This is a genomic window from Pseudomonas persica, assembly GCF_900291015.1.
Taxonomy (GTDB): domain Bacteria; phylum Pseudomonadota; class Gammaproteobacteria; order Pseudomonadales; family Pseudomonadaceae; genus Aquipseudomonas.
Genome location: NZ_OLKL01000041.1, coordinates 1 through 57,671, shown reverse-complemented (window position 1 = coordinate 57,671; position 57,671 = coordinate 1). Strand labels below are relative to the sequence as shown.

At 62.7% G+C, this 57,671-nt stretch carries 45 protein-coding genes, 1 other RNA gene and 1 pseudogene (1 of these 47 running past the window's edge); 21 read left to right on the top strand and 26 right to left on the bottom strand.

Annotation, left to right across the window (positions count from 1 at the left end):
- A protein-coding gene (xdhA, locus tag FQ664_RS19910; RefSeq protein WP_144174325.1) for a xanthine dehydrogenase small subunit crosses the window boundary here: on the bottom strand, positions 1–473 show its 5' portion. It extends 982 nt beyond the left edge of the window; only the first 473 of its 1,455 coding nucleotides appear in the window; its start codon is at positions 471–473; its stop codon lies beyond the left edge, outside the window.
- 268 nt (positions 474–741) lie between these two features.
- On the opposite strand from xdhA, the gene FQ664_RS19905 reads away from it, so the two are divergent.
- From FQ664_RS19905 to FQ664_RS19855, 11 genes are all read left to right on the top strand, one after another.
- The gene (locus FQ664_RS19905; RefSeq protein WP_144174323.1) at positions 742–1,401 is read left to right on the top strand and encodes a GntR family transcriptional regulator; all 660 of its coding nucleotides are present in this window, start codon (positions 742–744) and stop codon (positions 1,399–1,401) included.
- Positions 1,402–1,404: 3 nt separating this feature from the next.
- Positions 1,405–4,893, top strand: coding sequence for a chromosome segregation protein SMC (gene smc, locus FQ664_RS19900; protein ID WP_144174321.1), 3,489 nt, complete (start codon positions 1,405–1,407; stop codon positions 4,891–4,893).
- Between the two features lie 205 nt (positions 4,894–5,098).
- Positions 5,099–5,986, top strand: coding sequence for a cell division protein ZipA (gene zipA / locus FQ664_RS19895; protein WP_144174319.1), 888 nt, complete (start codon positions 5,099–5,101; stop codon positions 5,984–5,986).
- Between the two features lie 236 nt (positions 5,987–6,222).
- Entirely contained in the window at positions 6,223–8,553 is a 2,331-nt protein-coding gene (gene ligA / locus FQ664_RS19890) for an NAD-dependent DNA ligase LigA (protein ID WP_144174317.1), read from the top strand.
- 233 nt (positions 8,554–8,786) lie between these two features.
- Positions 8,787–8,883: signal recognition particle sRNA small type (gene ffs / locus FQ664_RS19885), an RNA gene on the top strand.
- A gap of 365 nt (positions 8,884–9,248) precedes the next feature.
- Complete coding sequence (locus FQ664_RS19880; protein WP_144174316.1) at positions 9,249–9,617, top strand: helix-turn-helix domain-containing protein; 369 nt, start codon at positions 9,249–9,251, stop codon at positions 9,615–9,617.
- Between the two features lie 138 nt (positions 9,618–9,755).
- Positions 9,756–10,211, top strand: a complete 456-nt coding sequence (locus FQ664_RS19875) for an ImmA/IrrE family metallo-endopeptidase (protein ID WP_144174315.1) — start codon at positions 9,756–9,758, stop codon at positions 10,209–10,211.
- 497 nt (positions 10,212–10,708) lie between these two features.
- Positions 10,709–10,966 carry a hypothetical protein gene (locus FQ664_RS19870; protein WP_144174354.1) on the top strand — a complete coding sequence of 86 codons (258 nt, stop codon included), beginning with the start codon at positions 10,709–10,711 and terminating at the stop codon, positions 10,964–10,966.
- Positions 10,966–11,283, top strand: coding sequence for a hypothetical protein (locus FQ664_RS19865; protein WP_144174314.1), 318 nt, complete (start codon positions 10,966–10,968; stop codon positions 11,281–11,283). Before FQ664_RS19870 ends, FQ664_RS19865 begins: the two co-directional genes overlap by 1 nt.
- A 173-nt stretch (positions 11,284–11,456) precedes the next feature.
- Positions 11,457–12,752, top strand: a complete 1,296-nt coding sequence (locus tag FQ664_RS27320) for a HEPN domain-containing protein (protein WP_256676026.1) — start codon at positions 11,457–11,459, stop codon at positions 12,750–12,752.
- Between the two features lie 118 nt (positions 12,753–12,870).
- Positions 12,871–14,010 carry an HNH endonuclease gene (locus FQ664_RS19855; RefSeq protein ID WP_144174313.1) on the top strand — a complete coding sequence of 380 codons (1,140 nt, stop codon included), beginning with the start codon at positions 12,871–12,873 and terminating at the stop codon, positions 14,008–14,010.
- 173 nt (positions 14,011–14,183) lie between these two features.
- Here FQ664_RS19855 and FQ664_RS19850 read toward each other — a convergent pair whose 3' ends face one another.
- Together FQ664_RS19850 and FQ664_RS19845 are read right to left on the bottom strand one after the other, a co-directional pair.
- The gene (locus FQ664_RS19850) at positions 14,184–14,387 is read right to left on the bottom strand and encodes a hypothetical protein (protein ID WP_144174312.1); all 204 of its coding nucleotides are present in this window, start codon (positions 14,385–14,387) and stop codon (positions 14,184–14,186) included.
- Positions 14,388–14,429: 42 nt separating this feature from the next.
- A pseudogene (locus tag FQ664_RS19845) lies at positions 14,430–14,986 on the bottom strand (recombinase family protein).
- 615 nt (positions 14,987–15,601) lie between these two features.
- Between FQ664_RS19845 and FQ664_RS19840 the strand changes: the two are divergent.
- A complete protein-coding gene (locus tag FQ664_RS19840; RefSeq protein ID WP_144174311.1) occupies positions 15,602–16,276 on the top strand; it encodes a hypothetical protein in 675 nt (224 codons plus the stop codon).
- Positions 16,277–16,478: 202 nt separating this feature from the next.
- Here the strand turns inward: FQ664_RS19840 and FQ664_RS19835 are convergent, their stop codons facing one another.
- The 3 genes from FQ664_RS19835 to FQ664_RS19825 all read right to left on the bottom strand — a co-directional run bounded on the left by FQ664_RS19835 (position 16,479) and on the right by FQ664_RS19825 (position 18,167).
- A complete protein-coding gene (locus FQ664_RS19835; RefSeq protein WP_256576217.1) occupies positions 16,479–17,036 on the bottom strand; it encodes a hypothetical protein in 558 nt (185 codons plus the stop codon).
- 144 nt (positions 17,037–17,180) lie between these two features.
- Positions 17,181–17,606, bottom strand: a complete 426-nt coding sequence (locus tag FQ664_RS19830) for a hypothetical protein (RefSeq protein WP_144174309.1) — start codon at positions 17,604–17,606, stop codon at positions 17,181–17,183.
- A 108-nt stretch (positions 17,607–17,714) separates the two neighbouring features.
- Positions 17,715–18,167, bottom strand: a complete 453-nt coding sequence (locus FQ664_RS19825; RefSeq protein ID WP_256676025.1) for a helix-turn-helix domain-containing protein — start codon at positions 18,165–18,167, stop codon at positions 17,715–17,717.
- An 83-nt stretch (positions 18,168–18,250) separates the two neighbouring features.
- On the opposite strand from FQ664_RS19825, the gene FQ664_RS19820 reads away from it, so the two are divergent.
- Together FQ664_RS19820 and FQ664_RS19815 are read left to right on the top strand one after the other, a co-directional pair.
- A complete protein-coding gene (locus tag FQ664_RS19820) occupies positions 18,251–18,739 on the top strand; it encodes a DUF2938 domain-containing protein (RefSeq protein ID WP_144174308.1) in 489 nt (162 codons plus the stop codon).
- Positions 18,740–19,135: 396 nt separating this feature from the next.
- Positions 19,136–19,411: a hypothetical protein gene (locus FQ664_RS19815; protein WP_144174307.1), complete on the top strand. Its 276-nt coding sequence runs from the start codon at positions 19,136–19,138 to the stop codon at positions 19,409–19,411.
- Positions 19,412–19,664: 253 nt separating this feature from the next.
- On the opposite strand, the gene FQ664_RS19805 is transcribed toward FQ664_RS19815, so the two are convergent.
- Positions 19,665–20,432 (bottom strand): substrate-binding periplasmic protein, encoded by a 768-nt coding sequence (locus tag FQ664_RS19805; protein WP_144174305.1) that lies wholly within the window; start codon positions 20,430–20,432, stop codon positions 19,665–19,667.
- A 123-nt stretch (positions 20,433–20,555) separates the two neighbouring features.
- Here FQ664_RS19805 and dnaX point away from each other — a divergent pair, with 123 nt between their 5' ends.
- The 3 genes from dnaX (at position 20,556) to recR (ending at position 23,852) form a co-directional block, all read left to right on the top strand.
- Complete coding sequence (gene dnaX / locus FQ664_RS19800) at positions 20,556–22,622, top strand: DNA polymerase III subunit gamma/tau (protein ID WP_144174304.1); 2,067 nt, start codon at positions 20,556–20,558, stop codon at positions 22,620–22,622.
- Positions 22,623–22,686: 64 nt separating this feature from the next.
- Positions 22,687–23,022 carry a YbaB/EbfC family nucleoid-associated protein gene (locus FQ664_RS19795; RefSeq protein WP_144174302.1) on the top strand — a complete coding sequence of 112 codons (336 nt, stop codon included), beginning with the start codon at positions 22,687–22,689 and terminating at the stop codon, positions 23,020–23,022.
- A gap of 227 nt (positions 23,023–23,249) precedes the next feature.
- The gene (gene recR / locus FQ664_RS19790; protein WP_144174300.1) at positions 23,250–23,852 is read left to right on the top strand and encodes a recombination mediator RecR; all 603 of its coding nucleotides are present in this window, start codon (positions 23,250–23,252) and stop codon (positions 23,850–23,852) included.
- 105 nt (positions 23,853–23,957) lie between these two features.
- Here recR and FQ664_RS19785 read toward each other — a convergent pair whose 3' ends face one another.
- From FQ664_RS19785 to ccoN (FQ664_RS19705), 16 genes are all read right to left on the bottom strand, one after another.
- Complete coding sequence (locus tag FQ664_RS19785) at positions 23,958–24,506, bottom strand: adenine phosphoribosyltransferase (RefSeq protein WP_144174298.1); 549 nt, start codon at positions 24,504–24,506, stop codon at positions 23,958–23,960.
- A gap of 55 nt (positions 24,507–24,561) precedes the next feature.
- On the bottom strand, positions 24,562–25,296 hold the full coding sequence (fnrA, locus tag FQ664_RS19780; RefSeq protein ID WP_016711709.1) for a Crp/Fnr family transcriptional regulator FnrA: 735 nt from the start codon (positions 25,294–25,296) through the stop codon (positions 24,562–24,564).
- 185 nt (positions 25,297–25,481) lie between these two features.
- Positions 25,482–26,864, bottom strand: a complete 1,383-nt coding sequence (gene hemN, locus FQ664_RS19775; RefSeq protein WP_144174296.1) for an oxygen-independent coproporphyrinogen III oxidase — start codon at positions 26,862–26,864, stop codon at positions 25,482–25,484.
- 201 nt (positions 26,865–27,065) lie between these two features.
- Entirely contained in the window at positions 27,066–27,749 is a 684-nt protein-coding gene (locus FQ664_RS19770; protein WP_144174295.1) for a sulfite exporter TauE/SafE family protein, read from the bottom strand.
- Complete coding sequence (gene ccoS, locus FQ664_RS19765) at positions 27,742–27,957, bottom strand: cbb3-type cytochrome oxidase assembly protein CcoS (protein WP_087499884.1); 216 nt, start codon at positions 27,955–27,957, stop codon at positions 27,742–27,744. The genes FQ664_RS19770 and ccoS overlap by 8 nt, the downstream gene beginning before the upstream one ends.
- The gene (locus tag FQ664_RS19760; RefSeq protein WP_144174294.1) at positions 27,936–30,410 is read right to left on the bottom strand and encodes a heavy metal translocating P-type ATPase; all 2,475 of its coding nucleotides are present in this window, start codon (positions 30,408–30,410) and stop codon (positions 27,936–27,938) included. The genes ccoS and FQ664_RS19760 overlap by 22 nt, the downstream gene beginning before the upstream one ends.
- A gap of 149 nt (positions 30,411–30,559) precedes the next feature.
- A complete protein-coding gene (locus tag FQ664_RS19755; protein ID WP_144174293.1) occupies positions 30,560–31,084 on the bottom strand; it encodes a FixH family protein in 525 nt (174 codons plus the stop codon).
- Between the two features lie 15 nt (positions 31,085–31,099).
- On the bottom strand, positions 31,100–32,515 hold the full coding sequence (gene ccoG / locus FQ664_RS19750) for a cytochrome c oxidase accessory protein CcoG (RefSeq protein WP_144174291.1): 1,416 nt from the start codon (positions 32,513–32,515) through the stop codon (positions 31,100–31,102).
- Positions 32,516–32,834: 319 nt separating this feature from the next.
- Complete coding sequence (gene ccoP / locus FQ664_RS19745) at positions 32,835–33,812, bottom strand: cytochrome-c oxidase, cbb3-type subunit III (RefSeq protein ID WP_144174290.1); 978 nt, start codon at positions 33,810–33,812, stop codon at positions 32,835–32,837.
- Positions 33,809–34,006, bottom strand: coding sequence for a cbb3-type cytochrome oxidase subunit 3 (locus tag FQ664_RS19740; protein WP_144174350.1), 198 nt, complete (start codon positions 34,004–34,006; stop codon positions 33,809–33,811). The genes ccoP (FQ664_RS19745) and FQ664_RS19740 overlap by 4 nt, the downstream gene beginning before the upstream one ends.
- 5 nt (positions 34,007–34,011) lie before the next feature.
- The gene (gene ccoO / locus FQ664_RS19735; RefSeq protein WP_144174289.1) at positions 34,012–34,620 is read right to left on the bottom strand and encodes a cytochrome-c oxidase, cbb3-type subunit II; all 609 of its coding nucleotides are present in this window, start codon (positions 34,618–34,620) and stop codon (positions 34,012–34,014) included.
- Positions 34,620–36,062: a cytochrome-c oxidase, cbb3-type subunit I gene (gene ccoN / locus FQ664_RS19730; protein WP_144174288.1), complete on the bottom strand. Its 1,443-nt coding sequence runs from the start codon at positions 36,060–36,062 to the stop codon at positions 34,620–34,622. The genes ccoO (FQ664_RS19735) and ccoN (FQ664_RS19730) overlap by 1 nt, the downstream gene beginning before the upstream one ends.
- A 434-nt stretch (positions 36,063–36,496) precedes the next feature.
- A complete protein-coding gene (gene ccoP / locus FQ664_RS19720; protein ID WP_144174286.1) occupies positions 36,497–37,438 on the bottom strand; it encodes a cytochrome-c oxidase, cbb3-type subunit III in 942 nt (313 codons plus the stop codon).
- Entirely contained in the window at positions 37,435–37,629 is a 195-nt protein-coding gene (locus tag FQ664_RS19715; protein ID WP_063912756.1) for a cbb3-type cytochrome oxidase subunit 3, read from the bottom strand. The genes ccoP (FQ664_RS19720) and FQ664_RS19715 overlap by 4 nt, the downstream gene beginning before the upstream one ends.
- A gap of 5 nt (positions 37,630–37,634) precedes the next feature.
- Positions 37,635–38,243, bottom strand: coding sequence for a cytochrome-c oxidase, cbb3-type subunit II (gene ccoO / locus FQ664_RS19710; protein ID WP_144174284.1), 609 nt, complete (start codon positions 38,241–38,243; stop codon positions 37,635–37,637).
- A 13-nt stretch (positions 38,244–38,256) separates the two neighbouring features.
- A complete protein-coding gene (ccoN, locus tag FQ664_RS19705) occupies positions 38,257–39,681 on the bottom strand; it encodes a cytochrome-c oxidase, cbb3-type subunit I (RefSeq protein ID WP_144174282.1) in 1,425 nt (474 codons plus the stop codon).
- 50 nt (positions 39,682–39,731) lie between these two features.
- On the opposite strand from ccoN (FQ664_RS19705), the gene FQ664_RS19700 reads away from it, so the two are divergent.
- Positions 39,732–40,424, top strand: a complete 693-nt coding sequence (locus FQ664_RS19700) for an alpha/beta family hydrolase (protein ID WP_144174280.1) — start codon at positions 39,732–39,734, stop codon at positions 40,422–40,424.
- Positions 40,425–40,536: 112 nt separating this feature from the next.
- Here the strand turns inward: FQ664_RS19700 and ppnP are convergent, their stop codons facing one another.
- Together ppnP and FQ664_RS19690 are read right to left on the bottom strand one after the other, a co-directional pair.
- Entirely contained in the window at positions 40,537–40,821 is a 285-nt protein-coding gene (ppnP, locus tag FQ664_RS19695; RefSeq protein ID WP_060501200.1) for a pyrimidine/purine nucleoside phosphorylase, read from the bottom strand.
- A 74-nt stretch (positions 40,822–40,895) separates the two neighbouring features.
- Positions 40,896–41,447, bottom strand: a complete 552-nt coding sequence (locus FQ664_RS19690) for a 3'-5' exonuclease (RefSeq protein WP_144174278.1) — start codon at positions 41,445–41,447, stop codon at positions 40,896–40,898.
- Between the two features lie 173 nt (positions 41,448–41,620).
- Here FQ664_RS19690 and FQ664_RS19685 point away from each other — a divergent pair, with 173 nt between their 5' ends.
- Both FQ664_RS19685 and FQ664_RS19680 read left to right on the top strand, forming a co-directional pair.
- Positions 41,621–42,421: a substrate-binding periplasmic protein gene (locus FQ664_RS19685; RefSeq protein ID WP_144174348.1), complete on the top strand. Its 801-nt coding sequence runs from the start codon at positions 41,621–41,623 to the stop codon at positions 42,419–42,421.
- Between the two features lie 63 nt (positions 42,422–42,484).
- A complete protein-coding gene (locus tag FQ664_RS19680) occupies positions 42,485–43,510 on the top strand; it encodes a GNAT family N-acetyltransferase (RefSeq protein ID WP_144174277.1) in 1,026 nt (341 codons plus the stop codon).
- Positions 43,511–43,736: 226 nt separating this feature from the next.
- On the opposite strand, the gene FQ664_RS19675 is transcribed toward FQ664_RS19680, so the two are convergent.
- Entirely contained in the window at positions 43,737–44,267 is a 531-nt protein-coding gene (locus FQ664_RS19675; RefSeq protein ID WP_144174275.1) for an RNA polymerase factor sigma-70, read from the bottom strand.
- A gap of 305 nt (positions 44,268–44,572) precedes the next feature.
- On the opposite strand from FQ664_RS19675, the gene FQ664_RS19670 reads away from it, so the two are divergent.
- The gene (locus FQ664_RS19670; protein ID WP_144174274.1) at positions 44,573–57,526 is read left to right on the top strand and encodes a non-ribosomal peptide synthetase; all 12,954 of its coding nucleotides are present in this window, start codon (positions 44,573–44,575) and stop codon (positions 57,524–57,526) included.
- The last annotated feature ends 145 nt before the right edge of the window (positions 57,527–57,671 follow it).

The following is a 57,671-nucleotide window of genomic DNA, read 5'->3' as shown; positions in this document are numbered from 1 at the left end:
GCGGCGTCGAGGATCGGCCGGTAGCCGGTGCAGCGGCACAGGTTGCCAGCCAGGGCTTCCTGGGCCTGATGCAGGTCGGGGCCGCTGCTGTTTTTCTGCAGGGCGAACAGCGACATGACGAAGCCGGGGGTGCAGAAGCCGCACTGCGAGCCATGGCAATCGGCCATGGCCTGTTGCACGCTATGCAGCTGGCCCTGGTGCTTGAGGCCCTCGACGCTGATCAGCTGCTTGCCGTGCAGCGACGAAACGAAGGTCAGGCACGAGTTGAGGCTACGGTAGCGCAGGCTGTCGTTGCCCTGGTCGTCCTGGGTCAGTTCGCCGACCACCACGGTGCAGGCGCCGCAGTCACCACTGGCGCAGCCCTCCTTGGTGCCAGGTTTGCCCAGGTGCTCGCGCAGGTATTGCAGCACCGTCATGTTCGGGTCCAGGGCATGCTCACTACGCAACTCCTGGTTGACGAGAAACTGGATCACGGGGATGGCCTCGCAATGGTTTTATTGTTGTTGGGCGGACTCTAAGCAAGAGCTGTCCAGCTGGTCAATATTTTTCTGACTCAAAGGTCAAGAAATTGCGCATGTCCAAGTCCGGCCGCACACATTGCCCATATTCCAAGCATAGATCGCGCCGGGCGCCTGGTTGTCTTGCAGGTCAAATAAACCGCCAGGCCCCTCTGCGCGATTACCGGCCAAGTACGCTACAATCCGCCCCTTGTGCCCAGTTCAATGATTTTGAAGGAAAACCATGACGTTCAAGGCCCCGGACAGCCTCTCCGAGCAGATTGCCGATTACCTGGCCGAACGCATCATCCGTGGCGAGCTGGCGCCAGGCGAGCGTATTCAGGAGCAAAAGGTCACCCAGGCACTCAACGTCAGCCGCGGCTCGGTACGCGAAGCGCTGCTGATCCTTGAACGCCGCCATCTGGTGGCGATCTTGCCGCGCCGGGGTGCCCACGTGACCGAGCTCGACGAGCGCAGTGTGCGCAGCCTGTGCGCGCTGATGAGCGAGTTCTACATCCTGTTGGGTAACGCGGTTGCGCAAAAATGGCGCACCGATGCCGACCTGCGCCCGTTCCTGGCGATCCAGCAGCGCCTGCAGCGGGCCCATGACCAGCTGGACATAGAGGCCTTCGTCGCCGACAGCTTCGCGGTCATGCGGGCTGCCTATCCGTTCGCCGACAACCCGTTCCTGCAGGAAACCGTGGAAAACCTGCAGCCGGCCATGAGCCGTGCCTACTACCTGTCGCTGGACCAGCGCCAGGCCAACATGATCGATTACCTGGACCTGTTCGCCCGCCTGCTCGACGCAGTGGTCGCCCGTGACCTGCCGCGCATTCGCGAAGTGCTCACCGCCTACGGTCAGCGCAGCTGCGAACTGGTGCTGGCGGCGTTGGCCCGAGGCTGACCGATGCGCCTGAAGTGCATTCGCCTGGCCGGGTTCAAGTCGTTCGTCGACCCGACCACGGTCAACTTCCCCAGCAACATGGCGGCCGTCGTCGGCCCCAACGGCTGTGGCAAGTCCAACATCATCGATGCCGTGCGCTGGGTGATGGGCGAGAGTTCGGCGAAGAACCTGCGCGGCGAGTCGATGACCGATGTCATCTTCAACGGCTCCAGTGGCCGCAAGCCGGTCAGCCAGGCCAGCATCGAACTGGTGTTCGACAACAGCGAAACCACCCTGGTCGGCGAATATGCCGCCTATGCCGAGATCTCGATCCGCCGCAAGGTCACCCGCGACGGGCAGAACAGCTACTACCTCAACGGTACCAAGTGCCGCCGGCGTGATATCACCGACATCTTCCTCGGTACCGGCCTGGGGCCACGCAGCTACTCGATCATCGAGCAGGGCATGATCTCCAAGCTGATCGAGGCCAAGCCCGAGGAACTGCGCAACTTCATCGAGGAAGCCGCCGGCATCTCCAAGTACAAGGAGCGCCGCCGTGAAACCGAGAACCGCATCCGCCGCACCCAGGAAAACCTGGCGCGCCTGACCGACCTGCGCGAAGAGCTGGAGCGCCAGCTGGAGCGCCTGCACCGCCAGGCCCAGGCAGCCGAGAAGTACCGTGAATACAAGGCCCAGGAACGCCAGTTGAAAGCGCGCCTGTCGGCCTTGCGCTGGCGTGACCTGGACGAACGGGTGCGCCAGCGCGAGGCGGTAATCGGCGACCAGGACGTGTCCCATGAGGCGCTGGTGGCCGAGCAGCGCAATGCCGATGCCAGCATCGAACGCCTGCGCGATGGCCATCACGAATTGTCCGAACGCTTCAACCAGGTGCAGGGCCGCTTCTACTCGGTGGCCGGTGATATCGCCCGGGTCGAGCAGAGCATCCAGCACGGCCAGCAGCGCCTGCGCCAGTTGCAGGAGGACTTCAAGGAAGCCGAGCGCACGCGCCTGGAGACCGAATCGCACCTGGGCCACGACCGTACCCTGCTGGCTACCTTGGGTGAAGAGCTGGCCATGCTCGAACCCGAGCAGGAAATGACCCTGGCCGCTGCCGAAGAAGCCTCCGCCGCCCTTGAGGAGGCCGAACTGGGCATGCACGGCTGGCAGGAACAGTGGGACAGCTTCAACAGCCGTTCCGCCGAGCCACGTCGCCAGGCCGAAGTGCAGCAGGCGCGCCTGCTGCAGCTGGAAGCCAGCCTGGAACGCCAGGCCGAGCGCCAGCGTAAGCTGGGCGAAGAGCGTGAGCTGCTGGGCAGCGACCCGCAGGATGCGGCCATGCTGGAACTGGCCGAGCAGCTGGCCAGCAGCGAAATGTTGCTGGAAGAGTTGCAGGTGTCCGAAGAGCAGGTGGTCGAGCGCCTGGAAGGCGCGCGTGAGCAACTGCAGCAGGCCACCCAGGCCCAACAGCAGGCGCAGGGCGACCTGCAACGCCTGGGCGGGCGTCTTGCCTCGCTCGAAGCCTTGCAGCAGGCTGCCCTGGAGCCGGGGGCAGGTGCTGCGGACTGGCTGCAGGGCCAAGGCCTGGCGCAACTGCCGCGGCTGGCTGAAGGGTTGCGGGTAGAGCCGGGCTGGGAGCTTGCGGTAGAAACCGTGCTCGGCGCCGACCTGCAGGCGGTGCTGGTGGACGACTTCGATAACCTCGATTTTGCCGGCCTGGAGCAGGGCGACTTGCGCTTGCTGGTGGCGAGCGGTACCGGCTCGTCGCTGCCCGGCAGCCTGCTGGAAAAGGTCGAAGGCCGTGTCGACCTGGCGCCCTGGCTGGGCCAGGTCAAGCCCGTGGAAGGCCTTGCCCAGGCGCTGGCACAGCGCGCGTCGCTCGGCGAAGGCCAGAGCCTGGTCAGCCACGATGGCTACTGGGTTGGTCGGCACTTCCTGCGGGTGCGCCGTGGCGGCGAAGCCGAAGGCAGCGTGCTGGCGCGCGGCCAGGAGATCGAGCGCCTGGGCCAGGAGCAACTGGAGCAGGAAGCGGCGCTGGAGCAGTTGGAGCAGCACCTGCAGGCCCTGCGCGAGCAGCAGCTGGGCCTGGAAGAGCAGCGTGAACAGCTGCGCCGCCGCACTCAGGAAGAAAACCGCCTGCACGGCGAGCTGAAGGCCAGCCTGTCGGCCAGCCGTGCGCGCGCCGAGCAGGTCGAGTTGCGCCGTCGGCGCCTGCAGGAAGAACTGGCCGAACTGGAAGAGCAGCGTGCCCTGGAGCATGAGCAGCTGGGCGAAGCCCGCTTGCTGCTGCAGCAGGCCCTGGAACTGATGGCCCAGGACACCGAGCAGCGCGAGCAGTTGATGGCTCGCCGCGACACCCTGCGCGAAAGCCTCGATCGTGTGCGCCAGGAGGCCCGCCAGCACAAGGACCACGCCCACCAGCTGGCTGTGCGCCTGGGCTCGCTGCGTGCCCAGCACGACTCCACCCGGCAGGCCCTGGAGCGCCTGGAGCAGCAGGCTGCGCGCCTGACCGAGCGCCAGGAGCAACTGAGCCTGAACCTGGAAGAGGGCGAGGCCCCGCAGGAAGAACTGCGCCTGAAGCTGGAAGAGCTGCTGGAGCGGCGCATGAGTGTCGACGAGGAAATGCGCCAGGCCCGCCTGCGCATGGATGAAGCCGACCGCGAACTGCGTGATGCCGAGAAGCGCCGCACCCAGGCCGAGCAGCAGGCCCAGCTGCTGCGCGGCCAGCTGGAGCAGCTGCGCCTGGAGTGTCAGGGCCTGGATGTGCGGCGCAAGACCTTGCAGGAGCAGTTGCTGGCCGATGGCTACGATCTGCAAGGTGTGCTCGCCACCCTTGAGGCCGAGGCCAGCGAGCAAGGCACCGAACAGGAACTGGAGCAACTCGAGGCGCGTATCCAGCGCCTGGGCGCGATCAACCTGGCGGCCATCGAAGAGTACGAACAGCAGTCCGAGCGCAAGCGTTACCTGGACGCCCAGGACGCCGACCTGGTCGAAGCGCTGGAGACCCTGGAAAACGTCATTCGCAAGATCGACAAGGAAACCCGCAACCGCTTCAAGGATACCTTTGATCAGATAAATGCCGGATTACAGGCACTTTTCCCAAAAGTTTTCGGTGGTGGCAACGCTTATCTGGAACTGACGGGCGAAGATCTACTCGATACAGGGGTGACGATCATGGCGCGACCACCGGGCAAGAAGAACAGCACCATCCATCTGCTGTCCGGCGGCGAGAAGGCACTGACCGCATTGGCGCTGGTGTTTGCCATCTTCAAGTTGAACCCTGCACCGTTCTGCATGCTCGACGAGGTCGACGCGCCGCTGGACGATGCCAACGTCGGGCGTTACGCCCGTCTGGTCAAGGAAATGAGTGAAAGCGTGCAGTTCATCTACATCACCCATAACAAGATTGCCATGGAGATGGCGGATCAGTTGATGGGGGTGACCATGCATGAACCGGGTTGTTCACGGCTGGTTGCCGTCGATGTGGAGGAGGCCATGGCCATGGTCGACGCCTGATGATCGACGATAAGGGCACATTCCGTAGCGAAATGCCCCCGTCATGTGCGACAGACGGTGTAAAGTTGTCTTTGGTCGTGCTAGCTTAATGTCACTCGTTTTTTGCGTGGGTAAAACGCCTGTCAGAACATAGAGTTGGCGCCACGTGTTAAAGGGCTTTGAACCCTTTGTTTTCAAGCATATTTTTATAGAGGCACGGGATTACATGGAAATCGGTCTGCGCGAGTGGCTGATCGTCATCGGCATCATTGTCATTGCCGGGATTCTTTTCGACGGCTGGCGCCGCATGCGCGGCGGGAAAGGCAAGTTGAAATTCCGTCTGGATCGCAGTTATTCCAACCTGCCGGACGAAGAGGGCAATGCCGAAGTGCTTGGCCCGTCGCGAGTGCTGGATACCCACAAAGAGCCTGAGCTGGACGAAAGCGATCTGCCGTCGCTCAGCGCTTCTGGGCGTGATCGCGAGCGCGAGCCCAAGCCGGCCAAGGCCAGCAAGCGTGGCAAGCGCGCTGCTGCTGCAGATGCGCAGCAGGGCGACCTGAACCTGAGCGCCGAGCCGCGCGAGCCCGACCTGTTTGCCGACAGCGATGACGACTTCGCCGCGGAAAATACCCGCAGCAACGGTACTGCGCCTGCCAGCAGCAGCGTCAAGGAGCTGCCGCCGGCCGAGGAAGTGCTGGTGATCAGCGTGATCTCCCGCGACGAGGGCGGCTTCAAGGGCCCGGCGCTGCTGCAGAACATTCTGGAAAGCGGCCTGCGCTTCGGCGAAATGGACATCTTCCACCGTCACGAGAGCATGGCCGGTCACGGCGAAGTGCTGTTCTCCATGGCCAACGCCGTCAAGCCTGGCGTGTTCGACCTGGACGACATCGATCACTTCAGCACTCGCGCGGTGAGCTTCTTCCTCGGCCTGCCGGGCCCGCGTCATCCGAAGCAGGCCTTCGATGTGATGGTGGCTGCGGCGCGCAAGCTGGCCCATGAACTGAACGGTGAGCTCAAGGATGACCAGCGCAGCGTGCTGACCGCCCAGACCATCGAGCACTACCGCCAGCGCATCGTCGAGTTCGAGCGCCGTGCGCTGACCCAGAAGCGCTGACAGATCCAGACGAAAGAGCAGCCTGAGGGCGTGCTGGTCGGTTCGGGTGTTGTTATCGCCTGTGCCGGCCTCTTCGCGGGTAAACCCGCTCCCACAGGGACACCACAAGCCTCAAGGGCAGTGGAGTCCCTGTGGGAGCGGGTTTACCCGCGAAGAGGCCGCACAGGCAATAAGGACCTTGAACACCGGGCACCACCCCAGGCTGCTCTTTTGCTTTGCAAGAGAAGACTAATCCCATGACCGCCGAATCCCGCATCCACGAACTGCGTACCCAGCTCGACCAGCACAACTACCGCTACTACGTGCTCGACGAGCCCAGCGTGCCCGATGCCGAATACGACCGCCTGTTCAACGAGCTCAAGGCGCTGGAAGCCGAATACCCGCATCTGGTAACTCCCGACTCGCCCACCCAGCGCGTTGGTGGCGAAGCCCTGGCTGCGTTCAGCCAGGTGCGCCACGAAGTGCCCATGCTCAGTCTGGGCAACGCCTTCGAAGAAGCCGACTTGCGTGAGTTCGGCCGTCGCGTGGTAGACGGCCTCGACCAGCCCGGTGCGGTCGACTACAGCTGCGAGCCCAAGCTCGACGGCCTGGCCGTAAGCTTGCTGTACCGCGACGGCCAGCTGGTACAGGGCGCCACCCGTGGTGACGGCACTACCGGCGAAGACATCAGCGCCAACGTACGCACCGTACGCAACATCCCGCTCAAGCTGCAAGGCGAGGGGTGGCCGGCGGTGCTGGAGGTGCGCGGCGAGGTGTACATGAGCAAGGCCGGTTTCGACCGGCTCAACGCCGCCCAGGCTGAAGCCGGCGGCAAGACCTTCGCCAACCCGCGCAACGCCGCCGCCGGCAGCCTGCGTCAGCTGGATTCGAAAATTACCGCCAGCCGCCCGCTGGAGTTCTGCTGCTATGGCGTCGGCCAGGTGTCCGCGAGCATCGGCGACAGCCACATCGGCATCCTCGAGCAGCTCAAGGCCTGGGGCCTGCCGATCAGCCGCGAGCTAAAACATGCCGCCGGCATCGAAGAATGCCTGGCCTATTACCGCGACATCGGCGAGCGACGTAACAGCCTGCCCTACGAAATCGACGGCGTGGTGTTCAAGGTCAACAGCCTGGCTGCCCAGCGCGAACTGGGTTTCCGCGCCCGTGAGCCACGTTGGGCGATTGCCCACAAGTTCCCGGCCATGGAAGAGCTGACCGAGGTACTGGGCGTCGAGTTCCAGGTCGGCCGCACCGGCGCGGTAACGCCCGTGGCACGCCTGAAGCCGGTCAAGGTCGCCGGTGTGACCGTGTCCAACGCCACCCTGCACAACATGGACGAAATCGCCCGTCTGGGCCTGCGCATTGGCGATACGGTGATCATCCGCCGCGCCGGTGACGTGATCCCGCAGGTGATGCAGGTGGTGCTGGAGCGTCGTCCGGAAGATGCCCGCCCGGTGCAGGTGCCGAGCGAATGCCCGGTATGCGGATCGCAGGTCGAGCGTACCCAGCTGGTCAAGCGTAGCAAGGGCAAGGAAACCACCAGCGAGGGCGCGGTGTACCGCTGCGTCGGTCGCCTGGCCTGTGGCGCCCAGCTCAAGCAGGCGATCATCCACTACGTCTCGCGCCGCGCCATGGACATCGACGGCCTGGGCGAGAAGAGCGTCGAGCAGTTGGTGGACGAAGGCCTGATCGGCTCGCCGGCTGACCTGTACAAGCTGGAGTTCGACCAGATCGTTGGCCTGGAAGGCTTTGCCGAGGTATCCAGCAAGAAGCTGCTGGATGCCATCGAAGCCAGCAAGCGCCCGGGCCTGGCGCGCTTCATCTACGCCCTGGGCATCCCGGACGTAGGCGAGGAGACCGCCAAGGTGCTGGCTCGCTCGCTGGGCAGCCTGGCGCGCGTGCAGCAGGCGCTGCCCCAGGTGCTCACCTACCTGCCGGACATCGGCCTGGAGGTGGCCTACGAGATCCACAACTTCTTCGAGGACGAGCACAACCGCAAGGTCATCAAGCAGCTGCTGGACAGCGGCATGCAACTGCAGGACGAAGGCGAGCTGGCTGCCGAGTTCGCTGCCAGCACCACCTTGGCCGGGATGATCGCCAAGCTCGACATCGCCTCGGTTGGCCCTACCGGTGCCGAGAAGCTGGTGGCCAAGCTCGACAGCCTGGACAAGATCATCGCCGCCGACGGTATCGACCTGCGTCAGGCCCTGGCTGCCAAGCAGGCCGAAGCCGTGCGGGAGTTCTTCAAGGATGAAGCCAACCAGAAGCTGGCCCGGGACATCGAGGCGCAGTTACTGGCGTTCGGCATGCACTGGCGCAGCGAGAAGAAAGTGGCCGAAGGCTTGCCGCTGGCCGGTCAGACCTGGGTGCTGACCGGTACCCTGGAGCGCATGAGTCGCGATATTGCCAAGGAAAAACTGGAAAGTCTGGGGGCCAAGGTGGCGGGTTCGGTTTCTGGCAAGACCCACTGTGTGGTGGCGGGGCCGGGGGCGGGCTCCAAGCTGGCCAAGGCCAGTGAGTTGGGGGTGAAGGTGCTCGATGAAGATGCCTTTGTCACCTTCCTGGGTGAGCAGGGCATCGCTGTCTAGAAGGCCAATGGCAGATCTTGCTGCTTGCACGCTCCCACAGGTCCTGCGCTGGTCTTGCTGTCAGCGCTACCCCTGTAGGAGCGGGTTCACCCGCGAATTGGCAGCTCCAAGCCACCCCGACCGGGACAAGTCATTGAGAAATGATGACTTTTTCTCATCCAGAGGTTGTATCTGCCCCCAAGACCGGTACAATGGCGCCACTCGCTGCTCAGCGAGGCATGTAGTGGTGGCCCCATCGGTCCCCCCGCATTGATTACCCGTTAACCTGGTCAGGCCCGGAAGGGAGCAGCCATAGCGGGAACATCGAGTGCCGGGGTGTGGCTGGTGGGGCCGCCTCCATTACGCAAGTCCTTGAATTCTCAGGGATTTCTCTCTCAAAAATCTCGAAGTGTGACAGCGTTTAGGTACACCTAAGTGGTGCACCGTAAGCGGCATGTTAGCTCCTTCGAATTGACTGAGCCAGTTCCTTTCCTTGAAGCTGATCGAGCTGCAATAGCCTTCGATCCTCTCCACCTTGCCTTATTTCCTGCGCCGCCTCCCATTCCTAATTCCGTCATCTGGTTCACAGTTGCCTGTGCGTTTGTCCACTGGCCGCTTGACCGATCATTTATTCGTAGCTACGATCTTCTCTAAATAGAGAACATGATTGCCAGGAAGGTAATGCAGGTGCACGGGGAAGAGATGAAGGTGACCAGATGAGACTTACACCCTTTGGCGAAGCTGCCAGATTGCTTCGGATGAGGTTTGACGTGTCTCTAAAAGCAATGGCAGAAGCTATGGCTATCAGTTCAGCGCATCTCAGCGGTATAGAGTACGGCGAGAAGCGACTATCTGATAAGCACATTGAAGCTGCGCTAGCGTTCTTTGCTGAACATGCAGATACGGCACAGCTGCATCAGCTTAGGCTTGCTGCAGAACGATCTAAAGATGTTGTTAACACGGCTGAGTTGGACTCTGATGCCAGAGGTCTCGTTGCAGCGTTCGCCCGCAGGCTTCAAGAGGGTAGTGCTCCAACTGAGGAAATTCGTCAGTGGCTTCAGGCTCAGCCGAAGAAGGGGGATTAAGGATTGACGACGCTTTACTCGAACGGGGATGTGAGAACGCCGCAGGGGCTAAAGGTCAGACCTCAAAGTTATTCGTCACTTGAGGAGATCGCTGAGGGTATCCGAGCAGCGCTCCCTCTTCGGTCGGGTGAGCGATACATGTTGGACTGCACCAAAATCTTGGAGCATACCCTCCCGAACGCAGGGTTTAACTACAAGATTGTAGAGGTGGAACAGCTTGACGAATGTGCCGCCTTCACTATTCCTGAAAAGAGCTTGGTGGTGCTGAGAGAAGACATCTACGACATGCTCCATGCAGATAACGTCTTTGGACGCAGTACAGTTGTGCATGAGATGGGGCACATCGTATTGGAGCATGCAGTGACCCTTCATCGGGGAGCTGTCTTGGGACAGCACCGGTTCTATGAGGATTCAGAGTGGCAGGCGAAGGCTATCACTGCGGCAATCATGATGCCTGTTACAGCTTGTGCTGAGGCCGGTACCCCTGAGCGGTTGGCTGAAATGTGCGGTACTAGCATTACGAGTTCAAGGTTCCGATTGGACAACCTTAGGAAGCATGGGAAGTTGACAGGGCAGCGTAGCTTGTTCTGGTAGGTGTCGGTTTGAAGGCATAAAAAAGCCCAAGAGTGCTACCAACACTTCTGAGCTTCTGGTGAGGTGAACGAGGGTCTACCAAACCACCCGCAACCTGCAATATGTCTATGGGAAGACGTGGAGCAGTGTAGTCCTAGCGACTGTGTCGGGCAAGCCAAAACCCTTCCATCCGTCGCAGGAGGGCCACGTATGGCTCGTTCTAGCATCAAGGTTGTGTTTGTGCACCGTTACTCCCGGTTTCGGTTTGGCCGCTGGGAAAGCGTGTGCCAGCACTGGCGGTCTCATCCGGGTCAATTGACCCTGTTCTAAATCGGTTGTCGGCCCTTGTGGCTGCTCAAGTAGAGCGGGTGATTACGATGTAGTCTCTTTGAGAATAGGTCGTAATTACCCATTCAGCCTAGTCAGATGATCGTTGCCAGTGCCTGGGCTAAGGGATTGTCCCCTCGTACCCATAAGGTTCAGGCGTGTCAGCTCAACTACTTATTGAGATGAACATCATGAGCACAAACACAAAGAAGTCCTCCCCTAAAATCGCAAAGCTGGCCTCTGAGACGCTTCGTGATCCTGCTGCCTCCGCTATAGCTAAGAGTTTTGCTGCGTCTGCTTTGGCTCAGGCCAACACAGGTAAGCAAACGAGTGCTGAGATGGAAGCTAAAGCTGGCAAGGCTCTGCAAAGCAGCAAATTCAGCGCTGATACGAAGGCTCTCGCAGCTTCGGTAGTGTCTCAATCCAACAAGCAGCGAGGGAGCAAGTAATGACCATTCATGCAATTCTTACCGTTGACTTGAACGCCTCTGTATCCGCAGCTGCGCGGGCCAAGTTTTACGAGGTGCTGAAGAGCCATCACTACGTGAAACACAAGCTCACTACCCTCTGGACCGTGCAATTTACGGCCAGCACCACGCCAGCCAGCGCTGAGCGGATTGTGCGAGAGCGTGTAGCCCTCGCAGCTAGGACCGCTGGTATCACTGATTACGAAGCTCTGTTCATGCAAGGGACGCAGCCGGCTGCTGAGTGGAAAGGAACGCGCAGTTCGTCGACCCTCTTGACTGACGCGATGCGGCGCTATTAACAGGAGGTCAGGCCCCGCTACGGCGGGGCCTCTTAGTATCTGTTGGAGGTATAGGGGCGGTCCATCTATTAGCCCCTAAGCTATCGGATACTCGTCTGGGTGAATTCATGCGTACCCCATATCTCTGTAACTAATATAAAGCGACCGTCTTACTGCCGAGGCATTAGGTATCCATGGCACCGAAGCAATTACGACAAGCTCAGGCAGCCCTAAGTGTGTTGCTGAAAGCAGCGAATCTCATGACTGAGTATCAAGCATTTAAGGCTTTCGGCACCATGGAGAGTATCTATAGGCGAGTGAAGGCACCTAATGGCTCTATAGTTTGCTTTTCTAATAAGGCGTTGGAGAGTTTTGAGTGTTTGAGTGGGCTTGTATGGCAAATGCTGCCGGGCAGAGGGGTTGTCGAGTCGATTGATATTGATCTTGCATGTAGAGAAGTTCTCGGACGTTGGTACGAGGACGGTATCGCCAATACAGTAGAATGCTTTATTGGTGAAGTTGAAGAGGTAGCGGCTAACTTTGTGGGTGAGTATGACTTCTATTCAACTTTGAGTGGTATTAAATTTACAGATTTTGATAGTTTTAATATCGGTGGTGTGGTCATTAGCAAGCCTTGTCTCAGTGTGTTGAAGTCAAGTGTTGCTCAAGATGGAGTTATAGATTCCGCATGGAGGGAAACTAAACACGGCTTGTGGCTAAGTGCTCGGGTTAAAGGAAGCCCAAATAGCGCAGAGCGTCGGTTCTTCGAATTGGTAAAGGCAACCTGTGGCCTGCTTGCTCTCTCTTGTACTGTTTGCTTGGAACGCGGCGGAGCGGCAGTGCGCCTTGTGCCTGGGTTGGAAGGCCGTTTCAAACCGCGGGCGGTCACGTGGTTTTCCATAAATTCTAATTCTAATTTGCTCCATCTCAAAACTAGCTTCGATGGCATTCAATGTTTGGACTTCACTAGAGAACATGCGGACTCTCTTGTATCCTGCGAATGGTTCAAAGCAATTACTTGCATCATACAGGCTGATGCGAGAGGAGACGCGGAAAGTGCTCTATGTCGTGCTCTTTACTGGTTCTTTGATGCGCAGGCAGATACAAGTCTTGAAATGAAATTCGTTAAGTATTGGAGCTGTATTGAATGTATGTTTTCAATTAGTAAGTCTAAGGTTACTGAGCAGATTAGGAGAGGGCTGACGGCTTTACTTTGTTATGGTCGTCATCGTTATTCTAGTCCTGAAGCGTGGGAGCTCATAGACCGGCGAGTAGTCCAGCTCTACCAGCTTCGTAGTGACGCAGTTCACGATGCGAGGCATGATCACATCGTCTTACGAGATGTCGTGGATGTTAGTAAGTGGGCTGCTTTCATCCTGATCGAGATATCAATGATGATATCCCAGGGAATGGTCAGTCGCTCGCAGTTGAAGGCTGATGTAGAGTGTATTCATAAGTTTCACGGTTCAGCGGCGGTCAAAACGGTCTGATGATGCTTTGAATTTCGTGTTTGTTACTAAGATCTTCAGTTATGTTTGTCAGCATGGGATAGGCTGCTTAGTTGTGGTGTTGACGCCGGTGTCTCAGAATTATTCTTAAGGAGGGGAAGTGGGAGAGTGTGTGTTGTGTGGTATCTCGATTACGTCAGATAATGACTCCGAAGAGCACATCTTGATTAATGCTATTGGTGGGCGTTATAAAGTGTCCGGTGTGCTTTGTGTGAGGTGTAATAATGGTGCTGGACAAACTTGGGATAGCGCCTTAGCTAAGGATCTTCAGTCATTGGGACTGTTGATTGGAGTGGAAAGGGAGCGTGGAGTACTGCCCTCTCTCGCGATTGAGAGTCTCGATGGCGACCAGCTCTTGCTGCATGCGGATGGTAGCATGAGTCCGGCTAGAGCTAAGTTCACTGAGACTCCTGACGGCGCCGGAGCGGTGAAGATTGAAATTGTTGCTCGCACTCCTGAAGAGGCGCGCAAGATTCTTAAGGGGGTTAAAAAGAAGTATCCTCAATTTGATTTGGAATCGGCAATTGCACAGGCTGGTTTGCAATCTAGGTACTCTAAGAGTCCGCTGAACTTTTCAATGGGGTTTGGTGGTGCTCTCTCGGGGCGTTCGCTAGTCAAGTCCGTACTCTGCTTCGCCGTAGTCAATGGTGTTGCAGCTAAAGACTGTACCAATGCCAGGCAGTACTTGCTGGAGGACGCAGCAGAGGCATGCTTCGGGTACTGGTATGAGAGTGATTTAATTCTGCGTAGGCCGGAAGGGGTTCCGCTACACTGTGTAGCAGTGAGTAACCAGGGGACGGATGGTCAATTGCTTGGGTATATAGAATTCTTCGGCGTCAGGCGCATGGTTGTATGCTTAGCCGAAAGTTATTCGGGTGCGCCTGTGCACGCTAGCTACTGCATTGATCCAAGAAACTCCCAGAGAATAGTTGTAGAGTTTAACTTGGGTCTAAATAGGGCTGATATCCAGGCTTCATACAACTATGAGCGTATTCCGGAGGGCAGCATTGAGCGTGCGTTTGACTCTGTTCTACGTGAGGCGGTGAAGCGCTCAGCCATAAGAGCAAGAGATCAAGCTATTGATAGGGCAGTGCAACATGCATTCAGTAACCTTGATGTGGATGAGGGCGCCATTCTCACTGATCAGGACGTTGAAAAGCTTTCCGGCTTGCTCATGCATGAGCTGACGCCTTACCTTATGCATGTTCTTGGGAATAGGCGGCGACGGGATGAGCGCTAATCTTTTTTCAAGCGCTCTCTTGTGGGTTATTAGGCAGATTTGTGTCGGCGGCCATTTGAGTTCTACGATATGGTCGTTATGAGAGACCACGATCAATGTGGGTCAAGATTAAGCCCGTTAAACGCGCCATACTGGCATTAGATTTTTAAATATAGAAATATGGCCTTTTGCCATCACTGTCGTAGCCGCTCTATCACCGACGCAAGGGCTTCAGCATTGGTATCCAGCGCCTGGAGTACCACCATGGTATTCTCGTGTACGTTGATGCTTCCCCGCTGTCTTATCCAGGTACTGACTTCTTCAACTGACGCTCTGAGGGCGATCTGATGCAGCAATTCCAGGGTATCAGCTATGGCAGCGGCCTTTTCATTATCCATTAAAGACATCTCCTATTCATTGTAGCGACTTGGTAGGTGTGGTTAGGCCCTTGCCCTCATGGCACGCTGTACGGTGCTCAGACTTACGTGAAGCCTCTCCGCAGCCTGACGGAATGACAGTCCTTTAGTAGCCCCGTCACCAGCGATAGCAGCCCTTATGGCTGCATCATCTACGGTCTTTACGCGGCCCTTGTACGCGCCTCGTTCCTTGGTCTTTACGATCCCCTCTCGCTGCCGTTCTTTGATCATAGCTCGCTCAAACTGGGCTACGGCGCCCATCATCGACAGCATTAGGTGCTGCGTTGGGTTGTCCTCACCAGTGAATTCAAGCTGTTCCTTGTTGAAGCGGATGTGTACGCCTCGCTTGGTCAGATCTTCAACCAGCTTCAGCAGATCGGCTAGGGAGCGAGGCGGTCGATACTGTGAACAAGGATTACATCACCTTCCCGAACATAGTCCAGCATAGCTTGAAGCTGAGGTCGGTCAGTGTTAGCACCGCTAAGCTTCTCTGTGAAGACCTTGTCCAAGGCAACGCCGTCAAGCTGACGATCTAGATTCTGGTCTACCGAACTAACGCGAATGTACCCAACTCGTGCCATATCTCCGCCTCTGTATTCATTTGGTTCTAGATGTTGGCAGTGTGCCTGTATTCATTAACTAAAAAAAGTCTAATGAATACGGGTTCTGGCCGTTGGCTGTAGTCATGAACTTGTGGTCGCTCAGGTAGAGGCTACTGACTACAGGATCATGAAAAGGGGATAGCTAAACTTTGCTGGCTCGCAGCGATGGATCGTTGGTTGCCAACGAAGTAGGATCCGTAGTGACGGGATAGGCTTGCGCTGTCGAACAGAAAGGGACTAATGATGAGTGATTGGGAAGACCTTTGCGAAACGTTACAGATTGATCCTCAAGATCCTGATGGCCTGGAGGACCTGCTAGAACGTGAATCGAGAGAAGAGCGCATAAGGTCTTTAGGAGACGGATTACTCGGTCTGAGGGCTCTGCTGAAGGTTCACGCAGATCCATCTTGCTTGCGTTGTGGGGGGCGAAGGTTACCTCGGTAGATACAAGGACATTGAAAGGGGGCGGTGCTTCCTATGTCTTCCTGATTCGACTTGGGAAAGCGTTGTGCAGGGTGGCTGAGATGGATCTATCGTCGCTTGCGCTGTGATCCATGTAGAGTCGGCTGATTACTGCTATCAGGAACGTGCCTAATGCTCATTCATGCGTTCGACCCAACCGATTTCATGGTCTGCCATAACTTGGCAGTCCGGCCGCTGATAATGTCACCAAGCTGCATTGCATCAGTCGATCAGGGCGTACACGCGATGCATACGCGTGTCGAGGACCTGAGTCTTGATGCCGTTCGTGAAGGGCAGTTCCGCTCAGCACTCACTCCTCGCGCGCGTGTGTTCATGCTCGGCTTCATGCTCAGCAGGAGAATGACGATCACCGACGGATACGGCTCGCAACTGGGGTGGGGTGACGAAGACCGCTTCATTAGAATCTACGAAGTGGAGCTTCAGATGGAAGAAGTGCGGCGGCGAGTTGCTCCAACCGCTCCATCTAGGCTTGGCTGCATCTGGGTGGCTGAAGAGGGCGCTGCGTCCCGTGAAATGCTGGGAATGATGTTCGGAACGGCTCGACACATTGTCTCAGTGGGCATCGTTCACTCTATTAACTCACTGAGAGCTGATGCGAGCCTTTACGACCGATTCGCTGAAACAGGTGACCTAGGCGCTGCGGAACTTTATTGGCAAGGGCGCGAGCTTGATGGGTGCTGGGAAATTTTGTTGGACGGGGCTATCCATGTCACCCGAGATGATGAGCTTCAGGTGCTACTACAGGACTGCCGAGACGTAGGGCACTGCCTACCATCGCCTGCGTGAGGCATTCACCCGTCGACTGAGGGTGGAGCAGAACCATCATCTGAATCGCCCCTGGTTTCCCAGGCACTCTCCAAGCCCAGACAATATCGTTTCTCATACTCTACTGGCGACAGCTGCATAGCACTGCCGTGTCCGTCCCGATGCAGCGGAGTAGGCGCTGTCGTCCTACCCGCATCGAAAGCCCGGTATCAGCAGGTACTCATTACTTTAAAGAAACCTGTTTGGCCTCAAGCTTGAGTTCCTTGAGACGCTTCAGCAATGTGCTGATATTCGTGCGTGCCGAGCCTTCATTGGCCAGTCGCAGGCGCTTGATCGCGATAACGGAGTCGCCCACGCCAGCAGTAAAGGGCGTTCGAATGATCTCTCGAAAGATAACGGTGTTTGAAGCTGACTCGGTCAGGGTGTACTCGGCCTCGCAGGTGACTTCGAAATCCAGGCCGAAAATGGGTTGGTCGACGCGTAGCAGGTTGGCGCGCAGGGTGTAGGCAGCGGGTGCTTCGCCAAGCAGATCAGCATTGGCAAGTGATTGTTTGAGTGCAGCACCAAAGTCGGGACCGTCGATCTCCGAAGTCCAGAGCGGGTTGGTGGCGTCCCCGCCATTTACCTCGGTTACCTGGATGTTTCGATGCAGGCGTTGGTCGTAAAACTGCGCATCGGTTTGGTCGGATGTCACGGACATCCCGGAGATCTGGGCGGGCGAGGCGCAGCCTGTGCAAAGGGCGATAAATACCGAGACTAGAAACACACGGAAGTAGGTCACTTGAATAATCCTTGAGTGATATGCCGGTGATGCAAGACGAAAGCCATACATCGTGTATGGCTTCAACGATCGAAAAGGCCGCCCCGCGGCATCATTGGGGCGTGCAGGGCTCAGGCCGAGCGCTGCGCTGATCGGCAGATGCCCTTACAGGTTGTACTTTTCATCGATTCTGCGTTTGTCGAGCGTGTAGCGCTTGAGGTCGATCGAGTCGGATTCCAGCTTGGCATCGAGCTCGTCCATGTCGTGCTTTTTCAGGGTTGCAATGTGAGCTTTGGTGGCTTGGTAGTTGATCATCTCTGCGGCGTCATGCCCGCTCACTGGGTCCCAAGCAATGGAAAGCGGCCAGAACAGCAGGTTCACCACGCCAAAGCCATATGCGCGACCGTAGAACGACCCCCCACCTGGAAGCAGGCCAAGGCCGGCAGCAAGCCCTGGGCTTTTTTCTTCAACCGCGAGGTTTCTGGCGCGATAGCTGGCAAGTTCCGACTCTTGGGCCGAATTGAGGCCGGTAGCACAACCAGTGGTCAGCGCTATCAGTGCGGCAGCGGTCAGATTTCGAATTGTGGACATGCAACATTTCCTGAGTGTGAGTACTGTTCTCGGCGCACGGCTGGGCGCGGAGGCGCGTAACTCTACACTGGGTGGTGGCTTATTGATATTGAATTGCCATCACTCCGTTCAGATTATGATCTCTTCAGCTGGTGGTTTTATCCTGGTCGCTTTAAGGCAACTGTTGAACTGCCCTGTTTTCTTCCATGCCCCTGCCGCCGACAGCTTCATCAGCCGCAGGAATTTCGGGCATGCCAGGTGATCTTCTTCAGGGCACTGTGCGGCATGCCGCAAGCCCTTGCTCATCGCCTGCAAGCGCCTGATCCGTGCATCCAGTTCGTCGGCCTTGGCGATCAGCATCTGCCGGTCGACCTGCAGGTCCACCAGCATTGCCCCCACTTCATCCAGCGAAAACCCCGCAGCCTGGCCCAGGGCTATCAGGGCCAGCCTGTCCGCCACATCAGCTGCAAACTGCCGCCGCTGGCCGCGCCCGGCAAGTGATTTGAGCAGGCCTTTCTTCTCGTAGTAGCGCAGCGTCGAGGCGGGTACGCCTGTGCGTTTGGCGACGTCGGCAATATCCATTTCGGAGCCCTTGACTTGAAGTTGACTTCAACTTCTATGCTGCGCGGCATGGTGATGACCGTCAATCTTCGAGGGCTAGTTCAATGACGTTTGCTGCGATGTTTACTGCTGCTTTGCCAATTGGTATCGGTGCCACGATGGTAATGGACTTGTGGGGGCTGCTGCTGAGGCGGATGGGTGTCGCCACGCTGAACTTCGCCATGGTCGGGCGTTGGGCGGGGCATTTGCTGCACGGGCGTGTGCGGCATCAGGCGATTGCCAAGGCCGAGCCGATTCGGCATGAGCTGGTGTTGGGGTGGGGGATTCATTACGCCATCGGCGTGCTGTTCGCGATGCTGCTGGTTGTGATTGCAGGGGAGGGATGGTTACTGGCGCCTTCCTTGTTGCCCGCGGTAGTTGTTGGTGTGGTGACGGTCTTGGCGCCTTTGTGCTTCATGCAGCCGGCGATGGGCGCGGGGTTCTTTGCGTCGAGGACGCCGACGCCTGCGCGCAACTGCCTGAAGAGCCTGGCCACGCATTTTGTGTTTGGCGTGGGAATGTTCTTGAGTGCGGGTTTGCTTGCGGCTGTGTGAGAGCGGCGAGGTGCAGGGCTTGAGGGGGGCGACACATTCCTCAAGGCGAGTAATCGGTAGCAATAATGCGATCTTCTTTCAGGATGCTTCCTACAACTGTCAGGGCAATTTCCCGCTTTTGCTGTAGGAGGTGTCGAAATATCCTACGCACTCCGTCGACTCCCGTCTGATTGTCCCGGGAATCACTGCCCACTAGGCTTTTGCGGTCGCTGTCGGTTCAGCGATCGGGTGTGGAAGCCTGGGCAGTACACGGGACAGTTGTCATTTATGGCGGCTGTGCGCTGGAGGTATTCGTACCTGCCGGGTCTACCGTGTACCTGGTCTTCCACCCCGCGTACAGTTGCCACCCTAATGCGTGGAAGCGGAAGGGGACAACACAGCCAACACGGAGCTGTCATGAAAAAACTGGTCCCCGATCCACCTCACGTCTTCGAGCTTCCCCAAGGTAAATCCCTTTCCCGCGCCATCAGCGAAGGCATCGTGCCGATGGAGTTCGCGTTGATGAATGTCACCCACTATCTGATGTTTGCCTATAGCGACAGCCGGCGGGCGCTGGAGCGTATCCAGGACGAGGAGACGCGGCAGTTGCTGGAGCACGGGTTACGGGCCATGCAGATTGCCTGGGGGCAGGCGGATGCTATGGCACTGGCAGTTGAGCGTAGAAACCAGTGAAAACGGCCTTGGAGTAAGTAGAGATAGCAGGGATATCAAATAACCCTGTGGAAGCTGGCCCAGCCCTTTGGGCTGCGCTGTCGCATAGAGAACTGAATTCGCAAGCGGTCCGTGCATCCTGTGGGAGCGGCTTTAGCCGCGAAGAAACCAACGCGGTGCATGGCACCGGCTGCGCCGGTGTTCGCGGCTAAAGCCGCTCCCACAGGGGCGTGCAGGCTTCGGGAGGGTTTGCCTTTCATCAGGTATGCGTGGCTCAGGGGCGAGCCACAGACATGGGTTCTTGGTTGCCCGCCCCCCCATACCGCTGCACAATCCGCTCGATCTTCCCCGACTGCTTCATCCGCACCAGCGCCCGCAGCAGCCCCTGCGTCGGAATCGAGGGATCGTTGCGCACCATGCACCCCAGGTCCTGCTCCTCCAGTACCGCCAGCGCCTGCAAGCGCTGCCCGGCCGGCAAGCCCTGGTTGAACCACTGCAGCGACAGCTGGTTGCTTACCGCATGCCGATAGCGCCCGGCCTGCAGCTTTTGCAGCACCAGCAACTGGTTGCGGCTGTCCTCGCGGTGCAGGTGGCCCTGGTCGAGTAGCGCTTGCAAGGTCGGATAGGTGTAGCCAAGCACTGTGCCGATGGCCTGGGCAGGCAGTTGCTCCGGGGCCATTGGGGTGCTGTCGCCAACGCGGCCTACCAACAGGTCGCGCTGGTGCAGCAGCGGGATGCTCCAGACAAAATCCCCCGGCCGGTCATTGAACCACTGGGTGCTGACATAGCAGCGCACATCGATATCGCCGCTGTCCATGGCCTCCTGCAGGCGCAGGCGGGCCATGACATGGTACTCAGGGCGAACGCCAACCTCTTTGGCCACCGCCTGCATCAGGTCGTACAGCAAACCCTCCACCGGCTGATCGCCTTCGATGCGCACCAGCGGCATGCTCCAGCTCTCGGCGACAGAAAAACGCAACACGGGCTGTTCAGCCTGGCTGTAGGTGCTCCACAGCAGCAACAGGGCCAGCAGTCTTCGCAAAGGCAATCCTCCCTGGATGGCGCGCCAGTTTCAAAGCTTAGACGACTTGCGCAGGGTGCAATTTTGCCCCCGCTCCGCTAGCATTAGCGATCTTCCGCTCGATCAGGCTACGATGGTTTTTCGATGAGTTATCAGGTTCTTGCACGTAAATGGCGTCCGCGCTCGTTCCGCGAAATGGTCGGCCAGGCCCATGTGCTCAAGGCCTTGATCAACGCCTTGGACAACCAGCGCCTGCACCATGCCTACCTGTTCACCGGTACCCGGGGTGTGGGCAAGACCACCATTGCGCGCATCATCGCCAAGTGCCTAAACTGCGAAACCGGCATCACTTCCACTCCGTGCGGCACCTGTTCGGTATGCCGGGAGATCGACGAAGGCCGTTTCGTCGACCTGATCGAGATCGACGCCGCCAGCCGCACCAAGGTCGAGGATACCCGCGAACTGCTCGATAACGTGCAGTACGCCCCGAGCCGTGGGCGCTTCAAGGTCTACCTGATCGACGAAGTGCACATGCTCTCGACTCACTCGTTCAACGCCTTGCTCAAGACGCTGGAAGAGCCGCCGCCCTACGTCAAGTTCATCCTCGCCACCACCGACCCGCAGAAGCTGCCGGCGACCATCCTGTCGCGCTGCCTGCAGTTCTCGCTGAAGAACATGAGCCCGGAGCGGGTGGTCGAGCATCTCAGCCACGTCCTGGCCGCCGAGAACGTGCCGTTCGAGCCGGATGCCCTGTGGTTGCTGGGCCGCGCGGCCGATGGCTCGATGCGCGATGCCATGAGCCTGACCGACCAGGCCATCGCCTTTGGCGAAGGCAAGGTGCTGGCCGCCGATGTGCGGGCCATGCTCGGCAGCCTTGACCATGGCCAGGTCTACGGTGTGCTGCAGGCGCTGCTCGAAGGCGATGCCCGGGCCTTGCTGGAGGCCGTGCGCAACCTCGCCGAGCAGGGGCCGGACTGGGCTGGCGTGCTGGCCGAGATGCTCAATGTGCTGCACCGCGTGGCGATTGCCCAGGCGTTGCCGGAAGCGGTGGACAACGGCCAGGGCGACCGTGAGCGAGTGCTGGCGCTGGCTTCGGCACTGCCAGCCGAGGACGTGCAGTTCTATTACCAGATGGGCCTGATCGGCCGCCGTGACCTGCCCTTGGCGCCGGACCCGCGTGGCGGCTTCGAAATGGTCCTGCTACGCATGCTGGCGTTCCGACCCGCCGACACCGACGACGCGCCGAAGCCGATACTAAAGCCAGTGGGGATCAGCCAGGCCACAGCTGATCCTGCAACACCGGTGGCAGCGCCGGCGGTTGCCGTGGCGCCACCGGCCGCTGCGGTCGTGGAGCCTGTTGCACTGGCCGCCGCGCCACAAGTGCAGGCGCCGGTCGAGCCAGCGCCACAGCCGGTGGTCGAGCCTGTGGTGGCAGCTGAGCCTGCACCGGTCAGTGAACCTGAGCCAGAGCCAGAGCCCGCGGCAGAGGTGGTTGACCTGCCATGGGAAGAGCCCGCAGCAGCGCCCGCACCGGTAGTGGTCGAGCCTGCGCCGGCTTCTGCATCACCCCCTGTGCCCACGCCAGCGCCTGCCGCCCCGGTACCCGATGACGAGCCGCCCTTCGACCCGTCCGCCTATGCCGCCGTGGGCATGGACCGTGACGATGAACCGCCACTGGACGAAGACTATTACGGCGGCGAGAGCGACCCGGTCGGCTTCAGCTACCTGGACGAACTGGTCGAGCATGTCCAGGAAGAAACGCCCAAGCCGGCAGCCGAACCGCTGCCAGCAGCCAAGCCGGCCACCGGCCTGGCCCTGCAATGGCTGGAATTATTCCCACAGTTGCCTGTATCCGGGATGACAGGCAACATCGCGGCAAACTGTACGTTGATTGCCGCTGATGGCGACGACTGGCTACTGCACCTGGACCCTGGCCAGGGTGCGCTGTTCAACGCCACCCAGCAGCGGCGCCTGAACGAAGCGCTCAACCAGCACCTGGGGCGCACGCTGAACCTGCGCATCGAGCTGATCCTGCCCGAGCAGGAAACCCCGGCCCAGGCAGCGGCGCGCAAGCGTGCCGAGCGCCAGCAGGACGCCGTCACCGCGATCGAGCAGGATCCGTTGATCCAGCAGATGATCAAGTTGTTCGGCGCCAAGGTGCGGCAGGATACTATTGAGCCTGTAGAAGCCCTGGTGAATCAGGGCCAGTAACGGATAACCATGCGGCCGGCCCGGTGCCGGGCCGCATTACATGACCCAATCGAGGTATACCCCCATGATGAAAGGTGGCATGGCCGGCCTGATGAAGCAGGCCCAGCAGATGCAGGAAAAGATGCAGAAGATGCAGGAAGAGCTGGCCAACGCCGAAGTCACCGGCCAGGCCGGTGGCGGCCTGGTGAGCGTGGTGATGACCGGTCGTCACGACGTCAAGCGTGTCAGCATCGACCAGAGCCTGATGTCGACTGATGAAGACGACAAGGAAGTACTGGAAGACCTGATCGCCGCTGCGCTGAACGACGCTGTGCGCAAGGTCGAGCAGAACAGCCAGGACAAGATGGGCAGCATGACTGCCGGCATGCAACTGCCGCCGGGCTTCAAGATGCCGTTCTAAGGGCATTGCGATACCGAAAACCGCCGCTGAGATTCAGCGGCGGTTTTTTTTATCTTGTGCAGGTCCGGCCCTATCGCCGGCAAGCCAGCTCCCACAGCTCAGGTGCAAAACCCTAGGCCAGCGCTATACCTGTGGGAGCTGGCTTGCCGGCGATAGGGCCCTCTGATTTGACGCCATTGCCCCCGCTGGGTATAAACCGCCTCTTATTGATTTGTCAGGCCTTTCCCATGAGCTTCAGCCCTCTCATCCGCCAACTGATCGATGCCCTGCGTATTCTCCCGGGTGTCGGCCAGAAAACCGCCCAGCGCATGGCCTTGCAACTGCTCGAGCGTGACCGCAGTGGCGGCCTGCGCCTGGCCCAGGCCTTGACCCAGGCCATGGAAGGGGTTGGGCATTGCCGCCAGTGCCGCACCCTGACCGAGCAGGAGCTGTGCCTGCAATGCGCTGACACGCGCCGTGACGATACCCAGTTGTGTGTGGTCGAAGGGCCGACCGATGTGTATGCGGTGGAGCAGACCGGCTACCGTGGTCGTTACTTCGTGCTCAAGGGCCACTTGTCGCCGCTGGACGGCTTGGGGCCGGAGGCGATCGGGATTCCGCAGCTGATGGCGCGGATCGAGGAGCAAGGCACCTTCACCGAGGTGATCCTGGCGACCAACCCGACGGTGGAAGGGGAGGCGACGGCGCATTACATTGCCCAGTTGCTGAGCGAGAAGGGCCTGGTGGCGTCGCGGATTGCCCATGGTGTGCCGCTGGGGGGCGAGCTGGAGATGGTCGATGGTGGGACTCTGGCCCATGCATTCGCGGGGCGGCGGCCGATTTCGCTCTGATTCAGAATTGCCGGGGCCGCTTTGCGGCCCATCGCCGGCAAGCCAGCTCCCACAGGTCGTGGAAGCTGGCTTGCCGGCGATGGGGCGCAAAGCGCCCCTGAATACTCAGTATTCGCTGAGGGAAAACTCAGTGAGGCAGAAGGTCGGCACACCCGCCGCCTGCAACCGGCGCGACCCGTCCAGCTCCGGCAAATCAATGATCGCCGCTGCCTCGAACACCTGCGCCCCGGTCCGACGCACCAGGCTGGCCGCTGCCAGCAGCGTACCGCCAGTAGCAATCAAGTCATCGAAGATCAACACCGAATCCCCTTCGCACAGGCTGTCGGCATGCACTTCCAGGAAGGCTTCGCCGTACTCGGTCTGGTAACCCTCGCTCAGCACGTCAGCCGGCAGCTTGCCCTGTTTGCGGAACAGGATCAGTGGCTTGTTCAGCTGGTGGGCGATGATCGAGCCGATCAGAAAGCCCCGCGCATCCATGGCGCCGATGTGGCTGAACTCGGCCTCGACATAGCGCTCGATGAACTGGTCGGCCACATAGCGCAGCCCGCGCGGCGACTGGAACAGCTGGGTGATGTCGCGGAAGATCACGCCGGGTTTGGGGAAGTCCACTACCGGGCGGATCAGGGCTTTGAGGTCGAAGGCGTCGCTGTGCATTGTTGCGGGTATCCTGGGAAAACCAATGCCCAAGTATACCCGCTAAACGCCGGCCTCAGGCCTCGATTGCACCGCCGGCCAGCGCGCATAGCTGGATCGGGTCGAGGATGTGCACTTCCTTCCCTTCGGCACGGATCAGGCCGTTCTGCTGGAAGCGGGTGAACACCCGCGACACGGTTTCCACCGCCAGGCCCAGGTAATTGCCGATTTCGTTGCGCGACATGCTCAGGCGGAACTGGTTGGCCGAATAGCCGCGGGCACGGAAGCGCGCCGACAGGTTGACCAGGAAGGTGGCAATACGCTCGTCGGCGGTCTTTTTCGACAGCAGCAGCATCATTTGCTGGTCGTCGCGGATTTCCCGGCTCATAACCCGCATCAGCTGGCGGCGTAGCTGCGGCAACTGCACCGACAGCTCGTCGAGGCGCTCGAACGGGATTTCGCACACCGAGGTGGTTTCCTGGGCCTGGGCCGACACCGGATAAGCCTCGGTATCCATGCCCGACAGGCCGACCAGCTCGCTGGGCAGGTGGAAGCCGGTGATCTGTTCTTCGCCGCTGTCGCTGAGGCTGAAGGTTTTCAGGGCGCCGGAACGTACTGCGTAGACCGAGCCGAAATTGTCACCTTGGCGGAACAGGAACTCGCCTTTTTTCAGCGGCCGCCCACGCTTGACGATTTCGTCCAGTGCATCCATGTCTTCCAGGTTCAGTGACAGAGGCAGGCACAGGGGGGCCAGGCTGCAGTCCTTGCAATGAGCCTGGTTGTGTGGGCGCAGTTTGACTGGCTCGGACATTTTCATTCGATCCTTGTGGGAAAGCACACATAAGACGTAAGGGTAACTCACGGCGTAGGTCGTAGGCCAGCGTGCGCTGTTGTGGTGCGAACCGGCCAGGCCCCGGCGGGTGCGCGCCGGGGCCTTCGCTGTGCCCATAGTGTGCCTGGCAAGGAAACTTGTCCATGTGGTTGAACGACTCGGTTTCAGATCACCCGCGAAAAGCGCTGGCGGTTGTGCATCGCCAGGTAGGCGTCGAACACCATGCACACCGAGCGCGCCAGCAGGCGGCCGGCCGGCAGGATGCGGATGCCCTCGTCGTCCAGGCGGATCAGGCCGTCGCGCTGCAAGGTCAGCAATTCTGGCCAGAGGTCGTTGAAGTAGCCGCGAAAATCGATGGTGAAGGCCTGTTCGATCGGCGCGAAATCCAGCTCGAAATGGCAGATCAGCTGCTGGATCACCGCCCGGCGTATGCGGTCGTCGTGATTGCACAGCAAGCCGCGCTGGGTGGCCAGCTGGGCGTTGGACAGGCTGTCCTGGTAGGTGTTGAGGTCGCTGCTGTTCTGGCAGTACAAGTCGCCGATCTGGCTGATGGCCGATACGCCCAGGCCGATCAGGTCGCAGTGCCCATGAGTGGTGTAGCCCTGGAAGTTGCGTTGCAGGCTGCCTTCTTCCTGGGCGATGGCCAGCTCGTCGTCGGGCAGGGCGAAGTGGTCCATACCGATGTAGCGGTAACCGGCTGCGGTCAGCTGGTCGATGGTGGCGTGCAGCATCTCCAGCTTGGCGGCCGCGTTGGGCAGGTCATTGCTGTCGATGCGCCGTTGCGGCATGAAACGCTCGGGCAGGTGGGCGTAGTTGAACACCGACAGGCGGTCGGGTTGCAGGTTGATCACTTCTTCGACGGTGCGGGCAAAGCCTTCCGGGGTTTGCTTGGGCAGGCCGTAGATCAGGTCGAGGTTGATCGAGCGGAACTGCAGGGTGCGCGCGGCTTCGATCAGGGTGCGGGTCTGTTCCAGGCTCTGCAGGCGGTTGACCGCGCGCTGCACGGCCGGGTCGAGGTCCTGCACGCCCAGGCTGACGCGGTTGAAGCCCAGCTCGCGGAGCAGGCCCATGGTCGACCAGTCGGCTTCGCGCGGGTCGATCTCGATGCCGTAGTCGCCGGAATCATCGTCCAGCAGGTGGAAATGCTGGCGCAGGGTGGCCATCAGCTGGCGCAGTTCCACATGGCTGAGGAAGGTCGGTGTGCCGCCGCCGAAATGCAGCTGTTCAACACGCTGTTTAGGGTCGAGGTGGCAGGCGATCAGCTGGATTTCCTGCTCCAGGCGCTGCAGGTAGGGCGCGGCGCGGCCGCGGTCCTTGGTGATGACCTTGTTGCAGGCGCAGTAGTAGCAGATGTTGGCGCAGAACGGCACGTGCACGTACAGCGACAGCGGGCGCACGGCCCGACGGCTCTCGCGCAGGGCGTGGAGCAGGTCGAACGAGCCCACTTCGCTGTGCAGTTGCACGGCGGTCGGGTAAGAGGTGTAGCGTGGTCCGGCCAGGTCGTAGCGGCGGATCAGGTCGGTATCCCAACGTAGGTCGTCGAGCATGAGGGCGGTCCCCGGAAAGAGCAGCAGTGCCCCGGAGTCTATGGCCGTCTGTAGGAATCTGTGTTGATTTGTATCAAGGGGAATCGGCGGTGCAATCGGGGGCCGCCGTGCGGCCCAATCGCCGGCAAGCCCGCTCCCACAGGGACCGTGCAAGCCTCAAGCCTTGTGCAGTCCTGTGGGAGCTGGCTTGCCGGCGCCCCCTCAATGCCCCATCAACCAATGCTGATGCGGCCCGGGCAGGGTCCATACCCCAAACAGCATCACCAGCACGCCACCCGCCAGCCGTACACTGCGCCGTTTCAACAATCTGTTTACTCGCTCAGCCGCTAGCCCCGTGGCCAGCAACACCGGCCAGGTCCCTACGCCAAACGCCAGCATCAATGCCGCACTGTACCCGGCATTGCCCTGGCTGGCCGCCCACAGCAATGTGCTGTACACCAACCCGCACGGCAACCATCCCCACAAGGCCCCCAGCAACAACGCCCGCGGCACACTGGATACTGGCAGCAAGCGCGACGCCACCGGTTGTATATGCCGCCACAGCCCCCGGCCCAGCGCCTCGATGCGGGTCAGCCCGCTCCACCAGCCGGCCAGGTACAGCCCCATGGCGATCAACAGCAGCGCCGCCACCACCCGCAGCGCCAACGCCGCCGGGCTGCTGGCCACGGCCCAGCCGGCCAGGCCCAGCAGCAGGCCGGCACCGGCATAACTGAGAATGCGCCCAAGGTTGTACGCCAGCAGCAGGCGCAAGCGCCGGCCACGTTGTTCGGGCGGGATGGCAAGGGTCAGCGCGCCCATCAGGCCGCCGCACATGCCCAGGCAGTGGCCGCCGCCGAGCAGGCCGAGGATCAACGCCGAGCCCAGCAGGGGCAGCAGGTCAGGCACGGGGTGGGGGTTCCTTGTCGGTGTCGGCCTGGCTGTCGTCAGGCTTCACCGCCGCCTGGTGGCGCGGGTCCTGGTCGTCGAACAGGATGCTGTGGGCCGGGCTTTCCAAGTCGTCGTACTGGCCGCTGTCCACCGCCCAGAAGAAGATGTACACGGCCACGCCGACCAGCAGCAGGGCCGCGGGGATCATGACATAGAGGGCGGGCATGGTGACTTCCTCCCGGGCAAGGGCGCTTCATTCGTTGGCAAACCCGATGCCGGCGGCAGGCGGGTCAGGCGCAGGGCGTTGAGTACCACGATCAGTGAACTGACCGACATGCCGATGGCTGCCCACACCGGGGTGATCCAGCCGAGCGCGGCGAACGGCAACATCAGGCCATTATACAGGGTCGCCCAAAGCAGGTTCTCGAGGATGTTGCGGCGGGTGCGGCGGGCCAGCTCGAAGGCCTGTACCAGCGCCTGCAGGCGGTTGGACAGCAGCACGGCGTCGGCGCTGGTCTTGGCCAGGTCGGTGGCGCTGCCCATGGCGATGCTGATGTCGGCGGCGGCCAGCACCGGTACGTCGTTGACCCCGTCGCCCAGCATCAACACCTTGCGCCCGGCCGCCTGCAGCGCCTTCAGCCGGTCCAGTTTGTCGTCCGGGCGCAGGCCACCGATGGCCTGGTCGATGCCCAGCTGCGCGGCCACTTCGGCAACCATCGGCGAGCTGTCGCCCGACAACAGCAGCGTGCGCCAGCCACGGGCCTTGCAGGCCGCCAGCAGGGCTGGGGCATCGTCGCGCAGGCGGTCGTCCAGGCCGAACCAGGCCAAGGGGCCCTGACGGTCGCCCAGCAGCAGCCACTGGCCGCGCGGCTCTGGCACGCCGGGGATTTGCGCACCGCTCAGGGCGCAGACGAAGGTGGCCTGGCCAATGCGCAGGTGCTGGCCTTCGACCAGCCCTTCCAGGCCCAGGCCCGGTACGCTTTGCACCCCGTCAGCAGGCGTGGCGGTGCGGCCGAAGGCGCGGGCGATGGGGTGTTCGGAACGGTTTTCCAGCGCTGCGGCCAAGGCCAGGCAGCGGTCGGCGGGCAGGCTGCCGAGCGGGCGGATGCTGCGCAAGGTCAGGCGGCCTTCGGTCAGTGTGCCGGTCTTGTCGAAAATCACTGTGTCGATCTGGTTCAGGCCTTCCAGCACATGGCCACGGGTCACCAGCAGGCCGAGCTTGTGCAAGGTGCCGGTGGCCGCAGTAAGCGCCGTTGGCGTGGCCAGGGACAGCGCGCAGGGGCAGGTTGCTACCAGCATGGCCAGTACGATCCAGAACGCCCGTGACGGGTCCAGGTGCCACCACCACAGGCCGATGGCCGCGGCAGCCAGCAGCGAGAACAGCAGAAACCACTGCGAGGCGCGGTCGGCGATTTCGGCCAGGCGCGGCTTTTCGGTCTGGGCGCGTTCCAGCAGACGGACGATGGCCGACAACCGCGAGTCGTGACCAAGGGCTTCGACTGCCACGTTCAGGGTGCTTTCGACATTCAGGGTGCCGCCGGTGACCCGCTCGCCAACCCGGCGTGGTTGCGGCAGGTATTCGCCGGTCAGCAACGATTCATCGACGCTGGAGCGACCTTCGACGATGCGCCCGTCGGCAGGGATCACCGCGCCTGGCAGCACTTGCACCGTGTCACCGCACTGCAGTTCGCTGAGCAGGATCCGCTCGCTACGGCCGAGGGTGTCCAGGCGCAGGCAAGAGGCCGGCAGCAAGTTGACCAGTTGCGCAGTGGCCGCGGCAGTGCGTTCGCGGGCGCGGCGCTCCAGGTAGCGGCCAGTGAGCAGGAACAGCGCGAACATGCCCACGGTGTCGAAATACAGCTCGCCGCTGCCGGTGATGGCGGTCCAGATACCGGCGCCGAAGGCCAGGCCAATGGCCAGTGACACCGAAACGTCCATGGTCAGGTGGCGGGTGCGCAGGTCGCGTGCCGCGCCCTTGAAGAACGGTGCGCAGCTGTAGAACACGATGGGGATGGTGAGGAACAGCGCCACCCAGCGCAGGATGGTGTGTAGTTCGGGCGACAGGTCGATGTTGAATTCCGGCCAGGTCGCCATGGTCGCCATCATCGCCTGGAACCACAGCAGCCCGGCCACGCCCAGGCGGCGCAGAGCGCTGCGGTTTTCGCCGGCCAGTTGCTCGGCGGCCTGGTCGGGCTGGTAGGGGTGGGCCGCGTAGCCGATCTGGCGCAGCTCGGCGAGCAGGCGCGAGAGCGGCAGTTGCTTGTCATCCCAGTTCAGCAGCAGGCGGTGGTTGGACAGGTTCAGGCGCGCCTCGGCAACGCCTGACAGGTTGCGCAGGTGCTTTTCGATCAGCCAGCCGCAGGCGGCGCAGCTGATGCCTTCGACCAGCAGGGTGGTTTCGGCCAGATTGCCAGCATGGCGAACGAAGGTTTGCTGTACGTCGCTGCGGTCGTAGAGCGTCAGTTCGTCCTGCAGCTGTCTGGGCAGGGCCTCGGGGTTGGCGCTGTTGTCGCTGCGATGCTGATAGTAGTGCTCCAGGCCACCGGCGACGATCGACTCGGCCACCGCCTGGCAGCCGGGACAGCAGAACTGCCGGGGCTGGCCGAGGACCACGGCGGTGAAGCGGCAGCCGGCGGGGACGGGCAGGGCGCAGTGGTAGCAGGGGGTGGGTTGGGTCATCACATCGTTGCCTTAAACATATCGGCCGGCTGGGCACGGCACCTGTGGGAGCGGGTTTACCCGCGAATGCGTCAGACCTGAAAACATCATCGCCTGATCTGACGCATTCGCGGGTGAACCCGCTCCCACAAGGAGCGGCGGAGGTGCGTTTATTGGTGCTCGGCTCCCTGGAGGGCTTCATCACCCAGCTGCAAGGTCACACCATGCTCCACTTTCTCTTCCTCGAACAAGCGCCAAACCTGGCCACCTTCGCTACCCAGCAGCTCGACGAAGCGACGCCCGTCAACCTTGTCTTCCAGCTGCCCCACATAGCGCCCAGCCTCGACCCGGCTCAGCAGCACCTTGCGGTCTTTCTCCGGCTGGGTTGGCGAAATCAGGTTCAGCTCCAGGCTTTGCGGGTCGCTGTTGCCGGCCAGGCGCACGTCCACTTCGCCGGTCAGCTCGTCCAGGTGCACGCCGGCCTTCAGGCCCAGGTTCTGCGCCAGCAGTTCACGGTCCAGCGAGCGGTTGATGCCCTTGCCCGCCTCGTAGTAGTTGTCGTTGACCAGGTTGTCCGGGTTGTGCACGGCGATGCTGACCATGGTCAGGCTCAGGCACACCGAGGTGGCGAGGATGCCGATGATGATCCAGGGCCAGAGGTGCTTGTACCAGGGGCTGACGGTGGTGGCAGGCATTGTGGGTTATCCCTCTCAGCGGATCTGTGGGCCGATGAAGCGGCTCTTGGCTTCAACCTGGGCGTCGCTGTCATCGGCGCTCTTGAGGATGAAGGTGATTTCGTTGGTGGTCGACGGCAGTTTCTCGGGTGCGATCGACAGTTGCACCGGCAGGCTGACGATATCGCCAGCGTCCACGCGGATCTCGCGCTGGCCTTCAAGCTTCAGGTCCGGCAGGCCGGTGGCGTCCAGCACGTAGACGTGGTCGCGCTGGTCCTTGTTCATCACCTTCAGGCTGTACACGTTCTCGATCCGGCCCTGGGCGTTCTCACGGTACAGCACGCGGTCCTTGCTGACATCGAAACCGACCAGCGAACGGGTGGCGAAGGCGGTGGCCAGGCCGATCATCATCACCAGCAGCACCACGGCATAGCCGATCAGGCGCGGGCGCAGCATGTGGGTCTTCTGCCCGGACAGGTTGTGTTCGGTGGTGTAGCTGATCAGCCCTTTGGGGTAGTTCATCTTGTCCATGATGCTGTCACAGGCGTCGATGCACGCGGCGCAGCCGATGCACTCGATCTGCAGGCCGTCACGGATGTCGATGCCGGTGGGGCAGACCTGCACGCACATGGTGCAGTCGATGCAGTCGCCCAGGCCCTTGGCCTTGTAGTCCATGTCCTTTTTGCGCGGGCCGCGGGTTTCGCCACGGCGCGGGTCGTAGGAAACGATCAGCGTGTCCTTGTCGAACATCACGCTCTGGAAGCGTGCGTAGGGGCACATGTATACGCACACCTGCTCGCGCAGCCAGCCGGCGTTGCCGTAGGTGGCGAGGGTGAAGAAGCCGACCCAGAAATAGGCCCAGCCGTCGGCCTGGCCGGTGAAGAATTCGATGGCCAGTTCACGGATCGGCGAGAAATAGCCGACGAAGGTCATGCCGGTGACGAAACCGATCAGCAGCCACAGGCTGTGCTTGGCGAACTTGCGCAGGAACTTGTTGCCGCTCATGGGGGCTTTGTCGAGTTTCATGCGCTGGTTGCGGTCGCCCTCGGTGACCTTTTCGCACCACATGAAAATCCATGTCCACACGCTTTGCGGGCAGGTGTAGCCGCACCACACCCGGCCGGCGAACACGGTGATGAAGAACAGGCCGAAGGCGGCCACGATGAGGATGCCCGAGAGCAGGATGAAGTCCTGCGGCCAGATGGTGGCGCCGAAGATGTAGAACTTGCGCTCGGGCAGGTTCCACCACACGGCCTGGTGGCCGCCCCAGTTCAGCCAGACGGTGCCGAAGTACAGCAGGAACAGCACGGCGCCGCCGACCATGCGCAGGCGTCGGAACAGGCCGGTGAAGGCACGGGTGTAGATCTTTTCCCGGGAGGCGTAGAGGTCGACGGAATCCTTCCCTTTGTTGGCAGGCGGGGTGACGTCATGTACCGGAATTTGCTCGCTCATCATCAAGTCCCACGGCAGTGGAGAAACGCCGCGGCCAGTGCGTGCCGGCCGCAGTCTCGCGCAATCTGCTAGCGCTCTGCGGCCCATGATACGCCGCTGATGGCAGTATGGGGTCGCGCTGCGACCTTTAGTCGCGTTGGGTTCACGGTATGAATCGTGTTATGGCGGATGTCAATTGATCCAAGTCATGAGCCTGCGAGAAATGCTGTGCCTTTGCCGGCCTCTTCGCGGGTGAACCCGCTCCCACAGGGATCGCACAGGTCCTGAGGTAGCGCAGTACCTGTGGGAGCGGGTTTACCCGCGAAGAGGCCGGGCCTGCTTACTCGGCCTTGGCCGGCGCCTGCTCCTGCGACAGGCTGTAAACATAAGCCGCCAGCAAGTGCACCTTGTCATTGCCTTGCAGCTGCTCCTGGGCCGGCATCTGCCCCTGGCGGCCATAGCGGATAGTCTGCTGCAACTGAGCGAAGCTCGAACCGTAGATGAACGCCTGCGGGTGGGTCAGGTTCGGCGCGCCCATGGCCGGTGTACCCTTGCCCTCAGGCCCGTGACAGGCCACGCAGTTGGCGGCGAAGATCTTCTGCCCGTTCTCGACATCGGCCTTCGCCCCTTCCGGCAGTGTGCGGCCATCCAGTTTGCTGACCACGAACGCCGCCACGTCGGCCACACCCTGGTCACCGATCACCTCGGCCCAGGCCGGCATCACGCCGTGGCGGCCGCCCATGATGGTGGTCTTGATGGTGTTCGGCTCGCCGCCCCAGCGCCAGTCGTTGTCGGTCAGGTTGGGGAAGCCGAAGGCTCCCTTGGCGTCGGAACCGTGGCATACCGAGCAGTTCGAGGCGAACAGCCGCGCGCCCATTTTCAGGGCTTGCGGGTCCTTGGCCACTTGTTCGATAGGCATGGCGGCGAACTTGGCGAAGATCGGCCCGAAGCGGGCGTCGGCCTTGGCCATTTCCTTTTCCCACTCGTGCACGCCGGTCCAGCCCGGCTGGCCGTTGGAGAACTCGGTCTGCTTGTCGTTATCCAGGTATGAGTAGCCCGGCAGGATGCCTTTCCAGTTGCCCAGGCCGGGGTACAGCACCAGGTAGCCGAGGGCGAAGACGATGGTGCCGACGAACAGCCAGAACCACCATTTCGGCAGCGGGTTGTCGTACTCCTCGATGCCATCGAAGGCATGCCCGACGGTTTCGTCGGTGACCTCTTCGCGCTGGCCCTTGCGGGTCGACAGCAGCAGCCAGGTCAACGAGAAGATGGTGCCCAGGGTCAGGACGGTAACGTACAGACTCCAGAAGGTTGTCATTGTTTTTTGCTCCCAGAAGCTTTTGCGTGCTCTTGCTCGACGTGGCGGCTGGCCTCGGGATCATCCGCGAAGGGCAGTTGGGTCGCTTCGTCGAAGTCCTTTTTACGCCGTGGGTTGAACACCCACAGCGCCAGGCCCACGAAGGCCACCATCACCACGACGGTGCCCAGGCCGCGAATCATCCCGATATCCATCAGCGTCACCGTTTGCTCTTGATGATGGTGCCAAGACCCTGCAGGTACGCGACGATGGCGTCCATTTCGGTCTTGCCCTTGACCGCATCGCGGGCCCCGGCGATGTCGGCGTCGGTATACGGCACGCCGAGGGTGCGCAGCACCTCCATCTTCTTCGCGGTGTCTTTGCCGTCGAGCTTGTGCTCGACCAGCCACGGGTAGGACGGCATCTTCGATTCCGGTACCACGTTGCGCGGGTTGTACAGGTGCGCACGGTGCCAGTCATCGGAGTAGCGGCCACCGACCCGGGCCAGGTCCGGCCCGGTACGCTTGGAGCCCCACAGGAACGGGTGGTCCCACACGCTTTCACCGGCCACCGAGTAGTGGCCATAGCGCTCGGTTTCGGCGCGGAACGGGCGGATCATCTGCGAGTGGCAACCCACGCAGCCTTCGCGGATGTAGATATCGCGGCCTTCCAGCTCCAGCGCGCTGCGCGGCTTCATGCCTTCCACGGGTTTGTTGGTGACGTCCTGGAAAAACAGCGGGACGATCTGGGTCAGGCCACCGATGCTCACGGCGATGACCATGAAGAAGGCCAGCAGGCCTATGTTCTTCTCGACGGCTTCATGCTTCATCAGTGCGCTCCCACGACGACGATCTTGGCGGCTTCCTCAGCCTGTGCCGGGTTGGCGGCACGTACGGTACGCAACACGTTGTAGGCCATCAGCAGCATGCCGGTGGCGAAGAACGCACCGCCCAGGGCGCGGACGATATAGCCAGGGTGGCTGGCCTGCAGGGCTTCGACGAAGGAGTAGGTGAGGGTGCCGTCATCGTTGATGGCGCGCCACATCAGGCCCTGGGTGATGCCGTTGACCCACATCGAGGCGATGTACAGCACAGTACCGATGGTGGCCAGCCAGAAGTGCGCGTTGATCAGGCCGATGCTGTGCATCTGCTCGCGACCGTAGAGTTTCGGGATCATGTGGTACACGGCGCCGATCGAGATCATCGCCACCCAACCGAGGGCGCCGGCGTGGACGTGGCCGATGGTCCAGTCGGTGTAGTGCGACAGCGAGTTCACGGTCTTGATCGCCATCATCGGGCCTTCGAAGGTGGACATGCCGTAGAACGCCAGCGACACCACCAGGAAGCGCAGGATCGGGTCGGTGCGCAGTTTGTGCCAGGCACCGGAGAGGGTCATCATGCCGTTGATCATGCCGCCCCAGCTGGGTGCCAGCAGGATGATCGACATCACCATGCCCAGCGACTGCGCCCAGTCAGGCAGGGCGGTGTAGTGCAGGTGGTGCGGGCCGGCCCAGATGTACAGGGTGATCAGTGCCCAGAAGTGCACGATCGACAGGCGATACGAGTAGATCGGGCGTTCGGCCTGCTTGGGTACGAAGTAGTACATCATCCCCAGGAAGCCGGTAGTGAGGAAGAAACCCACGGCGTTGTGGCCGTACCACCACTGGATCATCGCGTCGGTGGCGCCGGAGTAGGCCGAGTACGACTTGAACAGGCTTACCGGCAGCGAGATGTGGTTGACGATGTGCAGCATCGCGGTAACCACGATGAAGGCGCCGTAGAACCAGTTGCCGACATAGATGTGCTTGGTCTTGCGCTTGACGATGGTGCCGAAGAACACCAGCCCGTAGGTGACCCAGACGATGGCCAGCAGGATCGCCAGCGGCCACTCGAGCTCGGCATATTCCTTGGTGGTGGTGTAACCCATCGGCAGGGTGATCAGCGCGCCGACGATCACCGCCTGCCAACCCCAGAAGGTGAAGGCGGCCATGCTGTCGGAGATCAGCCGGGTCTGGCAGGTGCGCTGCACCACGTAGTAGCTGGTGCCGAACAGCGCACAGCCCCCGAAGGCGAAGATCACCAGGTTGGTGTGCAGCGGGCGCAGGCGGCCGAAGCTGGTCCAGGGCAGGTCCAGGTTCAGTTGCGGCCACACCAGCTGCGAGGCGATGAAGACGCCCAGGCCCATGCCAAGGATCCCCCAGACCACCGTCATGATGGCGAACTGGCGGACGACCTTATAGTTATAAGCAGTCGGACTGATTGCTGTGCTCATTGCTAAGGTTCCACGGTTTTGATGTTCTTGTTGGTCGAAAAATCGGCGCCAGTATTGATAACCACTGGGGTTACCGCAACGCAACTTTGGTACGCCGACCCGTGCCCGAGCCCGTTCACTGATGTCCCGCAGCGATCGGGTCTGGACGATTGTACACAAATAAATATTTGTAATGTGTACCGTTTTTCGTCTTTTTCTGATCGATCGGTCAGGCTTTTGTCAGGACGGCAACAGGCTACGCGCCGCGTCTGCTTCGCTCCTTTCGGAGCGAGGCCCACTGAGGCAACAAGCTTAGTTGTGTTCGGAGGGGGTGCAAGGAGGGGGAGGCGAGGGTAAGGCTTGAAGGGTAAGGCTTGGGGGTTGTGGTGGGGCGGATATCGAGCGCCGCGCGGGCGGCGCTCGGCCTCACAGACGCCGAATTTCTCCCGGCGACCTCACTTGGCAGTCACCGCTTCAGCCGTGCCATCCTGCGACAGGCTATACACATAAGCCGCCAGCAGGTGCACCTTGTCGTTGCCCTGGATCTCGGCCTGCGCCGGCATCTGCCCTTGGCGACCATAGCGAATGGTCTGCTGCAGCTGGGCAAAGCTCGAACCGTAGATGAACGCCTGCGGGTGGGTCAGGTCGGGCGCGCCCATGGCCGGGGTGCCCTTGCCTTCAGGCCCATGGCAGGCCACGCAGTTGCCGGCGAAGGTCTGCTTGCCCTTGGCCGGGTCGGCCTTGACCCCTTCCGGCAGGCTGCGGCCAGCGAGGTCGGTGAGCACGAACGCGGCCACATCTGCCACGCCCTGCTCGCCGATCACTTCGGCCCAGGCCGGCATCACGCCGTGGCGGCCGTTCATGATCGAAGCCTTGATGGTTTGCGCCTCGCCGCCCCAGCGCCAGTCCTTGTCGGTGAGGTTGGGGAAGCCATAGGCACCCTTGGCATCCGAGCCATGGCAGACCGAGCAGTTGGAGGCGAACAGGCGGCTGCCCATTTTCAGCGCCTGCGGGTCCTTGGCTACTTCTTCCACGGGCATGGCAGCGTACTTGGCGAAGATCGGGCCGAACTTGGCGTCGGCCTTGTCCATTTCCTTCTGCCATTCGTTGGCGCCGGTCCAGCCATTTTCATAGCCCGGCAGGATGCCCTTCCAGTTGCCCAGGCCCGGGTAGAGGATCAGGTAGCCGACCGAGAACACCAGGGTGCCGACGAACAGCCAGAACCACCACTTGGGCAGTGGGTTGTCGTATTCCTCGATGCCGTCGAAGCTGTGGCCCATGGTCTGGTCGGTGGTGTTGTTGCTCTGGCCCTTGCGGGTGGCGAGCAACAGCCAGGTCAGGCCAATCAGGCTACCGATGGTCAGTACGCAGATGTACGTACTCCAGAAGGTGGTCATTGCCCGTTACTCCTTTTTGCAGCAGGTTCCTGTCCGGCAGAGGGCAGGCGGTCGTCGACGAAGGGCAGCAGGCGCGCTTCGGCGAAATCATGGTCGCGGCGGCGGTTGAATACCCACAGGGTGAGGCCGATGAAGGCGATCATCACCACCAGGGTACCCAGGCCGCGGATCATGCCGATATCCATTTCCATCGTACTCACCTCTTGTTCTTGATCGCGGTGCCGAGCACCTGCAGGTAGGCGACCAGGGCGTCCATCTCGGTCTTGCCCTTGAGCGCATCGCGGGCCCCGGCGATGTCGTCGTCGGTGTACGGCACGCCCAGGGTGCGCAGGGTACGCATCTTGGTGTCGGTGTGGCTGTTGTCGACCTGCTGGGCAACCAGCCACGGGTATGGCGGCATCTTCGACTCCGGTACCACGTTGCGCGGGTTGTACAGGTGCGCACGGTGCCAGTCGTCCGAGTAGCGACCACCGACCCGGGCCAGGTCCGGCCCGGTACGCTTGGAGCCCCACAGGAACGGGTGATCCCACACGCTTTCACCGGCTACCGAGTAGTGGCCGTAGCGCTCGGTTTCGGCGCGGAACGGGCGGATCATCTGCGAGTGGCAGCCTACGCAGCCTTCGCGGATGTAGATGTCGCGGCCTTCCAGTTGCAGTGCGGTGTAGGGCTTCATGCCTTCCACCGGTTTGTTGGTGACGTCCTGGAAGAACAGCGGGACGATCTGGGTCAGGCCGCCGATACTGACGGCAAACACCATCAGCAGGGCCAGCAGGCCGACGTTTTTCTCGATGACTTCATGTTTCATCAGGCAGGTCTCCTCAAGCCAGCTGGGCGTTCGCAGGGGCGACATCGAGCGCCGGCGAACGCACGGTGCGCCAGGTGTTCCAGGCCATCAGGAACATGCCGCTGAGGAAGATCGCACCACCGACGAAGCGCACGATGAAGCCTGGGTGGCTGGCCACCAGGGTTTCCACGAACGAGTAGGTGAGCGTGCCGTCGCTGTTGACCGCGCGCCACATCAGGCCCTGGGCGATACCGTTGACCCACATCGAGGCGATGTACAGCACGGTGCCGATGGTGGCCAGCCAGAAGTGCGCGTTGATCAGGCCGATGCTGTACATGCGCTCTTTGCCGAACACTTTCGGGATGGTGTGATACAGCGCGCCGATCGAGATCATCGCCACCCAGCCGAGGGCGCCGGCGTGCACGTGGCCGATGGTCCAGTCGGTGTAGTGGGACAGGGCGTTGACCGTCTTGATGGCCATCATCGGGCCTTCGAAGGTGGACATGCCGTAGAACGCCAGCGACACCACCAGGAAACGCAGGATCGGGTCGCTGCGCAGTTTGTGCCAGGCGCCGGACAGGGTCATCATGCCGTTGATCATGCCGCCCCAGCTTGGTGCCAGCAGAATCAGCGACATCACCATGCCCAGCGATTGCGCCCAGTCGGGCAGCGCGGTGTAGTGCAGGTGGTGCGGACCAGCCCAGATGTACAGGGTGATCAGCGCCCAGAAGTGCACGATCGACAGGCGATAGGAATACACCGGGCGTTCGGCCTGCTTGGGCACGTAGTAGTACATCATCCCCAGGAAGCCTGCGGTCAGGAAGAAGCCCACGGCGTTGTGGCCATACCACCACTGCACCATGGCATCGGTGGCGCCGGCATAGACCGAGTAGGATTTGGTCAGGCTGACCGGCAGTTCCAGGTTGTTGACGAGGTGCAGCATCGCCACCGTGAGGATGAAGCCGCCGAAGAACCAGTTACCGACATAGATGTGCTTGGTGTTGCGCTTCATCAGCGTGCCGAAGAACACGATGGCGTAGCTCACCCAGACGATGGTGATCAGGATGTCGATCGGCCATTCCAGTTCGGCGTATTCCTTGGAACTGGTGTAGCCCAGCGGCAGGCTGATGGCCGCCAGCAGGATCACCAGTTGCCAGCCCCAGAAGGTGAACGCGGCCAGGCCCGGTGCGAACAGGGTGGTCTGACAGGTGCGTTGCACCGAATAATAGGAGGTGGCGAACAGCGCGCAGCCGCCGAAGGCGAAGATCACCGCATTGGTATGCAGGGGGCGCAGGCGGCCGAAGCTGGTCCAGGGGAGGTCGAAGTTGAGGGAAGGCCAGGCGAGCTGGGCGGCGATGAAGACGCCGAGCCCCATCCCGACGATTCCCCACACCACCGTCATGATGGCGAATTGGCGGACCACCTTGTAGTTATAGGCGGTACTGCTGGTTGTGTTCATGTATGGGTTCCCATCCACGGTTATTTGGCAGGCTTTACAACGAGGCAAGCATGATTAATGGGCAAAGTGCCGGTATTGACGGGGATCAATGGGCGAAGGTCGGAAATGTCCCAGGCTTGCGCTGCGATCCCCCGCACCTTCGGGGCCAGGACGACTACAAGGGCTGCCTGATCCTGGCCCATGGCGCAGGTGCGCCGATGGACAGCGGGTTCATGGACGAAATGGCGCAAAGGCTTGCGGCGCTTGGGGTCGCGGTAGTGCGCTTCGAGTTCCCGTACATGGCCGAGCGCAGGGTGACCGGCGGCAAGCGGCCGCCGAATCCGCAGAAGGTGTTGCTGGAATGCTGGCGCGAGGTGTACCGGCAGGTGCGACCTTTGGTCGCGGGCAAGCTGGCAGTGGGTGGCAAGTCCATGGGCGGGCGCATGGCCAGCCTGCTGGCCGATGAGTTGGGCGCCGATGCACTGGTGTGCCTGGGTTATCCGTTCTATGCGGTGGGCAAACCGGAGAAGCCACGGGTCGAGCACCTGGCCGAATTGAAGACGCCAACGTTGATCGTGCAGGGAGAGCGCGATGCGCTGGGTAACCGCGAGGCTGTGGCAGGGTATGCGTTATCGCCGGCGATCGAGGTGAGCTGGCTGGTGGCGGGGGACCATGACCTGAAGCCGCTGAAGGCCTCGGGGTTCAGCCATGAGCAGCATGTGCAGACGGCGGCTGAGAGGGTTGCAGCATTCCTGTCGCAATAGTGCTGGATTCTTCGCGGGTGAACCCGCTCCCACAGGTGCGCTACAGGTATGAACGCTGTGCTGTACCTGTGGGAGCGGGTTTACCCGCGAAGAGGCCGGAACAGGTTGACGCTTAGTCGCGGTACTCGCACAGGTAAGCGGTATCCACCTTCACCTGCAGCTGGAACTTGCTGTCAGCCGGCACGTTGAACTTGTCGCCCGCCTTGAAGGTTTCCCAGTTGTCGCTACCTGGCAGCTTCACGGTCAGCGCTCCCGAAACCACGTGCATGATCTCGCGCTTGGCAGTGCCGAACTCGTATTCGCCCGGGGCCATCACACCGACAGTGGCCGGGCCTTCTTCGCCCGTGAATGCGATCGACTTGACGGTGCCGTTGAAGTACTCGTTGACCTGGAACATGGGCGACTCCTGAAAAGGGGGGATGAAAAAGGGCTGGCCAGTATGCCCAAGGCCACGGGCCCCGTCATCTGCTTTCAGGTAGCGTCCGCCGGCAGGCTCAACGGCAGCAGCCGCGCGGTATTGCGCGCATCTTCCAGGGCCCGGTGCTGCTGCCCGCAAAAGTGCATGCCGGCCAGCTGCAGTGCACCATTCAGCCCAGCAGGGCGCTGCAGGTGGCGGGCCTTGGCGAAACGTTGCTTGAGGTTGATGTGCGGCAGGGTTCGCAACAAGCTGTCCAGCCCATGCTGCTGCCATTCCTGGTGCAGCTGCTGGCGGTCGTAGTCGCCCCAGCTGACCCAGGCCTGAAGCTGCCCACGATGGTGCCCAAGCCAGCGCTCGAAGCTTGCCCACACCTCGCGGAACGATGCGGCACTGTCCACACTGGCCTGGCTGATGTGGGTCAGCTCGCGGCAGAACGGCGTCAGTTGCGGCCGCCGCCGGGGCTTCACGAAGCGCTGGAAGTGGTCGACCTCGCGGCCTTCGCGGGTAACCAGGCTTGCGCCGATTTCAATGATTTCCATCTCTGTGACCGGCCAGCCACCATCGTCGGTGGTGGCTTCCAGGTCGATCACCAACCAATGGCCCATACCAGGCTCCCTTGCAGATCCTGCTAGAGCGTAGCCAAACTCCGGGCATCCGGCACCCCCTGGCAATTTGCCCGCAGCTTTGGCACAAAGGGCCACGTAACCGGCAGTTGTGTCCGGCCCGGAAAACGCCTAGCTTAGGCGGACCCAGGCATGAACCGTGATGAGTGTCCGTCTTGACTCCAGCGCCCGGCCTCAAGGCCCTGTCTTCCCTGATGCTGCTGGCCGTGTTCTGGCTGGCGCCGTCGGTATGGGCGGCCGATGTCATCGAGGTGAGGATTGGCGCAGCGCATTTCCCGCCATACACGGTGCGCCCCGAGCAGGGGGCCGACAGTGGCCTGCTGCCGCAGCTGGTCGACGCGCTCAACCGCACGCAGCGGCACTACCACTTCGTTGTGGTGCCCACCTCTATCCAGCGGCGTTTTGGTGACCTCCAGCAAGGCCGCACCGACATGGCCATTTTCGAGAACCCGGAGTGGGGTTGGCAGCAGATTCCCCACCAGAGCGTCGACATGGGCCTGGAAGACGCCGAAGTGTTCGTCGCCCGCCAGGCCAATGGCCGTGACCCGCATTACTTCGACGACCTGCACGGCAAGCGCCTGGCGCTGATCAACGGCTATCACTATGCGTTCGCCGGCTTCAATTCCAACCCGGGCTACCTGCGCACGGCCTACAACGCGACCCTGACCTATTCCCACGACAGCAACCTGCTGATGGTGCAGGCCGGCCGCGCCGACATCGCCCTGGTCACGCGCTCCTACCTCAGCGATTTCCTGGCGCGCAACCCGGCCAGCCGGGAGCAGTTGGTGCCCTCGCAGCGCATTGACCAGGTCTACCACCACTACGCCTTGCTGCGCCCGGGGGCACCCATCGGCGAGCAGGCGTTCGCGGCGCTGCTGCGGAGCCTGCGCGAAAGCGGCGAACTGGCGCGCATCTTCGAGCCCTATCGCATCACGGTGGCCGCACCGCACGACTAAATTCCCGCGGCGCGGCAACGTTTTCGGCAGTGAGCCTTTTCTTCATTGTCGTGAGTCAAGCCCATGCCGTTCGATGCCGCTTCGCAGCCCCAGTCAGTGCCACGCTGGCGCAGCCTCAGTGCCGAGGAGGGCGACAACTGGCTGAGCCTGTCCCTCGAAGGCCGCCCGCTGATCCAGTTGCGCCTGGAGGTGGGCGCTACCCTGCATGTTCACCTTGAATGCCTGTGTCCCGAGCGCCCCTATCAGGCCTTGTGGGCCGCCTGTTATTGGCTGCTGTCCCGCGACACGCTCTGCCAGCGCCTGGCCTGGCATCTGCCCGAGGCATTGCCCGAGGCGTTGTCTCGGGCATTGACCAGTGGCCTGCTGCTGGCCGGCCAGCAGCCTGGCCAATACCTGTGCGAGCGGGCGCTGTTCTGGCAGCTGCCGCAGCCGTGGCTGGGCGAGTCGGCCAGCGTGGCATTCCCGCAGCAGATGCAGATCAGCAACGGCAAGCGCCACCCGCGCCGCGCGCCCAAGCCCCGTGGCGAGGTGTACCGGCGCTTCGATGCGCGCCTGGGCAGTTGGGTGTCGCTGCGTACCTTGGAGATCGAGCATGATCTGGAGCGCTTCAACCGCTGGCAGAACACCCCACGGGTGGAGGCATTCTGGCAGGAGGGTGGCAGCCTTGCGCAACATCGCGAGTACCTTGGCAAGCTCGACGCCGACCCGCATACCCTGACGCTGATCGGCTGTTTCGATGACCAGCCGTTTGCCTACTTCGAGGCGTACTGGGCCAAGGAAGATCGCATTGCGCCGTTCTATCCGGCCGATGACTACGACCGTGGCATCCACATGCTGGTAGGGGAGGAGAGCCACCGCGGGCCGCACAAGGTGGCCAGCTGGCTATCGGCGCTGGTGCACTACCTGTTCCTGGATGACCCGCGCACCCAGCGGGTGGTGGCCGAGCCGCGGGCCGACAACGGCAAGATGATCGGTTACATGCACGACCAGTGCTTCCATTGCGACAAGGAGTTCGACTTCCCGCACAAGCGTGCGGCGTTGATGATCCTGGGGCGGGAGCGGTTTTTCGAGCGTTGCAAACTGGCTTGAGGGTCAAGGGGCCGCTGTGCGGCCCATTGCCGGCAAGCCAGCTCTCATAGAGCTGCACATAACTGGTTGAATTAGCAGGGCCCCTGTGGGAGCGCTTGCGAATTCAGTTCTCTATGCGACAGCGCAGCCCAAAGGGCTGGGCCTCAAGAGCTGCGCGGTCGGTGTGGGAGCCGGCTTGCCGGCGAAAGGGGCGCAACGCGCCCCCGGCAATCTCTGGGCAAAGGCTTCAGGCCTGGCGACTGGCCGTCTTGCGGCAATGCACCAGCGCATCGCGGATCATGAAGTTGACCAGCGTCGGCGACACGCCCAGCTCCTTGGCAATGTCCTTCTGCGGCACGCCATGCAGGCGGTACATCTCGAAGGCATAGCGGGTGCGCTGGGGCAGATCGTTCAGCGCCCGGGCAATGTCATCCAGCGCGGCAAGGTTGATGTGGGTGGCTTCCGGGGAGGCATTCTGCACGACCACGTTCAGGCCTTCCTCCTCGCTGCCGGAGTACTTCAACTCCATTGCCTGCTTGCGGTAATGGTCGATGGCCAGGTTGCGCACGATCTGGAACAGATAGCTCAACTGCGCCTTGAATGACGAGGTGATCTGCGGGGCGGCGCTGAGCCGGAAAAAGGCGTCTTGCACCACATCTTCGGCGCGCGACCGGCAGCCGGTGATGCGGGCTGCGATCTTGACCAGGATGCTGCGGTTGTCGACGAAGGCCTGCAGTAATGGTGAATCGCACTTACTTGTGGATAGTTGTTCCGCCATGGAAATCACCTTGTCACAGAGAGGAAAGGACGCACCCAAAGTTGGGAAGCTTCCTACGACGGGCGACAAGCTATTCAGAATGATAATGGTTGTCAAATGCGAAATGTAATTGGTAACTGCATATTCCAGTTCTAAGCCTATGGGGGGGCTTACCCGCGAAAGGGCCTGCGCTGAGCCGCTGCGGGTAAGCCGACAGGCTAATTTCTCCCCCCGCCCATCCGTTCCCCTGTGTACACCCGAGGCCGCCGCGCCCACGTTCGCGGAGCAGCCGGCCCGACCCCACCAGACACTGGCAGGAACACCCCATGACGGACGCCTTCGAACTCCCGCTCTCGCTGGTCCAGGCCCTGGCGCAACGCGCCGCGCAGACCCCGGACAAAGTCGCCTTGCGCTTTCTGGCCGACGCGCCCGGCGAGCAGGCCGTGCTCAGCTACCGGGACCTCGACCAGCGCGCGCGTACCATCGCCGCTGCCTTGCAGGCCCGGGCCGGCTTCGGCGACCGTGCGGTGCTGTTGTTCCCTAGCGGGCCAGACTATGTGGCAGCGTTCTTCGGCTGCCTGTATGCCGGCGTGATTGCGGTGCCGGCCTACCCGCCGGAGTCCGCGCGCCAGCACCACCAGCAGCGCTTGCTGTCGATCATCGATGACGCCGCGCCGCGCCTGCTGCTGACCGTTGCGGCGCTGCACGGCAGCCTGCAGGGCCTGGAGGCCCTGGCGGCGGCCAACGCGCCCGAGCTGCTGGCAGTGGATGGCCTGGACCCGGCGCTGGCTGCGAACTGGCGCGAGCCCGCGCTCAAGGGTGATGACATCGCTTTCCTGCAGTACACCTCCGGCTCCACCGCATTGCCCAAGGGCGTGCAGGTCAGCCATGGCAACCTGGTGGCCAACGAACAACTGATCCGCCAGGGCTTCGGTATCGACCTCAATCCTGATGACGTGATCGTCAGCTGGCTGCCGCTTTACCACGACATGGGCCTGATCGGCGGCCTGCTGCAGCCGATCTTCAGCGGCGTGCCCTGTGTGCTGATGTCGCCGGGCTACTTCCTGGCCCGGCCGCTGCGCTGGTTGCAGGCTATCAGTGAATACGGCGGCACCATCAGCGGCGGCCCCGACTTTGCCTACCGGCTGTGCTGCGAGCGGGTCAGCGAAGCCTCGCTGGCCGGGCTCGACCTCAGTTGTTGGCGGGTGGCCTATTCCGGCTCCGAGCCGATCCGCCAGGACAGCCTGACCACCTTTGCCGACAAGTTCCAGGCCTGCGGCTTCGACCCACAGAGCTTCTTCGCCAGCTACGGCCTGGCCGAGGCGACCCTGTTCGTCAGCGGCAGCCGCCGTGGCCAGGGCATCGCCGCGCTGGAGCTGGACGGCGAGGCCTTCGCTACCAACCGTGCGCAACCTGGCAAGGGCAGTGTGCTGATGAGCTGTGGCTACCCGCAGCCCGGGCATGCCGTGCGCATTGTCGAACCACAACGCCTGCAGGTGCTGGGCGACAGCCAGGTGGGCGAGATCTGGGCCGGCGGCCCGAGCATCGCCCTGGGTTACTGGCGCAACCCCGAAGCCAGTGCCCGCACCTTCGTCGAGATGGACGGCCAGACCTGGCTGCGTACCGGCGACCTGGGCTTCATGCGCGAAGGCGAAGTGTTCGTCACCGGGCGCCTGAAAGACATGCTGATCGTGCGTGGGCAGAACCTGTACCCGCAGGACCTGGAACAAACCCTCGAGCGTGAAGTGGATGTGCTGCGCAAAGGCCGGGTGGCAGTGTTCGCCGTTGAACAGCAAGGCGAGGAGGGCATCGGCGTGGCGGTGGAAATCAGCCGCAACGTGCAGAAGGCGGTCAAACCTCAGGACCTGATCAAGACCCTGCGCCAGGTAATCGCCGACGCCTGTCGCCAGGCCCCGGCCGTGGTCCTGCTGCTGAACCCGGGCGCGCTGCCCAGGACCTCCAGCGGCAAGCTGCAGCGTTCGGCATGCCGCCTGCGCATGGACGACGGCAGCCTGGACTGCTATGCCCGCTTCCCTGAGGTGTGCGAGCCCGTTGCCACGGGGGCAGCCGGCGATGAACTGCAGGCACGCATCGCCGGTGTGTGGCGCGATATCCTCAAGGTCGAGGCGGTGTCGGCAGACGAGCACTTCCTGCTGCTGGGCGGCAACTCCATCGCCGCCACCCATGTTACCGCACGCCTGGCCGATGAGCTGGGCATCAACCTGGGCCTGCGTACCTTGTTCGAGGCGCCGGTACTGGCGGACTACAGCACGGCGGTGGCCGCGATCATCGCCGAAGGCGGTGGCCAGGTCGCCGCCATCGCCACCCTGGAGCGCGCCCAGGCGCTGCCCCAGTCGCTGGCGCAAAACCGCCTGTGGCTGCTATGGCAGTTGGACCCACAATCGGCGGCCTACAACATTCCAGCCGGCCTGCAACTGCGCGGTGAGCTGGACGAAAGCGCCCTGGCAGCAGCCTTCCAGGCGCTGGTGGCGCGTCACGAATCGCTGCGTACCCTGTTTGCCGAAGAGGGCGGTCAGGCCCTGCAGCGCATCCTGCCACAACAGTCGTTCAACTTTCGCCGCCTGGACCTTGAAGACCAGGCCGCCGAACAGGTCGCCGCCCAGCGTGAAACCGAGGCCCGCCAGCCGTTCGACCTGACCCGTGGGCCATTGCTGCGGGTGACCCTGGCGCGCCTGGACGATGAGCACCATCAGCTGTGGGTCACCCTGCACCATATCGTCGCCGACGGCTGGTCGCTGAACATCCTGCTCGACGAATTCGCCAGACTGTACGCCGCCCGTTGCCAGGGCCTTGAGGCCAACCTGGCACCGCTGACCCTGGGTTACGCCGACTATGGCAGCTGGCAGCGACAGTGGCTGGCCGCAGGCGAAGCCGAGCGTCAGTTGCAGTACTGGCAGGTGCGCCTGGGGGATGAACTGCCGGTGCTCGACCTGTGCACTGACCACCCGCGCACCAGCCGGCGCGACCACCGCGCCGCCCGCTTCAACCTCAAGGTACCGGCCAGGCTCAGCGAAGCGCTCAAGGACCTGGCCCGCGACCAGCAGGCCAGCCTGTTCATGGTCCTGCTGGCCGGCTGGCAGGCGCTGCTGCACCGCTACAGCGGCCAGGCCGATATCCGTGTCGGGGTGCCCAACGCCAACCGCCCGCGCCTGGAAACCCAAGGTATGGTCGGCTTCTTCATCAATATTCAGGTACTGCGAGCACAACTCGATGGCCGCCTGCCGTTCGATCAGTTGCTGGCCCAGGTGCGCCAGGCCACCCTGGACGCCCAAGCCAACCAGGACCTGCCGTTCGAGCAGCTGGTCGAAGCTATGCCCGAGGCTCGCGAGCAAGGCCTGTTCCAGGTCATGTTCAACCACCAGCAACGTGACCTGTCTGCCCTGCGTCGCCTGCCGGGCCTGCTGGCCGAAGAGCTGCCGTGGCACAGTCGCGAAGCCAAGTTCGACTTGCAGTTGCACAGTGAAGAAGACCACCAGGGCCGCCTGAGCCTGGCCTTGGACTATGCCGCCGAATTGTTCGATGCCAGCACCGTCAAGCGCCTGGCCCAGCACTTGCTGGCCCTGCTGGAGCAGGTATGTGCCGAGCCGCAGCGAGCGCTGGGTGAGGTGCAATTGCTCGACGAGCCAGGCCGCGCCCAACTGTCGAGCTGGGGCCAGGCACCGGCTGCGGCGCCGCAACGCCTGCTGGTCGAGCAGCTCAATGACCAGGCACGCCTGACCCCGCAGCGCACCGCCCTGGTGTGGGACGGTGGCAGCCTGGATTACGCCGAGCTGCACCAGCAGGCCAACCGTCTGGCCCACTACCTGCGTGACAAAGGCGTCGGCCCCGATACCTGCGTGGCCATCGCCGTCGAGCGTTCGCCGCAGTTGCTGGTCGGCCTGCTGGCCATTCTCAAGGCCGGCGGTGCCTATGTGCCGCTGGACGTCGATTACCCGGCCGAGCGCCTGGCCTACATGCTCGCCGACTGCAACGCTGGTTTGTTGCTGAGTCACAGCAACCTGCTGGGCAAGCTGCCACAGGTGGATGGCGTCAGTGCCATTGCCCTCGACCAGTTGCACCTGGACAGCTGGCCCGGGCATGCCCCCGGCCTGCACCTGCATGGCGACAACCTGGCCTATGTAATCTACACCTCCGGCTCCACCGGCCAGCCCAAGGGGGTGGGCAATACCCACGCGGCACTGGCCGAGCGCCTGCAATGGATGCAGGCCAGCTATGCGCTGGACGATAGCGATGTACTGATGCAGAAGGCGCCGATCAGCTTCGACGTTTCGGTGTGGGAATGCTTCTGGCCGCTGGTCACGGGCTGCAAGCTGGTGCTCGCTGGCCCGGGCGAGCACCGCGACCCGCAGCGCATCGCCGCGCTGGTACAGGCCCATGGTGTGACCACCCTGCACTTCGTACCGCCGCTGTTGCAGGTGTTCGTCCAGGAGCCGCAGGCGGGTGCCTGCAGCAGCCTGCGCCGACTGTTCTCCGGTGGCGAAGCGCTGTCCGCCACATTGCGTGACCGCGTGCTGCAGGTGCTGCCACAGGTGCAACTGCACAACCGCTATGGCCCGACGGAAACCGCCATCAACGTCACCCACTGGCACTGCCAGGCTAGCGATGGCGAGCGCTCACCAATCGGTCGCCCGCTGGGCAATGTGCTGTGCCGCGTGCTGGACGAAGAGCTGGAACTGACCGTCCCCGGTGTGCCAGGCGAGCTTTATCTCGGCGGCGCAGGCCTGGCCCGTGGTTATCTGGGCCGCCCGGGCCTCACCGCCGAGCGCTTCGTGCCGCAGGCCGACGGCAATGGCGAACGCCTGTACCGCAGTGGCGACCGCGCCCGCTGGCAGGTGCAGACCGAGGCGCTGGAGTACCTTGGCCGCCTCGACCAGCAGGTAAAGGTGCGCGGCTTTCGCGTCGAGCCCGAGGAAGTCCAGGCCTGCCTGCTGGCGCAGGCGGGGGTCGAACAGGCGCTGGTGCTGATCCACAAGGATGCCGTCGGCGCGCAACTGGTCGGCTACTACAGTGGCAGCGCCCAGCCTGATGCATTGCTGACGGTGCTGGCTGAACAACTACCGGCCTACATGGTGCCGGCACAACTCATCGCGCTGGCGCAGATGCCGCTGGGCCCCAGCGGCAAGGTCGAGCGCAAGGCATTGCCGGCCCCGGTGTGGCAGCAGCGTGAGCACGTCGAGCCACAAACCGCGCTGCAGCAGCAGGTCGCCGCCATCTGGCGCGAGGTGCTGAACCTGCCGCGCATCGGCCTGCAGGACGACTTCTTCGCCCTCGGCGGCCACTCGCTGCTGGCCACTCAAATTGTTTCGCGCACGCGCCAGGCCTGCGATGTCGAGCTACCGCTCAAGGCCCTGTTCGACGCCAGCGAACTGGGCGCCTTCTGTGCCGAGATCGCGCGTATCCGCGCTGCCGGTGAGCACAACCTGCAAGGCGCAATCGTCCGCGTCGACCGCCGCCAGGCGGTGCCGCTGTCGTACTCGCAGCAGCGCATGTGGTTCCTCTGGCAAATGGAGCCGGACAGCCCGGCGTACAACGTCGGCGGCATGGCACGCCTGCGCGGCACCCTGCATGTGGATGCCTTCGAGCGTGCGTTGCAGGCGCTGGTGGTGCGCCACGAAACCCTGCGCACCACCTTCCCCAGCATCAATGGCGTGCCGTATCAGTGCGTAGCCGAAGACAGCAGCCTGCACCTCGACTGGCAGGACTTCAGCGCCTTGCCCGCCGATGCCCGGCAACAACGCCTGCAACAACTGGCCGACGACCAGGCGCACCAGCCGTTCGACCTGGAGCGCGGCCCACTGCTGCGCGCCTGCCTGGTCAAGGCCGAAGAGCGCGAGCACTTCTTCGTGCTGACCCTGCACCACATCGTCACCGAAGGCTGGGCCATGGACATCTTCGCCCGCGAACTGGGCGAGCTGTACGAGGCCTTCGTCGATGACCGCGAATCGCCGCTGGCGCCGCTGCCGGTGCAGTACCTGGACTACAGCGTATGGCAACGGCAATGGCTGGAAAGCGGCGAGGGCGCGCGCCAGCTGGCCTACTGGAAGGATCGCCTGGGCGATGAACACCCGGTGCTGGCGTTGCCTGCCGACCGCCCGCGCCCGGCAGTGCAGAGCCACCGTGGCGAGCTGTACCGCTTCGAGCTCGACCCGGCGCTGGTCGCCCGCGTACATGGCTTCAACAGCCGGCGTGGCCTGACCCTGTTCATGACCATGACTGCCACCCTGGCCGCCTTGCTGCACCGCTACAGCGGCCAGCGTGACCTGCGCATTGGCGCGCCGGTGGCCAACCGCATCCGCCCGGAAAGCGAAGGGCTGATCGGCGCGTTCCTCAACACCCAGGTGCTGCGCTGCGAGCTGGACGGCCAGCTGACCGCCGCACAGTTGCTGGAGCAGGTGCGCCAGGCTGCCATCGAAGGCCAGTCGCACCAGGACCTGCCGTTCGACCAGCTGGTGGAAGCCCTGCAGCCACCGCGCAGCAGCGCCTACAACCCGCTGTTCCAGGTGATGTGCAACGTGCAGCGCTGGGCATTCCAGCAAAGCCGCCAACTTGCCGGCATGCAGGTGGAGTACCTGGTCAACGACGCCAGCGCCACCAAGTTCGACCTGTACCTGGAGGTGACCGACCTCGACGGCCGCCTGGGTTGCTGCCTGACCTACAGCCGTGACCTGTTCGACGAACCACGCATCGCACGCATGGCCGAGCACTGGCAGCAACTGCTGGCTGGCCTGCTTGACAACCCGCAACAGCGCCTGTGCGAACTGCCGATGCTGAGCAGCGCCGAGCAACAGTTGCTGGCGGGCCAGTTGCAGGGCGAGCAGGATTTCGCTCTCGACCAGACCGTGCACGGCCTGTTCGCCGCCCAGGCCGCACGCACGCCACACGCTGGCGCGTTGACCTTCGCCGGCCAGCACATGACCTATGCCGAACTCGACCAGCAGGCCAACCGCCTGGCCCGCGCCCTGCGCGAGCGTGGCGTCGGCCCGCAGGTGCGTGTGGGCCTGGCGCTGGACCGTTCGCTGGAAATGGTCGTCGGCCTGCTGGCCATCCTCAAGGCCGGTGGCGCCTACGTGCCGCTCGACCCCGAGTACCCGCTCGACCGCCTGCGCTACATGATCGAAGACAGCCGCGTCGGCTTGCTGCTCAGCCAGCGCGCGCTGCTGCAAACCCTGGGCGAGCTGCCCGCAGGCGTGGCGCGCTGGAGCCTGGAGGACGACAGCGCCAGCCTGTCGGCCTACAGCGATGCGCCGCTGGACAACCTCAACCTGCCGCAGCACCAGGCCTACCTGATCTACACCTCCGGCTCCACCGGCACGCCCAAGGGCGTGGTAGTCAGCCACGGCGAGTTCGCCATGCACTGCCAGGCGGTGATCGCCGCGTTCGGCATGCGCAGCGACGACTGCGAGTTGCACTTTTATTCGATCAATTTCGACGCCGCCAGCGAACGCCTGTGGGTGCCGCTGCTGTGTGGTGCCCGCGTGGTGCTGCGTGCCCAGGGGCAGTGGGGCGCCGAAGACATCTGCCAGCTGGTGCGCGAGCAGCAGGTGAGCATCCTCGGCTTCACGCCCAGCTACGGTAGCCAGTTGGCGCAGTACCTGGCCGGGCAGGGCGAGCAGTTGCCCGTACGGCTGGTCATTACCGGTGGGGAAGCGCTGACCGGCGAACACCTGCAGCGCATCCGCCAGGCCTTCGCGCCGCAGCAGTTCTTCAACGCCTACGGGCCGACCGAAACCGTGGTCATGCCGTTGGCCTGCCTGGCACCACAAACACTGCCAGCGGAGCTTGGCAGCGTACCGATCGGCCGCGTCATCGGTAGCCGCACGGCGTACATCCTTGACGAGGACCTTGCGCTGTTGCCGCAAGGCGGTATTGGCGAGCTGTATGTTGGCGGTGCCGGCCTGGCCCAGGGCTACCACGACCGCCCGGGCCTCAGTGCCGAGCGCTTCGTCGCCGACCCGTTCAGCAGCGAAGGCGGGCGCCTGTACCGCACTGGTGACCTGGTGCGCCTGGGCAGCGATGGCCTGGTCGAGTACCTCGGCCGTGCCGACCAGCAGGTGAAGATTCGCGGTTTCCGCATCGAACTGGGCGAAATCGAAAGCCGCCTGCAGGCACATGCCGATGTCGACGAGGCCGTGGTGCTGGCCCTCGACCTGCCGGGCGGCAAGCAACTGGTGGGTTACCTGGTGTGCAAGCAGGCCGCTGCCGACAGTGAGGTCCAGGGCCTGCTGCGCGACGCGGTGAAAGCCGATGCCCGCCAGCACCTGCCGGACTATATGGTGCCAGCGCACCTGGTGCTGCTCGACAGCCTGCCGCTGATGGGCAATGGCAAGCTCGACCGCCGGGCGCTGCCGCTGCCGGACCTGGAGCAGGCACGCCAGCAGTACCAGGCACCTGGCAACGAGCTGGAAGCGCAACTGGCGCAGATCTGGCGCGACGTGCTCAACGTTGTCCAGATCGGCGTGCAGGACAACTTCTTCGAACTGGGCGGCGACTCGATCCTGTCGATCCAGGTGGTCAGCCGGGCCCGTCAGGCCGGCTTGCAGTTCACCCCGCGCGACCTGTTCCAGCATCAGACCATCCAGACCCTGGCGGCTGTCGTTCGGTACAGCGAAGCCGCCAGCAGCATCGATCAGTGCCAGCGCCAGGGCCAGACCGGCCTCACGCCGATCCAGCACTGGTTCTTCGACAGTGAAGTACCACAGCCGCAGCACTGGAACCAGGCCGTTCTGCTGGAGCCGCGCAAGCCGCTGGATGAGGGAGTACTGGCGCAAGCCTTGGCTGCCCTGGTGCAGCACCACGACAGCCTGCGCCTGCGCTTCAGCCAGGCCCAGGGCCGCTGGCAGGCCGAATATGCCCAACCTGCCTCCGGGCGGTTGCTGTGGACAGCCACGGTTGCCGACTTCGCCGATTGCCAACCTTTGTACACCGACCTGCAATGCAGCCTCGACCTGCAGCAGGGCCCACTGTTGCGCGCCTTGCTGGTAAATGACGGGCAGGGCAGTCAGCGCCTGTTGCTGGCGATCCATCACCTGGTGGTCGATGGCGTGTCGTGGCGTGTGCTGCTGGAAGACCTGCAGGCGCTGTACCGTGGCCAGCCGCTGGCGGCCAAGACCCATGCCATGGGCGACTGGGCCGCACGCCTGGCCAGCTACGCCGGCAGCGATTCGCTGCGCGACGAGCTGGGCTGGTGGCAACGCCAGTTGGGCAGTGTGCGCCGCGAACTGCCATGCGATCACCCGCAGGGCGGCAACCTGCACCGCCACGCCAGCACCCTGGCCATTGGCCTGGATGTGGCGCAGACCCGGCAGTTGTTGCAACAGGCCCCGGCGGCCTATCACACTCAGGTCAATGACCTGCTGCTGACCGCGCTGGCGCGTGCCCTGTGCCGCTGGAGCGGCGACGAAGAAGTGCTGGTACAGCTTGAAGGCCATGGCCGCGACGGGCTGTTCGAAGACATGGACCTGACCCGCAGCGTCGGTTGGTTCACCAACGCTTACCCACTGAGCCTGCGCCCGCTGCCAGGCGAGGACGACGCGGCGCGGGCCGGTTCGATCAAGCGCATCAAGGAGCAGCTGCGCCAGGTGCCGCACAACGGGCTGGGCTACGGCGTGTTGCGCTACCTGGCGGATGAGGCCGGGCGCGAGCAGATGGCGGCCTTGCCACAGGCGCGTATCACCTTCAACTACCTGGGCCAGTTCGACCAGCAGTTCGACAGCACTGCTCTGTTCCAGCCGATGGACGCCCCGGCCGGCCTGGCCCACGACCTCGATGCAGCGCTGCCCAACTGGCTGAGTGTCGATGGCCAGGTGTATGGCGGTGCCCTGCAACTGCGCTGGACTTTCAGCACCGAGCGCTATGACGAGCGGACTATCGCCCGCCTGGCCGAGGCCTATCGCCAGGAGCTGCTGGCGCTGGTCGAGCATTGCCTGGCTGATGGCAACGGCAGTTTCACGCCGTCGGACTTCCCGCTGGCGCACCTGACCCAGGCGCAGATCGACGCGCTGCCGGTACCGGCTGCGCAGATCGAAGATGTCTACCCGCTGACGCCGATGCAGGAGGGCATGTTGTTGCACACCCTGCTGGAGCCGGGCACCGGCCTCTACTACATGCAGGACCGCTACCGCATCAACAGTGCGCTTGACCCCGAACGCTTCGCCCAGGCCTGGCAGGCGGTGGTGGCCCGCCACGAGGCGCTGCGCGCATCGTTCAGCTGGAACAGCGGCGAGGCGATGCTGCAGATCATCCACAAACCGGGCAACACGCCGGTGGACTACCAGGACTGGCGTGGCCTCGACGATGACGCCCAGGAGCAGCGCCTGCAGGCCCTGCACAAGCAGGAGCGCGAGGCAGGTTTCGCCCTGCTCAGCGAGGCGCCGTTCCACCTGCGCCTGGTGCGTGTGGCCGACGAGCGCTACTGGTTCATGATGAGCAACCACCACATCCTTATCGATGCCTGGTGCCGTTCGCTGTTGATGAACGATTTCTTCGAGATCTACCAGGCTCTCGGCGAGGGGCGCCAGGCCCGGTTGCCGGTGCCACCGCGCTACCGCGACTACATCGGCTGGCTGCAACGCCAGGGCCTGGACGACGCGCGAGCCTGGTGGCGGGCCAACCTGGCCGGCTTCGAACGCGCCACCACCATCCCCAGCGACCGCCCGCTGCGCCACGAACATGCCGGTAGCGGCATGATCGTCGGCGACTGTTACACCCGCCTGGCGGTGAGCGATGGTGCGCGCCTGCGCGAACTGGCCCAGGCCCACCAGCTCACCGTCAACACCTTCGCCCAGGCGGCCTGGGCCCTGGTGCTGGCGCGCTACAGCGGCGAGCGCGACGTGATCTTTGGCGTGACCGTGGCCGGGCGCCCGGTGAGCATGCCGCAGATGCAGCGTACCGTCGGCCTGTTCATCAACAGCGTCGCCCTGCGCGTGCAGTTGCCGGTGGCGGGTGAGCGCTGCAGTGTGCGCCAGTGGTTGCAAGGCCTGCTGGAGCGCAACATGGAGCTGCGCGAGTACGAATACCTGCCGCTGGTGGCGATCCAGGAATGCAGCGAACTGCCCAAGGGCCAGCCGCTGTTCGACAGCCTGTTCGTGTTCGAGAACGCGCCGGTGGAAAGCGCCGTGCTCGACCACGCCCAGCACTTGAATGCCAGTTCCGACTCGGGTCGTACCCACACCAACTTCCCGCTGACAGCGGTGTGCTACCCGGGCGATGACCTTGGCCTGCACCTGTCGTTCGACCAGCGCTACTTCGACTACCCGACCGTCGAGTGCCTGCTGGCCGAGTTCAAGCGCCTGCTGCTGGCGCTGGTGCAAGGCTTTGAAGGGGAGATGAGTGCACTGCCGTTGTTGGGGGCCGAGGAGCGGCGCTTCCTGCTGGAGGACTGCAACCGTACCGCGCGTGCCTATCCGCTGGAGCAGAGCTACATCGCCCAGTTCGAAGCGCAGGTGGCCGCACACCCGCAACGTACCGTGGCCCGCTGCCTGGATGCCTCCTACGACTATGCCGGGTTGAACCTGGCGGCCAACCGCCTGGGCCATGCCTTGATCGCGGCGGGTGTGAGCGTGGATCAACCGGTGGCGCTGTTGGCCGAACGCGGGCTGCCGTTGCTGGGCATGATCGTCGGCAGCTTCAAGGCCGGCGCCGGCTACCTGCCGCTGGATCCGGGCCTGCCAGCGGTACGTCTGCAAAGCATCATCCAGCTCAGCCGCACGCCGGTGCTGGTGTGCAGCGCCGCCTGTGCCGGGCAAGGGCGGCAGTTGCTGGACGAGCTGGAGGCAGCGGCGCGGCCGCAGTTGCTGGTCTGGGAAGACATCCAGGCCAGCCCGGTGGCCAGCCACAACCCCGGCATTCACAGCGGGCCGGATAACCTCGCCTATGTGATCTACACCTCAGGCTCCACCGGCCTGCCGAAAGGGGTGATGGTCGAGCAGCGCGGCATGCTCAACAACCAGCTGAGCAAGGTGCCGTACCTGGCGCTCGGCGAGCAGGACGTGATCGCCCAGACGGCCTCGCAGAGCTTCGACATTTCGGTGTGGCAGTTCCTTGCCGCGCCGCTGTTCGGCGCCAGGGTGGAGATTGTGCCGAACGCCATCGCCCATGACCCGCAGGGCCTGCTGGCGCATGTGCAGGCCACCGGCATCAGCGTGCTGGAAAGCGTGCCGTCGCTGATCCAGGGCATGCTGGCCAACGACCACCAGGCCCTCGATGGCCTGCGCTGGATGCTGCCGACCGGCGAAGCCATGCCGCCGGAGCTGGCGGCGCAGTGGCTGCAGCGCTACCCGCAGATCGGCCTGGTCAACGCCTACGGCCCGGCGGAGTGTTCCGATGACGTGGCGTTCTTCCGCGTCGATGCCGCCTCGACCCGTGGCAGCTACCTGCCGATCGGCACACCGACCGACAACAACCGCCTGTACCTGTTCGACGAGGACCAGGCGCTGGTGCCGCTGGGGGCGGTAGGTGAGCTGTGCGTGGCTGGCACCGGCGTGGGCCGAGGCTATGTCGGCGACCCGCAGCGCACGGCGCTGGCGTTCATCCCCCATCCTCATGGTGCGCCGGGCGAACGCCTGTACCGCACTGGCGACCTGGCGCGGCAGCGCCCGGACGGCGTGCTGGAGTATGTCGGGCGCATTGACCATCAGGTGAAGATCCGCGGCTACCGCATCGAACTGGGCGAGATCGAAGCCCGCCTGCACGAGCAGGTCGAGATCCGCGAGGCTGCCGTTGGCGTGCAGGATGGGGTCAATGGCAAGCACCTGGTGGGCTACCTGGTGGCGCATCAGGGCATTGCAGCCGACGCTGCGTTGCTGGAGCAGCTCAAGCAGCGCCTGCGTGCCGAGTTGCCGGAGTACATGGTCCCACTGCACTGGGGCTGGTTCGACAGCCTGCCGCGCAACGCCAACGGCAAGCTCGACCGCAAGGCCTTGCCTGCCATCGACATCGGCGGCCAGCACAACCAGGCCTACCAGGCGCCGCGCAATGAACTGGAGGAGGTACTGGCCGGTATCTGGGCCGATGTGCTCAAGGCCGAGCGGGTAGGGGTGCACGACAACTTCTTCGCGCTGGGCGGGCATTCGTTGCTGGCCACGCAGATAGCCTCACGGGTGCAGAAGCAGCTGCAACTGAACGTGCCGCTACGGGCAATGTTCGAGTGCAGCACGGTGGCGGAGCTGGCGGTGTATGTGCAGGGGCTGCAGGGCAGTGCGCTGGATGACGACAAGGTCGACCGGCTCAGTGACCTGATGGCCGAGCTGGAGGGGTTGTGACCTGAGCAGGTGAGATCTGCACCGCCCCTACAGGTACGGCGTTGTTCTCGAGGTTTGGCGCTGTACCTGTGGGAGATTCTATGGTTTTCAGCAAGCCAGTTTCCCGCCTTTGGTGACATATTCGTCCTGATTTTTCATCAGCGCG

Excerpts from the sequence above, each read along its gene's own strand:
- FQ664_RS19905 (WP_144174323.1), top strand. The coding sequence starts at position 742 with ATGACGTTCAAGGCCCCGGACAGCCTCTCCGAGCAGATTGCCGATTAC.
- smc (WP_144174321.1), top strand. The coding sequence starts at position 1,405 with ATGCGCCTGAAGTGCATTCGCCTGGCCGGGTTCAAGTCGTTCGTCGAC.
- zipA (WP_144174319.1), top strand. The coding sequence starts at position 5,099 with ATGGAAATCGGTCTGCGCGAGTGGCTGATCGTCATCGGCATCATTGTC.
- ligA (WP_144174317.1), top strand. The coding sequence starts at position 6,223 with ATGACCGCCGAATCCCGCATCCACGAACTGCGTACCCAGCTCGACCAG.
- FQ664_RS19880 (WP_144174316.1), top strand. The coding sequence starts at position 9,249 with ATGAGACTTACACCCTTTGGCGAAGCTGCCAGATTGCTTCGGATGAGG.
- FQ664_RS19875 (WP_144174315.1), top strand. The coding sequence starts at position 9,756 with ATGTTGGACTGCACCAAAATCTTGGAGCATACCCTCCCGAACGCAGGG.
- FQ664_RS19870 (WP_144174354.1), top strand. The coding sequence starts at position 10,709 with ATGAGCACAAACACAAAGAAGTCCTCCCCTAAAATCGCAAAGCTGGCC.
- FQ664_RS19865 (WP_144174314.1), top strand. The coding sequence starts at position 10,966 with ATGACCATTCATGCAATTCTTACCGTTGACTTGAACGCCTCTGTATCC.
- FQ664_RS27320 (WP_256676026.1), top strand. The coding sequence starts at position 11,457 with ATGGCACCGAAGCAATTACGACAAGCTCAGGCAGCCCTAAGTGTGTTG.
- FQ664_RS19850 (WP_144174312.1), bottom strand. The coding sequence starts at position 14,387 with ATGGATAATGAAAAGGCCGCTGCCATAGCTGATACCCTGGAATTGCTG.
- FQ664_RS19840 (WP_144174311.1), top strand. The coding sequence starts at position 15,602 with ATGCTCATTCATGCGTTCGACCCAACCGATTTCATGGTCTGCCATAAC.
- FQ664_RS19830 (WP_144174309.1), bottom strand. The coding sequence starts at position 17,606 with ATGTCCACAATTCGAAATCTGACCGCTGCCGCACTGATAGCGCTGACC.
- FQ664_RS19825 (WP_256676025.1), bottom strand. The coding sequence starts at position 18,167 with ATGGATATTGCCGACGTCGCCAAACGCACAGGCGTACCCGCCTCGACG.
- FQ664_RS19820 (WP_144174308.1), top strand. The coding sequence starts at position 18,251 with ATGACGTTTGCTGCGATGTTTACTGCTGCTTTGCCAATTGGTATCGGT.
- FQ664_RS19815 (WP_144174307.1), top strand. The coding sequence starts at position 19,136 with ATGAAAAAACTGGTCCCCGATCCACCTCACGTCTTCGAGCTTCCCCAA.
- dnaX (WP_144174304.1), top strand. The coding sequence starts at position 20,556 with ATGAGTTATCAGGTTCTTGCACGTAAATGGCGTCCGCGCTCGTTCCGC.
- FQ664_RS19795 (WP_144174302.1), top strand. The coding sequence starts at position 22,687 with ATGATGAAAGGTGGCATGGCCGGCCTGATGAAGCAGGCCCAGCAGATG.
- recR (WP_144174300.1), top strand. The coding sequence starts at position 23,250 with ATGAGCTTCAGCCCTCTCATCCGCCAACTGATCGATGCCCTGCGTATT.
- FQ664_RS19785 (WP_144174298.1), bottom strand. The coding sequence starts at position 24,506 with ATGCACAGCGACGCCTTCGACCTCAAAGCCCTGATCCGCCCGGTAGTG.
- fnrA (WP_016711709.1), bottom strand. The coding sequence starts at position 25,296 with ATGTCCGAGCCAGTCAAACTGCGCCCACACAACCAGGCTCATTGCAAG.
- hemN (WP_144174296.1), bottom strand. The coding sequence starts at position 26,864 with ATGCTCGACGACCTACGTTGGGATACCGACCTGATCCGCCGCTACGAC.
- ccoS (WP_087499884.1), bottom strand. The coding sequence starts at position 27,957 with ATGCCCGCCCTCTATGTCATGATCCCCGCGGCCCTGCTGCTGGTCGGC.
- FQ664_RS19760 (WP_144174294.1), bottom strand. The coding sequence starts at position 30,410 with ATGACCCAACCCACCCCCTGCTACCACTGCGCCCTGCCCGTCCCCGCC.
- FQ664_RS19755 (WP_144174293.1), bottom strand. The coding sequence starts at position 31,084 with ATGCCTGCCACCACCGTCAGCCCCTGGTACAAGCACCTCTGGCCCTGG.
- ccoG (WP_144174291.1), bottom strand. The coding sequence starts at position 32,515 with ATGAGCGAGCAAATTCCGGTACATGACGTCACCCCGCCTGCCAACAAA.
- ccoP (WP_144174290.1), bottom strand. The coding sequence starts at position 33,812 with ATGACAACCTTCTGGAGTCTGTACGTTACCGTCCTGACCCTGGGCACC.
- FQ664_RS19740 (WP_144174350.1), bottom strand. The coding sequence starts at position 34,006 with ATGGATATCGGGATGATTCGCGGCCTGGGCACCGTCGTGGTGATGGTG.
- ccoO (WP_144174289.1), bottom strand. The coding sequence starts at position 34,620 with ATGAAGCATGAAGCCGTCGAGAAGAACATAGGCCTGCTGGCCTTCTTC.
- ccoN (WP_144174288.1), bottom strand. The coding sequence starts at position 36,062 with ATGAGCACAGCAATCAGTCCGACTGCTTATAACTATAAGGTCGTCCGC.
- ccoP (WP_144174286.1), bottom strand. The coding sequence starts at position 37,438 with ATGACCACCTTCTGGAGTACGTACATCTGCGTACTGACCATCGGTAGC.
- FQ664_RS19715 (WP_063912756.1), bottom strand. The coding sequence starts at position 37,629 with ATGGAAATGGATATCGGCATGATCCGCGGCCTGGGTACCCTGGTGGTG.
- ccoO (WP_144174284.1), bottom strand. The coding sequence starts at position 38,243 with ATGAAACATGAAGTCATCGAGAAAAACGTCGGCCTGCTGGCCCTGCTG.
- ccoN (WP_144174282.1), bottom strand. The coding sequence starts at position 39,681 with ATGAACACAACCAGCAGTACCGCCTATAACTACAAGGTGGTCCGCCAA.
- FQ664_RS19700 (WP_144174280.1), top strand. The coding sequence starts at position 39,732 with ATGATTAATGGGCAAAGTGCCGGTATTGACGGGGATCAATGGGCGAAG.
- ppnP (WP_060501200.1), bottom strand. The coding sequence starts at position 40,821 with ATGTTCCAGGTCAACGAGTACTTCAACGGCACCGTCAAGTCGATCGCA.
- FQ664_RS19690 (WP_144174278.1), bottom strand. The coding sequence starts at position 41,447 with ATGGGCCATTGGTTGGTGATCGACCTGGAAGCCACCACCGACGATGGT.
- FQ664_RS19680 (WP_144174277.1), top strand. The coding sequence starts at position 42,485 with ATGCCGTTCGATGCCGCTTCGCAGCCCCAGTCAGTGCCACGCTGGCGC.
- FQ664_RS19675 (WP_144174275.1), bottom strand. The coding sequence starts at position 44,267 with ATGGCGGAACAACTATCCACAAGTAAGTGCGATTCACCATTACTGCAG.
- FQ664_RS19670 (WP_144174274.1), top strand. The coding sequence starts at position 44,573 with ATGACGGACGCCTTCGAACTCCCGCTCTCGCTGGTCCAGGCCCTGGCG.